55 protein-coding genes and 2 pseudogenes (2 of these 57 cut by a window edge) are annotated in these 57671 nt (G+C 39.6%); 38 read left to right on the plus strand and 19 right to left on the minus strand.

Annotated features, from left to right (window positions below; translation table 11 throughout):
• A protein-coding gene (locus tag E6139_RS01925; RefSeq protein ID WP_316401356.1) for a MurR/RpiR family transcriptional regulator crosses the window boundary here: on the minus strand, nt 1–303 show its 5' end (the start). The gene continues 477 nt to the left of window position 1, outside the view; 303 of the gene's 780 nt are visible here — the first part of the coding sequence; the start codon lies at nt 301–303; its stop codon lies off the left edge, out of view.
• Between the two features lie 87 nt (nt 304–390).
• Here E6139_RS01925 and argF point away from each other — a divergent pair, with 87 nt between their 5' ends.
• From argF to E6139_RS01940, 3 genes are all read left to right on the plus strand, one after another.
• On the plus strand, nt 391–1443 hold the full coding sequence (gene argF / locus E6139_RS01930) for an ornithine carbamoyltransferase (RefSeq protein WP_316401357.1): 1053 nt from the start codon (nt 391–393) through the stop codon (nt 1441–1443).
• A 17-nt stretch (nt 1444–1460) separates the two neighbouring features.
• Nucleotides 1461–2837, plus strand: coding sequence for an APC family permease (locus tag E6139_RS01935; RefSeq protein ID WP_316401358.1), 1377 nt, complete (start codon nt 1461–1463; stop codon nt 2835–2837).
• Between the two features lie 160 nt (nt 2838–2997).
• Nucleotides 2998–3528 carry a 5' nucleotidase, NT5C type gene (locus E6139_RS01940; protein ID WP_316401359.1) on the plus strand — a complete coding sequence of 177 codons (531 nt, stop codon included), beginning with the start codon at nt 2998–3000 and terminating at the stop codon, nt 3526–3528.
• A gap of 50 nt (nt 3529–3578) precedes the next feature.
• On the opposite strand, the gene E6139_RS01945 is transcribed toward E6139_RS01940, so the two are convergent.
• The gene (locus E6139_RS01945; RefSeq protein WP_316401360.1) at nt 3579–4433 is read right to left on the minus strand and encodes a hypothetical protein; all 855 of its coding nucleotides are present in this window, start codon (nt 4431–4433) and stop codon (nt 3579–3581) included.
• A 148-nt stretch (nt 4434–4581) separates the two neighbouring features.
• On the opposite strand from E6139_RS01945, the gene E6139_RS01950 reads away from it, so the two are divergent.
• On the plus strand, nt 4582–4950 hold the full coding sequence (locus E6139_RS01950; protein WP_316401361.1) for a MoaF-related domain-containing protein: 369 nt from the start codon (nt 4582–4584) through the stop codon (nt 4948–4950).
• A gap of 346 nt (nt 4951–5296) precedes the next feature.
• Nucleotides 5297–6049: a DeoR/GlpR family DNA-binding transcription regulator gene (locus tag E6139_RS01955; protein ID WP_316401362.1), complete on the plus strand. Its 753-nt coding sequence runs from the start codon at nt 5297–5299 to the stop codon at nt 6047–6049.
• Between the two features lie 99 nt (nt 6050–6148).
• Here E6139_RS01955 and E6139_RS01960 read toward each other — a convergent pair whose 3' ends face one another.
• The 3 genes from E6139_RS01960 to E6139_RS01970 are packed head-to-tail and all read right to left on the minus strand — an operon-like array spanning nt 6149 to nt 8467.
• Nucleotides 6149–7609, minus strand: a complete 1461-nt coding sequence (locus E6139_RS01960; RefSeq protein ID WP_316401363.1) for a PTS galactitol transporter subunit IIC — start codon at nt 7607–7609, stop codon at nt 6149–6151.
• 21 nt (nt 7610–7630) lie between these two features.
• Nucleotides 7631–7933 (minus strand): PTS fructose transporter subunit IIB, encoded by a 303-nt coding sequence (locus E6139_RS01965; RefSeq protein ID WP_316401364.1) that lies wholly within the window; start codon nt 7931–7933, stop codon nt 7631–7633.
• A 42-nt stretch (nt 7934–7975) separates the two neighbouring features.
• On the minus strand, nt 7976–8467 hold the full coding sequence (locus tag E6139_RS01970) for a PTS sugar transporter subunit IIA (protein WP_316401365.1): 492 nt from the start codon (nt 8465–8467) through the stop codon (nt 7976–7978).
• A 155-nt stretch (nt 8468–8622) separates the two neighbouring features.
• Between E6139_RS01970 and E6139_RS01975 the strand changes: the two genes are divergently transcribed.
• The 6 genes from E6139_RS01975 to E6139_RS02000 all read left to right on the plus strand — a co-directional run bounded on the left by E6139_RS01975 (nt 8623) and on the right by E6139_RS02000 (nt 13560).
• Nucleotides 8623–9399 carry a DeoR/GlpR family DNA-binding transcription regulator gene (locus E6139_RS01975; RefSeq protein ID WP_316401366.1) on the plus strand — a complete coding sequence of 259 codons (777 nt, stop codon included), beginning with the start codon at nt 8623–8625 and terminating at the stop codon, nt 9397–9399.
• A gap of 20 nt (nt 9400–9419) precedes the next feature.
• Nucleotides 9420–9848 (plus strand): galactose-6-phosphate isomerase subunit LacA, encoded by a 429-nt coding sequence (gene lacA, locus E6139_RS01980; RefSeq protein WP_316401367.1) that lies wholly within the window; start codon nt 9420–9422, stop codon nt 9846–9848.
• An 18-nt stretch (nt 9849–9866) separates the two neighbouring features.
• Nucleotides 9867–10382 carry a galactose-6-phosphate isomerase subunit LacB gene (lacB, locus tag E6139_RS01985; protein ID WP_316401368.1) on the plus strand — a complete coding sequence of 172 codons (516 nt, stop codon included), beginning with the start codon at nt 9867–9869 and terminating at the stop codon, nt 10380–10382.
• A gap of 12 nt (nt 10383–10394) precedes the next feature.
• Nucleotides 10395–11324, plus strand: coding sequence for a tagatose-6-phosphate kinase (gene lacC, locus E6139_RS01990; protein ID WP_316401369.1), 930 nt, complete (start codon nt 10395–10397; stop codon nt 11322–11324).
• A 273-nt stretch (nt 11325–11597) separates the two neighbouring features.
• Nucleotides 11598–12584, plus strand: a complete 987-nt coding sequence (gene lacD, locus E6139_RS01995) for a tagatose-bisphosphate aldolase (RefSeq protein WP_316401370.1) — start codon at nt 11598–11600, stop codon at nt 12582–12584.
• 127 nt (nt 12585–12711) lie between these two features.
• Nucleotides 12712–13560 (plus strand): SDR family oxidoreductase, encoded by an 849-nt coding sequence (locus E6139_RS02000; protein ID WP_316401371.1) that lies wholly within the window; start codon nt 12712–12714, stop codon nt 13558–13560.
• Nucleotides 13561–13608: 48 nt separating this feature from the next.
• On the opposite strand, the gene E6139_RS02005 is transcribed toward E6139_RS02000, so the two are convergent.
• The 4 genes from E6139_RS02005 to E6139_RS02020 form a co-directional block, all read right to left on the minus strand.
• The gene (locus tag E6139_RS02005; protein WP_316401372.1) at nt 13609–14142 is read right to left on the minus strand and encodes a hypothetical protein; all 534 of its coding nucleotides are present in this window, start codon (nt 14140–14142) and stop codon (nt 13609–13611) included.
• A 334-nt stretch (nt 14143–14476) separates the two neighbouring features.
• On the minus strand, nt 14477–15025 hold the full coding sequence (locus E6139_RS02010; protein WP_316401373.1) for a hypothetical protein: 549 nt from the start codon (nt 15023–15025) through the stop codon (nt 14477–14479).
• 255 nt (nt 15026–15280) lie between these two features.
• Nucleotides 15281–15826 carry a hypothetical protein gene (locus tag E6139_RS02015; RefSeq protein WP_316401374.1) on the minus strand — a complete coding sequence of 182 codons (546 nt, stop codon included), beginning with the start codon at nt 15824–15826 and terminating at the stop codon, nt 15281–15283.
• A gap of 200 nt (nt 15827–16026) precedes the next feature.
• The gene (locus E6139_RS02020) at nt 16027–16560 is read right to left on the minus strand and encodes a hypothetical protein (RefSeq protein WP_316401375.1); all 534 of its coding nucleotides are present in this window, start codon (nt 16558–16560) and stop codon (nt 16027–16029) included.
• Nucleotides 16561–17095: 535 nt separating this feature from the next.
• On the opposite strand from E6139_RS02020, the gene E6139_RS22875 reads away from it, so the two are divergent.
• Nucleotides 17096–17236: a hypothetical protein gene (locus E6139_RS22875; RefSeq protein WP_410470504.1), complete on the plus strand. Its 141-nt coding sequence runs from the start codon at nt 17096–17098 to the stop codon at nt 17234–17236.
• A 209-nt stretch (nt 17237–17445) separates the two neighbouring features.
• Complete coding sequence (locus E6139_RS02030) at nt 17446–17802, plus strand: hypothetical protein (protein ID WP_316401376.1); 357 nt, start codon at nt 17446–17448, stop codon at nt 17800–17802.
• A gap of 24 nt (nt 17803–17826) precedes the next feature.
• Here E6139_RS02030 and E6139_RS02035 read toward each other — a convergent pair whose 3' ends face one another.
• Complete coding sequence (locus E6139_RS02035) at nt 17827–19239, minus strand: PLP-dependent aminotransferase family protein (RefSeq protein WP_316401377.1); 1413 nt, start codon at nt 19237–19239, stop codon at nt 17827–17829.
• Between the two features lie 118 nt (nt 19240–19357).
• On the opposite strand from E6139_RS02035, the gene E6139_RS02040 reads away from it, so the two are divergent.
• The 6 genes and pseudogenes from E6139_RS02040 to E6139_RS02065 all read left to right on the plus strand — a co-directional run.
• Nucleotides 19358–20263, plus strand: a complete 906-nt coding sequence (locus E6139_RS02040; RefSeq protein ID WP_316401378.1) for a DMT family transporter — start codon at nt 19358–19360, stop codon at nt 20261–20263.
• A gap of 244 nt (nt 20264–20507) precedes the next feature.
• Nucleotides 20508–21371 carry a PRD domain-containing protein gene (locus tag E6139_RS02045; RefSeq protein WP_316401379.1) on the plus strand — a complete coding sequence of 288 codons (864 nt, stop codon included), beginning with the start codon at nt 20508–20510 and terminating at the stop codon, nt 21369–21371.
• A 340-nt stretch (nt 21372–21711) separates the two neighbouring features.
• The gene (locus E6139_RS02050) at nt 21712–23556 is read left to right on the plus strand and encodes a beta-glucoside-specific PTS transporter subunit IIABC (RefSeq protein ID WP_316401380.1); all 1845 of its coding nucleotides are present in this window, start codon (nt 21712–21714) and stop codon (nt 23554–23556) included.
• A gap of 19 nt (nt 23557–23575) precedes the next feature.
• Nucleotides 23576–25009: a family 1 glycosylhydrolase gene (locus E6139_RS02055; protein ID WP_316401560.1), complete on the plus strand. Its 1434-nt coding sequence runs from the start codon at nt 23576–23578 to the stop codon at nt 25007–25009.
• A 2-nt stretch (nt 25010–25011) separates the two neighbouring features.
• Nucleotides 25012–25791 (plus strand): histidine phosphatase family protein, encoded by a 780-nt coding sequence (locus tag E6139_RS02060; RefSeq protein ID WP_316401381.1) that lies wholly within the window; start codon nt 25012–25014, stop codon nt 25789–25791.
• Nucleotides 25792–25820: 29 nt separating this feature from the next.
• Nucleotides 25821–26002 (plus strand): annotated as a pseudogene (locus E6139_RS02065) (IS200/IS605 family transposase); the annotation flags it as partial.
• 238 nt (nt 26003–26240) lie between these two features.
• Here E6139_RS02065 and E6139_RS02070 read toward each other — a convergent pair.
• Complete coding sequence (locus E6139_RS02070) at nt 26241–26858, minus strand: hydrolase (RefSeq protein ID WP_316401382.1); 618 nt, start codon at nt 26856–26858, stop codon at nt 26241–26243.
• Nucleotides 26859–26926: 68 nt separating this feature from the next.
• A complete protein-coding gene (locus tag E6139_RS02075; RefSeq protein ID WP_316401383.1) occupies nt 26927–27796 on the minus strand; it encodes a LysR family transcriptional regulator in 870 nt (289 codons plus the stop codon).
• A gap of 108 nt (nt 27797–27904) precedes the next feature.
• On the opposite strand from E6139_RS02075, the gene E6139_RS02080 reads away from it, so the two are divergent.
• Together E6139_RS02080 and E6139_RS02085 are read left to right on the plus strand one after the other, a co-directional pair.
• Nucleotides 27905–28465, plus strand: coding sequence for a DapH/DapD/GlmU-related protein (locus E6139_RS02080; RefSeq protein WP_316401384.1), 561 nt, complete (start codon nt 27905–27907; stop codon nt 28463–28465).
• A 129-nt stretch (nt 28466–28594) separates the two neighbouring features.
• A complete protein-coding gene (locus E6139_RS02085) occupies nt 28595–29077 on the plus strand; it encodes a cyclophilin-like fold protein (protein ID WP_316401385.1) in 483 nt (160 codons plus the stop codon).
• A gap of 27 nt (nt 29078–29104) precedes the next feature.
• Here E6139_RS02085 and E6139_RS02090 read toward each other — a convergent pair whose 3' ends face one another.
• Complete coding sequence (locus E6139_RS02090) at nt 29105–30016, minus strand: WxL domain-containing protein (RefSeq protein WP_316401386.1); 912 nt, start codon at nt 30014–30016, stop codon at nt 29105–29107.
• Between the two features lie 333 nt (nt 30017–30349).
• Between E6139_RS02090 and E6139_RS02095 the strand changes: the two genes are divergently transcribed.
• Entirely contained in the window at nt 30350–31039 is a 690-nt protein-coding gene (locus E6139_RS02095; RefSeq protein ID WP_316401387.1) for a response regulator transcription factor, read from the plus strand.
• A gap of 3 nt (nt 31040–31042) precedes the next feature.
• A complete protein-coding gene (locus tag E6139_RS02100) occupies nt 31043–32080 on the plus strand; it encodes a HAMP domain-containing sensor histidine kinase (protein ID WP_316401388.1) in 1038 nt (345 codons plus the stop codon).
• 32 nt (nt 32081–32112) lie between these two features.
• On the opposite strand, the gene E6139_RS02105 is transcribed toward E6139_RS02100, so the two are convergent.
• Together E6139_RS02105 and E6139_RS02110 are read right to left on the minus strand one after the other, a co-directional pair.
• Nucleotides 32113–32709: a histidine phosphatase family protein gene (locus tag E6139_RS02105; protein ID WP_316401389.1), complete on the minus strand. Its 597-nt coding sequence runs from the start codon at nt 32707–32709 to the stop codon at nt 32113–32115.
• Between the two features lie 88 nt (nt 32710–32797).
• Complete coding sequence (locus E6139_RS02110) at nt 32798–33496, minus strand: hypothetical protein (RefSeq protein WP_316401390.1); 699 nt, start codon at nt 33494–33496, stop codon at nt 32798–32800.
• A gap of 145 nt (nt 33497–33641) precedes the next feature.
• Between E6139_RS02110 and E6139_RS02115 the strand changes: the two genes are divergently transcribed.
• Nucleotides 33642–34190 (plus strand): TetR/AcrR family transcriptional regulator, encoded by a 549-nt coding sequence (locus E6139_RS02115; protein ID WP_316401392.1) that lies wholly within the window; start codon nt 33642–33644, stop codon nt 34188–34190.
• A gap of 43 nt (nt 34191–34233) precedes the next feature.
• Here the strand turns inward: E6139_RS02115 and E6139_RS02120 are convergent, their stop codons facing one another.
• Entirely contained in the window at nt 34234–34791 is a 558-nt protein-coding gene (locus E6139_RS02120) for a TetR/AcrR family transcriptional regulator (protein WP_316401393.1), read from the minus strand.
• Between the two features lie 108 nt (nt 34792–34899).
• Here E6139_RS02120 and E6139_RS02125 point away from each other — a divergent pair, with 108 nt between their 5' ends.
• Nucleotides 34900–35685 (plus strand): SDR family oxidoreductase, encoded by a 786-nt coding sequence (locus E6139_RS02125; protein WP_316401395.1) that lies wholly within the window; start codon nt 34900–34902, stop codon nt 35683–35685.
• A 33-nt stretch (nt 35686–35718) separates the two neighbouring features.
• Here E6139_RS02125 and E6139_RS02130 read toward each other — a convergent pair whose 3' ends face one another.
• Nucleotides 35719–35901, minus strand: a complete 183-nt coding sequence (locus E6139_RS02130; protein ID WP_316401396.1) for a hypothetical protein — start codon at nt 35899–35901, stop codon at nt 35719–35721.
• A 518-nt stretch (nt 35902–36419) separates the two neighbouring features.
• On the opposite strand from E6139_RS02130, the gene E6139_RS02135 reads away from it, so the two are divergent.
• From E6139_RS02135 to E6139_RS02150, 4 genes are all read left to right on the plus strand, one after another.
• On the plus strand, nt 36420–37070 hold the full coding sequence (locus E6139_RS02135) for a DUF2922 domain-containing protein (RefSeq protein ID WP_316401397.1): 651 nt from the start codon (nt 36420–36422) through the stop codon (nt 37068–37070).
• Nucleotides 37071–37268: 198 nt separating this feature from the next.
• Nucleotides 37269–39239, plus strand: coding sequence for a HelD family protein (locus E6139_RS02140; protein ID WP_316401398.1), 1971 nt, complete (start codon nt 37269–37271; stop codon nt 39237–39239).
• Between the two features lie 11 nt (nt 39240–39250).
• Nucleotides 39251–40003 carry a MerR family transcriptional regulator gene (locus E6139_RS02145; protein ID WP_316401399.1) on the plus strand — a complete coding sequence of 251 codons (753 nt, stop codon included), beginning with the start codon at nt 39251–39253 and terminating at the stop codon, nt 40001–40003.
• 192 nt (nt 40004–40195) lie between these two features.
• Complete coding sequence (locus tag E6139_RS02150) at nt 40196–41620, plus strand: 6-phospho-beta-glucosidase (protein WP_316401400.1); 1425 nt, start codon at nt 40196–40198, stop codon at nt 41618–41620.
• An 89-nt stretch (nt 41621–41709) separates the two neighbouring features.
• Here E6139_RS02150 and E6139_RS02155 read toward each other — a convergent pair whose 3' ends face one another.
• Nucleotides 41710–43746 carry an FAD-dependent oxidoreductase gene (locus E6139_RS02155; RefSeq protein WP_316401401.1) on the minus strand — a complete coding sequence of 679 codons (2037 nt, stop codon included), beginning with the start codon at nt 43744–43746 and terminating at the stop codon, nt 41710–41712.
• A gap of 222 nt (nt 43747–43968) precedes the next feature.
• Here E6139_RS02155 and E6139_RS02160 point away from each other — a divergent pair, with 222 nt between their 5' ends.
• Complete coding sequence (locus E6139_RS02160; protein ID WP_316401402.1) at nt 43969–44943, plus strand: helix-turn-helix transcriptional regulator; 975 nt, start codon at nt 43969–43971, stop codon at nt 44941–44943.
• A 53-nt stretch (nt 44944–44996) separates the two neighbouring features.
• On the opposite strand, the gene E6139_RS02165 is transcribed toward E6139_RS02160, so the two are convergent.
• The gene (locus E6139_RS02165; RefSeq protein ID WP_316401403.1) at nt 44997–45611 is read right to left on the minus strand and encodes a GNAT family N-acetyltransferase; all 615 of its coding nucleotides are present in this window, start codon (nt 45609–45611) and stop codon (nt 44997–44999) included.
• A gap of 106 nt (nt 45612–45717) precedes the next feature.
• Between E6139_RS02165 and E6139_RS02170 the strand changes: the two genes are divergently transcribed.
• The 8 genes and pseudogenes from E6139_RS02170 to kdpA all read left to right on the plus strand — a co-directional run.
• Complete coding sequence (locus E6139_RS02170) at nt 45718–46701, plus strand: helix-turn-helix domain-containing protein (RefSeq protein WP_316401404.1); 984 nt, start codon at nt 45718–45720, stop codon at nt 46699–46701.
• 90 nt (nt 46702–46791) lie between these two features.
• Nucleotides 46792–47193, plus strand: coding sequence for a VOC family protein (locus E6139_RS02175; RefSeq protein ID WP_316401405.1), 402 nt, complete (start codon nt 46792–46794; stop codon nt 47191–47193).
• A gap of 141 nt (nt 47194–47334) precedes the next feature.
• On the plus strand, nt 47335–48348 hold the full coding sequence (locus E6139_RS02180) for a helix-turn-helix domain-containing protein (RefSeq protein ID WP_316401406.1): 1014 nt from the start codon (nt 47335–47337) through the stop codon (nt 48346–48348).
• 173 nt (nt 48349–48521) lie between these two features.
• Nucleotides 48522–48866, plus strand: coding sequence for a hypothetical protein (locus tag E6139_RS02185; RefSeq protein ID WP_316401407.1), 345 nt, complete (start codon nt 48522–48524; stop codon nt 48864–48866).
• Between the two features lie 105 nt (nt 48867–48971).
• Nucleotides 48972–55142, plus strand: a complete 6171-nt coding sequence (locus E6139_RS02190; protein WP_316401408.1) for a SpaA isopeptide-forming pilin-related protein — start codon at nt 48972–48974, stop codon at nt 55140–55142.
• Between the two features lie 116 nt (nt 55143–55258).
• Nucleotides 55259–56026, plus strand: coding sequence for an HAD family hydrolase (locus E6139_RS02195; protein WP_316401409.1), 768 nt, complete (start codon nt 55259–55261; stop codon nt 56024–56026).
• Nucleotides 56027–56280: 254 nt separating this feature from the next.
• Nucleotides 56281–56661 (plus strand): HAD-IIB family hydrolase, encoded by a 381-nt coding sequence (locus tag E6139_RS02200; RefSeq protein WP_316401410.1) that lies wholly within the window; start codon nt 56281–56283, stop codon nt 56659–56661.
• A pseudogene (gene kdpA / locus E6139_RS02205) lies at nt 56604–57671 on the plus strand (potassium-transporting ATPase subunit KdpA); its annotated part runs 186 nt beyond the window's last position; the annotation flags it as partial. The gene E6139_RS02200 and the pseudogene kdpA, both read left to right, overlap by 58 nt.

Genomic DNA, 57671 nt, shown 5'->3' on the forward strand with positions numbered 1-57671 from the left:
GATATTTTTCAAATATTCTTCGCGATAATCTTTCTGCTTCACAGAGTGAGGAATCTCCTGTGGTGCTTCAGTGGTATTTGACAGACTGTCAACGAAATCACTGTAGCCCTCAAAGCCTAACTTTTTAGTGAAACGGAAAATAGTCGCTGAAGATACGAAGCATTTTTTAGCCAGTTGCCGAATACTGTAATGTTTGGCTTCATCAAAATTTTTCAAGACATATTGAAAGATTCGCTTTTCCGATTCGTTGAGGTGCGAGATATTTTGATTGGCCGCGGAGTAAAAATTTTTCGTTTCTGTCAAAAAACCACCTACTTTCTTATTAATTTTATTATAACCTAATTTTCTACAATTAATCGATTCAATTTGACTAACTGGAGGTCTAACATAATGAAATTGTCACATGATAAAAACTACCCAACCAAACATTTTTTGGACAACTACGATCTTTCGAAAGAGGAGATCCAAGATATTTTAAGTACGATCGTGCAATTAAAGGAAGCCGCTTATCAAAATGCGGTTCCGCAATTACTGAAGGGCGCGACCTTAGCGATGATTTTTGAGGAACCTTCGACGCGCACGCGGGTATCCTTCGAAACAGCGATGACCGAATTAGGCGGGCACGCGCTTTATTTGAAGCCTGGGGAGATCCACTTTGGTTCGCATGAGGCCATCAAAGATACGGCTCAGGTGTTATCCAGCATGTGTGATGGCATCATGCTGCGGACAGAAGATCACGAGCTGGTGCTGAATTTGGCGAAGCATGCGACTGTTCCTGTGTTCAACGCCATGACTTATTACATTCATCCGACACAAGGGTTGGCGGATGTGCTGACGATGATGGAGCACTTGCCGCAAGGAAAAACGTTGGATGACATCGAGATCGTCTTTGTCGGTGACTCAGGTGAGAACGGCATCATGTCAATGGAGCATGCTCATCTGGCGGCATCGTTAGGCTTGAAATACACGATCGCCTCACCAAAGAAGTATTCCATCAGCCAAGCGGAAATTGATAAGGTCAATCAGAAAATGGCGCTGACTGGTGGAACGTTGACCGTTACAGAAGACGTGGAAGAGGCTGTGAAAAAAGCGGACTTTATCATTCCAGATGTCTGGTATTATTATGGATATGAGGATGAAAAAGAGGAGCGCACCGAAGCCTTTTATCCCCGCTATCAATTGAACATGGATATGCTGAACATGGCGCCGGAGCACTGCAAAGCGATGCATTGTCTGCCGGCCAACCGTGAGGTGGAAATTACCAGCGAAGTCCTGGATCACCCGACCCGATCACTGGTCTTCCAAGAAGCGGAGAACAGGCTGCACGTTCAAAGAGGATTGTTGGCGTGGTATTTGTATCCACGCTTAAAACGGGCGGACAAGCAAACGAAAATTTACTATGAAGGAAAAATGCGCGCCTTCCTTGATCAAAGATTGAGCTAGAAAGGAGATCGACAGTAATGGAAAATGTAAAAAAGCTTGGCTTTATTGACATTGTTTCACTCTCGTTTGCGGCGGTTTTCTCCCTTGAATTGATCGCTTCGCAAGCGTCGATGGGACCGTCACTGATTTTCTGTTTTATTGTTCTAGGTGTCACTTTCTTCCTTTCCCACGGACTAATCTGTGCTGAACTCGGTTCGACCTATCCCGATCAAGGCGGGATCTATGTCTGGATTAAACGTGCTTATGGCGATCGCTGGGCAGCACGGACGACGTGGTGGTACTGGATCAATGTGGCTGGTTTTATCCCATCAACGTTAGTGGTAATGGGTTCGATTCTGCAAATGCTGTTCTTCCCGAATCTTTCCGTTTGGGGAATGGTCATCTTCTGTATTGTGTGTACCTGGTTTATTGTGGCCTTCAATTGTATTGATCTGCAGGATGCCAAATGGCTGACGATGATCAGTACGATCTGTAAATTGATTGCTTGTTTAGCCTTGATCGTCGGAGCGGTCATGACGTTGACTTCGAAAGGTTCACAGACCGAGTTTTCATTGAAAACGATCATTCCTAGTTTTGATCTAGGGTTCTTTTCACTCGTTCCAGTTTACGTCTATGCCCTGACCGGTTATGACTTAATCAGCTGTTCGGCTGGTGAGATGGAGAATCCGAGTAAAAATGTACCGAAAGCCGTATTTTCGAGTGGGATTTGTACGATCGTCTTGTATATTATTGCTGCTGTATCAATGCTGATTATTTTACCAGTCGATCAAATTGATCCTGATTCTGGCTTGTTCACGGCCTTCGGGAATGTTTTCGGCACCCAAGTAATGGTTGGCGTAGCGATCATTTCCTTTATTGCCTTTCTAGGTTATATTTTCAGCTGGGCTTTAGGTGGAAATAAAGCGGCATTGGAAGCTGGTCTGGAAGGGGAACTGCCGAAGATTTTTGCGAAAACCAATAAGGTCCATGCGCCAATCGGTTCAGCTATTCTTTTAGGATTGTCTTCGACAGCACTGTTAGTCTTTTACGGCTTGATTGCTTCTAGCAATGCAAACTTATTCTGGACACTGCTTTCCTTCACATCGATTATTTTCTTTTTACCATATATCGTACTTTCCTTCGCCTTTGTTACCTTGCGGAAGAAAGACCCGACAATCGAGCGGCCGTTCCGGATCCCGGGCGGCGATGGTGTTGGAAAATTTGTCGCAGGCGTGCAATTTGTCTTCTTTGCCTTTAGTACGATCTTCTTCTTTTTACCACCAGAAGGAGAGAATCCTGTCTCTTATGTGTTGTTTTTAGTTGTCGGAGTAGGGTTGGCCATAGCAGTAGGCGAGTGGCTGATAGATAAGTCGATTAAGGAGCGAACGCTGAGAGAAGCAGAAACAAGTGAATAGAATTCAAAAGAAAACGGGTCGTTTATTGATCGGTTTTCTTTTTTTCGGACAAAGTAGTTTTCGAGAATTACTACAATAAAGAAGGCACAAGAGGAGAACTTTTTAGTATAATGAGCATTAATGGTGAGTGAAGTTTTGAGATTTTTAGGAGGAATAAAATATGGTTCGAATCGCAGTTGACATGGATGAGGTCATTGCAGACTTTACAGCTAAACTGTTGAGTATTTACAACAAAAAATACGGAACAAGCTATACCGAGAAAGACTTGGTGGGCAAAAATTTGCGAGATGTTCATCCTGAACATGCGGAATATATTAGAAAAGTGATTCAACAGAGTGATTACTTTGCTGATCTGCCTCTGATGAAGGGTGCTAGGGAAGCGCTGGAGAAGCTATCAGAGAAGCATGAAATATTTATTACCACGGCAGCGATGGATTTCCCAACATCTTTCAATGCAAAATATGCTTGGTTGAGAGAAAACTTCCCGTTCATTTCCGACAGAAATTATGTTTTTTGCGGGGACAAATCAATCATTTCCGCGGATTACTTGATTGACGACCATTTGCGACATTTGAAAAAATTCAAGGGTCAGGGAATTCTATTTACCGCGTACCATAATATTAATGATTCCTATGAAATGAGAATGGATAGCTGGGAAGAAATCTACAACTATTTTGAAAGTAATTATTAATACAAATAAAGCTTGAGAAACGGATTCGACTTCGCTTCTCAAGCATTTCTTTATATGGAAGAGTAGAGGTAAGTCAGCCATTCAGAGTCCTTGCGACGATTATCAAACGGAAGATAGCCGTTGTATTTATAGATATAATCGATTTTCCAACCGCCAGTTTTCGTTCGTTTATCGTGAAGTAGCTGCAATAACTCAGACGCACGTGGATCATCTCCGCTCTGGCTTTTCTGAATGATATACACCAAATCTGTTAGTGAAAGAACATAGCTTTGAGGAAACATACTCTCGGTAATATGCGGACTGATGGGCTGATCGTTGGATAATCTACGATACATTTTGTGTTGCAGCATGTAGTCAACACCACGACGAATCATTTCATTCACTTTATCATCAGCGGGATCAACTTTATCTTGATAGGTTAATAAAGTCCGAACTGTTTTACCGATGCCGATATAACAAGGAACATTCTTCATACAGCCGCCATATTTACAAATCCCCTTATGAGGCCAAGTTGTTTTTTCTTGGCGATCAAAGACTTGATATTGCTTAATCCAATTCAGCGCGTTTTGTGCTTCTCCTGATTTTCCTAGACCAAGCAGGCAATAGGCTTCCAAGAGCATCGCGTTGTAGCACGGAACGATCTCTTCCATTTTTCCAGTGAAGGAAAAGCCTTCCGATGTAGCTAAGTGTTGATTCACAAAAGCGATCAATTCTTGGGTTAGAGGCAATTGTTCGGCATAAGGGATTTCGGTCGAGCCAACCAAAGCAAAAATCTTTCCTAACGGTTTCAAATCGGTTAGTTCAGAATACCTTTGAACGATTTCTGATTGGTTAAAGTATTCGAAGGGGTCTTCAATCGGTTCCTCTTGCTCAACTTTGATGCGTAATTCTAATGCACGATCCATCGCGTTCCCGCCTTTATTGTCTGTTTACAAGTATTATCTCAAAACTGGGAAGAAAAGGAAGTTATTTTCTTACAAATAGTGCAATTTATTCTTAAAAACTGTATGGTAGAGGGAGTAGAAAATAACCTAGAATTAGGAAGGTGCATTGATGAAAAAACATCCATTAGAAGGCCGAATAGCCAAAATTTTATTTAATTCAGGACTGCAGTTTCGCATTGATTTTTTGCCAGAGAATCAATTGCGCTGGACCTCGATCCGTGAAGAAGATGCAGGCGCAACAGCTGTTGAGACGATTCATATCGAAGAATATCCAGGCGGGATTTTTTCAATTGACTGGGTAGAAGAGGATGGTTTGTGTGTCTCTTATACCGTGGATACTGCCAATAATTACGTGAAAAGCTTTATGACCTTTACGGATAGCGACTATCGTGGTGGCCGCAGACCCTTTGTTCATGAAGGGCCATTTCAGCTTATTTTAGAAAATGGCGAACCTGATTTGGAGCCGCTGCACAACTAGATCTGCACTATCAAATCCGATCATTCATTCAGATGATCGGATTTTCAATTACAGATGATTATTAGTCTAGCATTTATCAAGCGGCTGCCATCTTCTGATTATGAGCCCGTTCAAGCACCTGAGATTTCGTTGACTAATTTCTCTGAAGGGTTAGAAAATTTTATAGTGAGATTTGGCTAGCGGTGAGAGGGAAAGATAGCACAAAATTTTAGTTAGCTTGAACCTAGAACATTACTAATGTTCTTAGGTTCTTTTTGTTTCTATTTGTTTAATGTTAGATAATGCAAACTATCCCTAGTACATTTACTAAAAATTTGATACGCTAGGTAAGAAAAGAGGCGATGAAATGTTAAAAACGGATCGATTTCAAGCAATCATGTCGTTATTGGAAGTAAGTGGAACGGTGCGGGTCAGCGATATTATGGACAAGCTGTCGGTTTCAGATATGACGGTACGGCGTGATTTGGACGAATTAGAAAAACAAGGGTTATTGGAGCGGGTACACGGCGGTGCGAAATTGAAGGATTTCTATCGTCATGTTGAGCTTTCACATACGGAAAAGCAAATTATGCTGCAGGAGGAAAAACAACGCATCGTAGAAAAAGCTAATGAGCTGATCAATGATGGGGATACACTTTTTCTTGGACCAGGGACTACTATCGAGTTGTTGGCACAGATCATCAGAGCGGATTCACTGAGAATCGTGACCAATTGTCTGCCAGTGTTTGAGGAATTGAACAAACATAAGGGGAATCGAAAAATCTATCTTTTGGGTGGAGAGCTCAGGGAAACAACACAATGTTTCGTTGGCGAGATCACCAATAAATCCCTGAAAGATATGAATTTCCATAAAGCCTTTTTCAGCTGCAATGCTTTAAATGAACAAAAAATCATGACTTCGACCTTTGAAGAAGGGCAGACCCAGCAAATTGCGTTAAACAATTCCGTTGAACGCTTCCTACTGATCGATCATTCTAAGATCGGTAAAAGAGACTTCTCGGTTTATTATAACTTGAGTGAGGTGACCGCGGTTATCACGGATAAAGACGAACAGAAGCATTATGAAAAGATTGAAAAAGAAGACAAATACTTAGTTTAATAATCGATCCGGAAATCTCATAATAGTGGTTCCGGATCTTTTTGTATGTTGTAAAAACCGTCCAAATTTTTTACGAATAAATTTGGACGGTTATTTGTCTTATTTGGCTTCTGCAGCGTAAGCGACATGTTTGTTTGTCGCTGCTGGAGTGGATTTTTCTTCTTTTTCAGCTGCGTAAGCGGCATTGCGTTTTTTCATTTGGCGTGCATACCAGATGAAAATCAATAGGTAGGCGCCTAGTGCTAAGGTAGCGTAGATCACGAATTCGATTTGGCCTTGAGAGGCGTTACCAACCAAGTAGCCTAAGAATTTTTCGATCGGGCCTTCCATCGTAGTATGCGAGATCATCGCAGATCCGCTTAAGCCTGCTGGGAAGGCGCCAACTGCTTTGGCTGTTTGAGTAACGAAAGGTGCGATCAAGGTACCTGACCATAAGAACAACGGTAATTCAATCGCACCGATGACGATCATACGGATTAGTTTTCCACGAGTCACAACTAGTAAAGCTGGAGTGACTCCCATTGCGATGATTCCGCCAAGCGGCAGCAATTTGTTTCCTGGTAAAATGATTGCTTCTAATAACATGATAGGTGCCAACACGTTAGCAGCTGCCCAGATTTCTGCGCGACCAGCTAGGAAAGGCCAGTCCAGACCGATATTGATGGTACGACCTTTTAAGCGTTTGTTAGCAAAGTCGGTGATTCCTTGTGATAATGGCTCTACGGCGGCTATGAACCATGCTCCGATCAAAGAGAACAATTCCAAACAGACAGCTGCAGTGAAGGCGAGTGAGAAAATTTGTGTTGGTGTTTGTCCTGCTAGTAATCCAACAAAAATCCCCAAATAGATTCCGATCGCAAATTTTGAACCCCAAAAGCCGATTTTGCTGTTTAACTTCGCAGCGTCGAAATCGTATTTGTCTAACCATGGGAAGACCTTATCAAAAATTTTGTCAAAGCCCATGATGATTGGATTCATCATATAGTTCATATGAGTCGTCGTCATCGGATTGCTGTCAGGCGCGTTTAACAAATCATTGAAGGTAGGTTTCATTAGATCAGAGTTCCAAATTTTCAACACTCCGATGAAAATAACTAATGCAGAAGCAACGAATAAGTTTGCACCACAGAAGATCGCAAATAGACCAACGATGGCTAAGTGCCAAATATCAAAAATATCGACATCTAAGGTGTTGGTTTTCTTCATTGCCAACATGATGATATTGACGATCACCATAATTAATAGGAAATAAAGCGTGTAGGGAGAGCCCCAAGTAATGGTTGCTAAAGGCGCCCAGCCAACATCCGTGATATTCAAAGAAATACCGGTACGTTCAACAAAGGCAGTCATTGCGTCTGAGAACGCTGTGGTTAAAATTCCAATAATAGCTCCGATCCCAGTCAAGGCGATCCCAAGTTTGATCCCACCTTCAAGAGCTCGGGACGGTTTTACTTTAAAGAATAAGGCAATAACAGTTAATACGATAGTCATTAGCGGTGCCGCCCCTAAATCAATTAGGGGGGTAAATACTTTATTGGCGATATCAATAATGGTATTCATATGCTTTTCCTTTCCTGGTGCCTACTTATTGATCGATTGGATAGCGCTTTCCATACTTTGGTAAACAGGTTCTGCCATGGCAGGAATACGATAAAGAATAGCGCCAGCATCTACGACTGGAATGTTCACATTGAAGCCTAAGTCGGTATTGGCGATTTGAGCAAAAATGTCGTAATGAGACAGCATTTCTTCATTGATATCTTTGATCATGACTGCATCACAGGTTACTTGATAGCCACGATTATTTAGTTCTGTTTCCAGTGCGCTTTTGATCTGATGACTTGAATTTACTCCTGCTCCACATGCTGCTAAAATTTTAATCATTGTATTTCTCTCCTTAAATCATTTTATTTTTTTATCCTGCTCTTAGGCAGAAACTTCCATAGTAAAGTGTTCCTCTAAAAACTGATAGATTGCTTCTGTGTCCTCTAGTTTGAAAAAACCACAAAGCTCTTCTTTATCAACAGAGTTAATGAAATCCATGATATCCGCTAACATGCCTGCTTGTGCTTCACCGTTTTCATTTAAGATCATGAATAGGAAACGGACAGATATTTGATCGCTAGGTGAGATCATATTATGGAAAATGATTTCATTTTTCAGTTTGATCGGAATAATCCTTGTCGTTTGTACATATTCGCTTTCTGTATGAGGAATCGCAATATCTGGCAATACCTCAGAGACAGGAGATAGATCTAAACCGGTCGGATAATTACGCTCACGTTCTAAAAGACTCTCCAGAAAATCCTCAGTAACCAATTGTTTGTTCAATAGATCCAAATAAACTTCCTCAAAAACTTCTTCTTGTGTGTCCTTGCCAGAAACATAGGTTGTCTCTTTGAAAAAAAGCTTTTTCAAACAGAACAGCTCCTTTCTAAGTTCGTTTATGTTTGTTTACAAGTTGAGTATAATCGCTTACATTTGTTTTGTCAACATAAAACGAAATTAAATAAACATAAAGTGTTGATATTTGTTCGAATATGTTTTATTATATGAGTGTGGAGGGACAACCTATGCTGAAAACAGAGCGTCAACAATCAATCTTGACCATGTGTGACCGCTATGGGACGATCACCGTTAAATTTATTCAAGAAGTCTTAGATGTTTCTGATATGACCATTCGCCGCGACCTTGAAGAGCTTGCGCAAAAGAAAAAACTTCTGCGAGTTCACGGCGGGGCACAGAAAATGAACAATCAGGATTTATCGAAAACTTCTATGGAAGCAAACGAGCTATCCCATAAAGAAAAAAAGCAGCTGCACACGAAGGAAAAAGAATATATCGCCAAGAATGCGGCAGCTTACATTACAAAAGAAGACGACACGATCTTTCTTGGTTCCGGGACAACGATTGAGCTGATGACGCAATATATCGAGCCTTCTTCACTGAGGATTGTGACGAACAGTCTGCCGGTTTTTAACCTATTAAGTGAAACAAAAAGATTTGAGCTCTATTTGATCGGCGGATTGTACCGGGAAAAGACCGGTGCCTTTGTCGGTTCGATCGCCAATGAAGCGGTTCAAAAAATCGGCATCAAGAAGGCTTTTGTCGGGGTCAACGGGTTAAAGGGCACTGAGGTCTCGAATTTCAGTATAGAAGAAGGGACCTTGCAGAAGATCGTGTTAGACAACGCAGCCGAAAAATGTTTGGTTTCCGATGCCAACAAGTTTGATCGCAGTGATTTTTATACCTTCTATGATCTGCGTAAAATCAATGCATTATTTACGGATTCTACTCTTTCAGCTGAACTGAAGAGTTATTATCAGCAATATACTAAAATTATTCAGTAATTAATTAGGAGGATGCAAAAATGCGTGTAGTAATTGGTTCAGACAGTGATGGCATGAGATTAAAGGAACTGATCAAGGAAGACTTGATCAATAAAGGATTTACAGTCGTCGATAAAAGTGAAACAGCTTCAGAGGATTTTGTGGAATCAACCTTATCGATCGCGAATGATTTGAATGAAAATGAAGGCAGTTTAGGGGTTGCAGTTGATGGCTATGGTGCTGGCAGTTTCATTACGGCAGTTAAGGTCAAAGGGATGGTAGCGGCAGAAGTTTCCGATGAACGCAGTGCCTACATGACGCGAGAACATAACAACTCTCGCATGATTACACTGGGTTCAAAAATTGTGGGTGACGAATTGGCGTTGAATATCGTTCAAGAATTTTTACAAGCGAATTATGACGGCGGCCGTCATCAAATTCGTGTTGATATGTTAAATAAAATGGCTTAATAAGAGAGGTTGATTAAAATGAAAATCGCAATCGGCTGTGACCATATCGTCACAGATACAAAAATGGCAGTATCGGATTTCTTAAAATCAAAAGGACATGAAGTGTTGGATATGGGAACCTATGACTTTACCCGGACTCATTATCCGATTTACGGAAAGAAAGTTGGCGAAGCAGTAACCAGCGGTGAAGCAGATTTAGGTGTTTGTTTATGTGGGACTGGTGTTGGGATTAATAACGCCGTAAATAAAGTTCCTGGTATTCGTAGTGCTTTGGTACGAGATATGACAACAGCAATCTATGCCAAAGAACAATTGAATGCCAATGTGATTGGTTTTGGTGCCCGCATCACAGGCGAATTCTTAATTTGTGATATTTTAGACGCCTTCATCAAGGCCGACTATCAAGAAACAGAGGAAAACAAGAAATTGATTGCAAAAATCGATCATGTTGAAAAAGCCAGTGCAGATCAGTCCGATCCTCATTTCTTTGATGAGTTTATCGAAAAATGGGACCGCGGCGAATACCATGATTGAGAGGGACGACCGATGATTCTTACAATTACCATGAATCCTTCGATCGATATTTCCTATCCATTAGAAGTATTCGAAATGGACACGGTCAATCGAGTGAAAAATGTCCGCAAAACAGCTGGCGGCAAAGGTTTGAATGTCACACGTATTTTAAAACAGCTTGATGCGGAAGTGACCGCCAGTGGCTTGATCGGCGGATTTTTAGGTGAAGAGATCAAAAAGGACTTGGATCAAAATAAGATCCCTCATGATTTTCTACCAATCAGGGGCGAGACCCGCAATTGTATCGCTGTTTTACATGAAGGGCAGCAGACCGAAATTTTGGAAAGTGGACCAGTGATCTCAGAAACAGAAGCGGCGGCTTTTCTAAAGCATTTTGCAAAATTAGCAGCAAAAGCCGATATCATTTCCTTTTCAGGCAGCTTGCCGGAAGGATTGCCCAGTGATTTCTATAGTCAAATGCTGCAAGTATGCCAACCAAAACCAGTCGTTTTAGATTGTTCTGGTGCAGCCTTAGCAGAGGTCCTTAAAGGCAAGGTCAAACCTAAGCTGATTAAACCAAACACGGAAGAGTTAGCCGGATTGTTGGGCCGGACAGTTTCAACAGATGTCGAAGAACTGAAAACCGCGTTATCCGATCCGATGTTTGAAGCGATTGAGTGGATCGTTGTTTCGATGGGCGGCGATGGAGCTTTTGCTAAGCATTTCGATAAGTTTTATCGAGTGAGGATTCTGAAGATCGAGGTAGTTAATCCCGTTGGCTCAGGCGATGCGACGGTGGCAGGACTAACCGCTGCTATCGAAGCTGGATTCTCAGACGAAGCTATTCTAAAACAAGGAAATGTTCTAGGAATGTTAAATGCTCAAGAAGCAACAACAGGGCACGCAAATTTTGCAAATTATCAAACATTATTCGATCAAGTCAAAGTAGAAGAAGTTGGATGACAGTTCCGCTTTTAGCAGTATTTGTAGCAGAAAGAGTACCGAAATAAATTCTTTGCTACAAAGAGGGAATAATCTTAGCGGAATGATTACTTTAATACAAAATAGGATGACAGTTCCGCTTTTAGCAGTGTTTGTAGCAAAAAGAGTATCGGAATAAAATCTTTTCTACAAAGTGGGATTGATCTTAGCGGAATGATATACGTGGTGAGAATAAAACTCATTTTTCGCTTTTTGAAAAATGATTACTTAAATCCGAAATAGGAGGAACTGGAAATGAACGAAGAAAAACGTCAATTTATCAAACAACTATGTAACGAAGACGGAGTGATTGGTGCCTTAGCTATTGATCAACGAGGCGCATTGAAGAAAATGATCACGAAATTCAAAGGTAGCGAAGCTGAAGAATCTGAAATCGTGGCTTTTAAGGAAATCGTTTCTTCTCAATTAACGAAGTACGCCTCGTCAATTTTATTGGATCCAGAATATGGTCTGCCAGCCGCGGATGTTAGAGCTGAAAATGCCGGCTTATTGCTAGCCTATGAAAAAACTGGGTATGATGCTTCAACGCCTGGCCGTTTGCCTGATTTATTATCAATTTGGTCAGTTAAACGTTTGAAGGAAGCCGGCGCCGATGCCTGCAAGTTCCTGCTATATTATGATGTTGATGAAGCAGAAGAAATCAACAATCAAAAACATGCCTTCATTGAACGGATCGGTTCCGAATGTCAGGCAGAAAATCTGCCGTTCTTCTTGGAATTGGTTTCCTATGATGCCAATATTTTCGATGCAACTTCTAAAGAATATGCCAGTGTAAAACCTCATAAAGTCGTCGAAATGATGAAGGAATTTTCTGATCCTCGCTACGGTGTAGATGTGTTGAAGGTTGAAGTACCCGTTAACATGAACTACGTGGAAGAGTATGCAACCGGCGAAGCCGTACACACGAAAGCCGAAGCGGCCAACTTCTTCAAGGAACAAGCAGAGGCGACGAACTTGCCATTCATCTTCTTGAGTGCCGGTGTTAAAGCAGAGCTGTTCCAAGAAACCTTGCGCTTTGCCAAAAATGCTGGCTCAACCTTCAACGGTGTACTTTGCGGTCGGGCAACATGGGCTGACGGAGTGGAAAGCTATATCATGCATGGCGAAGCAGCGGCAATTGAGTGGATGAATACGCAAGGACGTAAAAATATTGAAGAATTAAATGCGGTGTTAAAAGAAACAGCGACACCAGTGGAAATATTTGAAGCATCTCTATCGTAAAAAAGTCTATTTAACGGACTGTGAGCATAAAAAGTTCACAGTCTTTTTTTGATGAAATATGAAAAATAGTGCTACAATTAAATGAAAGGGTATTCAAAATAACAATACTGAAAGAGAGTTGAATAGAATGATATTAGTAACCTCAGCAGCGGGAAATACCGGTCGGATCATGGTCCAAAAATTAGTTGAAGCAGGATTAGATGTTTTAGCGACAGACATTAATCCGAAAGTAAAGGACTTACCCGGAATCAAAAAGGCGGTGGTTGGCGATCTGACAGATTTGTCATTTATTGATGCATTAATGCAAGAAGCATCGAAGGTGGTCTACATTCCGCCTTTGTTTTCAGCGGAAGAAGCCCTGATCGGTCAACGGATGGTCGACAAAGCGATCGAACACAAGATTGAGCACTTTGTCTTTATCTCGGTGATTCATCCGATTTTGACCAGCTTGCTGCAGCACACAGCAAAGCGAGATGTTGAAGAGTATCTGATCGTAAAAGGTATGGAGACGCAATGTTCTTATACGATCTTACAGCCGATGCATTATATGCATAATTTCAATCCGAAAATGGTGGCGGAAACGGGCGCATATCGGATCTTTTATGATGTGGACAGTAAAGTTGGTTATGTGGCGACCGAGGACGTCGGGGAAGTTGCGGTGAAGGTCTTGACTGATCCCGCGAAACACAATAAAGCGACCTACGAGTTAGTTGGAACCGAAGCCTATTCGCCAAATGTTCTGGTGAAAATGTTTAATCGAATAACTGGAAAAAATGCTGTATCAGTATACATCGATGTGGAGGATTTCTTGAATCAAATCCAAGCGAACGATCTGTTCTTTAGAGAGGGGTTTAAGCATTTGGCTCATTCTTATTCAACATGGGGACTTGATGGCAATCCGAATGTGCTAACTTGGCTTTTGGGACATGAGCCTACTAGTTTTGAAGAATATCTAAATAAAAATCTGAATACGTAGAAAAAGAAGGCTAGAACGATTTCTCATTCTAGCCTTTTTACATAAATTTTATTGTAACTTATCGTAGGCATTAAACCCGATGCCTTCATCTTTCCAACCAACTTTGATTAAGTGATCGCGTTCGTATTTGAATAGAGTAAAGTGATGAGCACCAGCTTTGGCATTTGGATTGTATAAACGATAAACAGGTTGACCGAGACTATCAGGCATAATCAGACTGATATTGTCATCATGCCATCCAACATTTACTAAGTGTTGAACCTCACCAAAACTAGCGGTGTAATGATGATCACCCGCATTTGGGTTATAGACACGATAAACATGAGCTACTTTGATGGTTTTCGTGTATCCTTGACCATAAAAGCCAATGCCTTCATCTTTCCAGCCAAAGTTTATTAATGTAGCGCGTTCATAGGTACTTGGTGTGAAAAGATGTTCCCCGGAATTCGGATTATAGAGTCTGTAGATCGCATGTCGCCGCGATTCTTCCGCCGATACCTTCGAGCCAAAACTGAAAGCACCGAATAAGCTTAAACCTGCAAACATTGCCATTAAGATAAGTGAAAATCTTTTTTTTCTCATTCTCAAACCCTCCATTCTTAAGTAAAAACTTCCTTTTACCAACTGCATTTGTTCAAATAACCGTGCTTTACCAAAACGATTGATACTACCTATTTAAAATTATAGCATAGAAGATTTCGCAGAAAATTTGTCTGATTCCCAAAAAAATTATCATTTTGAAAATAATAAATTTTTTGCCCAGAAGGAGACAAAAAGGGTGTTTCATTTTGACTAGAAATTGAATCTATTACGAAAAAAGAGACACAAGACAATTGAATGAGAATGAAGTGATGCAAAAATAGCTAAAAAAACTGCTTGTCGAAAATCGATAAACAGTTCGAAAATAGTGTAAATCTTATTGAAGTTTGTCGTAAGCATTGAATGCGATGCCTTCATCTTTCCAACCAACTTTGATTAAGTGATCGCGTTCGTATTTGAACATGGTAAAGTGGTGAGCGCCAGCTTGGGCATTTGGATTGTATAGGCGGTAGACTGGTTGGCCTTTTTGACGAGGCATGTGGAAGCCGATATTATCATCATGCCAACCAACTTTAATCAAATGATCCTTCTCATCTGGAAAAGCAGTGTAATGATGGTCACCAGCATTTGGATTATAAACGCGATGAACATAATCGGTGGATTCTGTATTCGTATAGCCTTGACCGTAAAAGCCAATACCTTCATCTTTCCAGCCGTAATTGATCAACGTAGCACGTTCAAAACTACTCGGTGTGAAGAGATGCTCACCTGAATTTGGATTATACAGCCGATTGATCGCGATTCTCGGATATTCTACTGCTGGACTTTCAGCTGCAGATGTTTTAGTACCAAAACCTAACACACTCAATAAACAGAGCCCGACGAACATCGTCATCATGATAGTCGATAAAGCCTTTTTCTTCATAACATAACCCCTCCAATGTTTTTCACTTAGCTGAATAATTCTTCTGGATACAAACGCATTTGATCAAAAAGGAACATAGATAGTCATTTCCATTTATATATAAAATTATATCACAAATTTTCGGTCGAAAAATAATGATTATAGTGATGTTTATTCTTTATAAGGGTAGACCTAAGATTAATTTAGAAATTATTGTGCAGAATCATAAATAATCCAACTACCTATCGAAAATCGACAGGTAGTTGGATTATTTAGTTACTTCAATGATGAATAGGCGTTAAATGCGATACCTTCATCTTTCCAACCAACTTTGATTAAATGATCTCGTTCATATTTGAATAGAGTAAAGTGATGAGCGCCAGCTTTTGCGTTTGGATTATACAAACGATAAACAGGCTGTCCGAGATTTTCAGGCGGCATAATAAGACCAATATTATCATCATGCCATCCAACTCTGACCAAATTCTGAACTTCATTAGCATTAGCAGTGTAATGATGGTCGCCCGCATTAGGATTATAGACACGATAAACATGAGTAGCCTTTGCCTGTTTCCAATTGCCTATACCGCCTTGGCCATAAAAACCGATGCCTTCATCTTTCCAGCCAACATTAATTAATAGAGCCCGCTCATGATTACTAGAGGTAAATAAATGCTCACCTGAATTCGGATTGTAGACTCGATAAATCTCGTGCCGGTCCAAATCCGCAGCAGAAGCCTTTGAACCAAAACCCATGACACCTATTAAACATAATCCAATAAACATCACCATCATGATAATCGACTGCTTCTTTTTCTTCATTCCAATCCCCTCCGTTTTTTCGAATAACCTGCTTAACACATGTTTCACTTTCCGAATCGAATTTGATCCAAAACAACAATTTTCCAATAGTTTATCTAATAAAATTATATCATATAAAAAACTACACTAAATTTAAATATCATAAAATATGCAAAAAGCTTCCCATCGAAAATGACAGGAAGCTCTAGATAGCAACATGTTTATTTAAAACTAGAATAAGCGTTAAATCCGATACCTTCGTCTTTCCAACCAACTTTGATTAAGTGATCGCGTTCGTATTTAAACTGTGTAAAGTGATGAGCACCGGCTTTCGCATTTGGATTGTACAAACGGTACACAGGTTCACCAAGACTGTATGGCATAACTAAAGCAATATTGTCATCATGCCAGCCTACCTTAACTAAATGCTGAACTTCATCATAATTAGCGGTGTAATGGTGGTCTCCTGCATTCGGATTATAGACACGATAAACATGTGCTACTTTGATCGTTTTCGTATAGCCTTGACCATAGAAACCGACACCTTCATCTTTCCATCCAAAGTTTACCAATGTAGCTCGTTCATAATTACTGGGCGTAAAAAGGTGTTCTCCAGAATTGGGATTATAAAGACGATAAATCGCGTCTCTTTGTAATTCCTCAGCCGAAGCTTTCGAACCAAAGCCAACAGCACCTAACAAACAGAGTCCAACGAACATTACCATCATAATAAGTGATAATTTCTTTTTCTTCATTCTTATCCCTCCATTTTTTTATTTTAACTAGCTTCCAGACGAATTTGTTCAAACAGTCATCCCTTCATCAATATTATTTCACTTTATTAATAATTATATCATATGAAATTTACAAAATTTATTATTATCTTGAACGGTGGTTTTTCTGTCTTGAAAGTTTTTATTTTTCACCAGATTATGAAGAATCTTGCTATTAACGATCAAATTTCCTACTTCATTTATAAAGACTGTTTGATTTCAGTTTTTTTGTAACAATCTTTAAATCTTCACAAAAAGAAAGTGGACTTTGATGAAGCGGCTGTACTATTTTAAAAAGAACAAGAAGGATGATTATTTCCAAATGAGGAGTGAGAATAGATGTGCGTTTTGGTGGTTGAAGATAATCGTGACCTGGCTTTGTTGATGAAAAAAGGTTTAGATCAGGAAAATATTTCGGTGGATCTAGCCTTCGATGGCGAATAAGGGGAAGAGAAGGCCTTCGTGAATTTGAATGATCTTGCCGGATTTGGAGTTGTCTTAAAAGGATTTGCAAAGCATGCGTGGAGGAGAAGTAGAGAGTCCTGTCATCATTATTACAGCTAGGGATGAGATCGAAGAACGGGCAAAGGGATTGGATTTTGGGGCGGACAATTATTGGGTCAAACCTTTTGAGGGGACAAAAAATATCAATGAATAGGTTTATGGATTTCCTAGTTCTCTATCAATTGTAAAAATTTAGTTTATTTAAATAATTAAAAACCTAAGATATAAACTCATTCAAGATATTATTGAATGAGTTTATTTATGTTAGTTAATAAAATACTATTTGCAATATAACATCAATTATATTAATATTAAAATAGATAAAATATCATTTATGATTATATTGAATTGGAGGCCTTTACAATGGAAGGAACCACAGATGAACAAAATAAGATTCGGCGGGCAACGTTGTTGATCTCGATGCTGCTTTTGTTATGCAGCGTGGGAAGCTATCTGATTTATCAGCATTTTTATCAGCCGGAACTGACCGTGACCTTTGTCAGTAAGAAAATCTTGCCAAATACTGGAACTCCAAAAAAAATATCTCGTGAAGTAAAGACAGTCAAAAGTGATAAAAGTACTCCAGAAAGTAGTGCAGAAGAAGAATTAAACCGTAGTCCCTTGATACAAAGTACTGTCTTAAAGGAAAATCAAGTAAAACAATCAAGTCACGCAGTTTCTGAAGTAAAGATATTTAAATTGAGTGATGAAATAGAATGATTGCCTCACGATTCTTCGATCATTTTAAAGCCATTCATGCCAAGCCTTTTTCAGTCTAGCCACACAGTCTGGAATATCGTCCAAATCAATTTTTCCGAAGCCGAGAAATAGTGTATTGGCGGGACAGTCTGCTTTTTCCTGCCAGAATTGCATAGTGGAATAGACCCGAACACCTTGTTCCAGTGCGCGATCAATCAATTGGGTCTGTTGGACGTCTTGAGCAAACGTCAGTAGAAAGTATTGACCGCTGCCATTACTGGACAGTTTAACTTTATCCTTTACATCTGACAGTTCTGCAGTGAAGCGTTCGAGACGCTTACGAAAGGCGTGGTTTAAGCGGCGAATGTGGCGTTCATAATTTCCCGTTTCAATTAGGCGCGCAATAACATATTGATTCAGTAAGGGCACGCTGCTATTATACAGTTCAAATGTTTTAAGATAACAGTGAAGCAATGCTGGAGGTAAAATCATATACCCCATCCGAATCGATGGAGATAGTGCTTTGGAAAAGGTTCCGAGATAGATTACCCGGTCCTTATCGTCGATTGATTGAAGTGCGGGAATAGGTTTTGAATAGTAACGTAGTTCACTATCAAAATCGTCCTCAATGATAAAGGAGTTGCTTCTTTCAGCCCATTCTAACAATTTATACCTGCGATCAATTGACAGCGTCGCGCCTGTTGGAAATTGGTGAGAAGGAGTTGTATAAACTGCGCGGATAGCTGAATAATTAGGAAGCTTGGAGACTATTAAACCGTCATGATCTACGGGAATGGTCTCTATTTTAACGCCATTTGTCTGAAAAACCGCGGCCGCTTTGTCGAAACCCGGATCTTCCATTAACAGAGAATGCTGATCAAATGAAATAAGCTTACAAAGATAATCAAGCGACTGCTGCAATCCACAGGTAAGAACTATCTGCTCCTCATTACATTGAACACCGCGAATTTTTCTCAAGTAGGAAAGCAAATTCTTTCTCAAGTATCGTTCTCCCTGCTTATCTTGGTAGGAGGAAAGTTTGGCTTCATTAGACAAAATATCCATGCATTCAATGGTATATTTCCTCCAAAGCTTTTTGGGAAAAAGACTGCTAGTTTGACTGCTATTTGTCAGATCATATACGATATCAAAGGACGACTCAGGTTCATCAGGAATCTCTTTTAGCTTTTGCTTGATCGTTTTTTTATGAATCTTCAGTTCAGGAACCTTCTTGACTCGCAAACCTATCCGTTTGGCTGAACTGACATATCCCTCAGCAATTAGCTGGCTATACGCGGTATTCACGGTATTTCGACTCACACCTAATATCTCCAAAAGGGCTCTACTGCTTACCAGAACATCATCTTCTTTCAACCTGCCGCTTAATATCTCAGTCTTCATCTGGTTATAAATTTGTTCATATAAAGGCTCATTACTTTCTCGATTTAGATAAATCACGGCACAAACTCCCTTCTTCTGGTACTATATTTTTTTCGTTTTCTGGTTCTTTTGGTAGTTCCAGAATTAGTATACCATAGTTATCAAAGTCGCTTAGAGGATGATGGAGGTCTAGAAAATGAACAAATCAAATCAACGGACTAATGATACAAAAGACGTTTTAATCGAATTAGTAGCAATTGCTTTCTTAGCAACTGGAGGGATTTTTGTAAAGTTTAGCAGCTTACCACCAATCAATACTGGCTTTTATCGTGTTCTACTTGCTTTTCCATTTTTGTTTCCTTTGGCCTATAAATACCTATACCAACTGACAAAAAAAGATATAACGATTCTTTGTTTGGCCGGTATTTTTCTGGCAGGTGACATCGCGCTCTGGAATCTTTCATTTAGTTATACTAGCGTTGCTAATGCGAATCTGCTGACCAACTTAACACCTTTTACCGTCATTCCTATCTCTTACTTTCTATTTAAGGAAAAGATTTCGCCGTCCTTTTTAGTTGGAGCAGGGATAACTGTGATTGGAGTATTTATCCTTTTAGGAGGCAAGAATAACCCTAGTCCAAGTAATTATTTTGGCGATTTATTGGCCTTTTGCGCCTCAATCTTTTATGCTGGCTTTTTGCTGATTACTTATCGTTTGCGTGATCGTTATCAAAGCAGTGTGATCATGTTTGTTAGCGGATTCGGTAGTTTGTTGGCTCTGGGAGCAACTGCTGCCGTGATTGAAGGTCTTCAAGCACCTAAAGAATGGATGGATTTATTCCCTTTATTAGGGTTAGCCATTTGTTTACAGGTGATCGGCCACAATTTGTTGGCTCATTGTCAAGGAAAGATAAATGTCAATTTGTCGACGATCGTGTGCCTTTGCCAACCAGTTATTGCCTCTATATATGCTTTTCTGATCTTTTCTGAAAATCTGTCTTTAAAGGAGATCGCTGGAATAATTATTGTCATGATGGGTGTCTATTCGGTCAAGTCGCAATACCAAAAGAAAACTAAGAAGTTAGCAAAAGAACCATCATGAGCAGTTCATTTACAAAGTGAATTGGGTATCCAGCTTTTTTTGTATGAAAAGAACAACGAAAGAAAGCGTTGACATTGGAAATATCCTCCTTTACAATAATACATGAGAAAACTTAAATCAAAGCAACGGTGGTAGTTGCTGCTTTGAGTATGTTACTGATTATGCAGGCAGAACTCAAATTACCTTGGGATAAATTCGCTATCCCCAGGTAGTTTGAGTTTTTTTGTTTGAAAGGAGGGAAAGCATGATAATCAGTCAAATTTTGAACAACAACGTAGCCATTGTAAAAAAGGGGAGCAATAACCAAGCTCGCGGGAACGAAATTATTGTTTACTCCAAGGGGGTCGCTTTTAAGCGCAAGGTCGGCGACACGATTGAGGAAAAAGATATCCAAAAGACCTATGTACTGGATTCACATGATAAATTGGAGCATTTCAGCTATTTACTTTCGAACACCAAGGACGAATACCTTCAGATCGTGACCAAGACGATTGAATACGGTGAAGAAATCATCCAGAGAAATGTTTCCGATTATCTTTACCTCGCTTTATTAGACCATATCGATTTTGCGATCAAGCGTTTAAAAAGAGAGCAAATCATCAAGAGTCCACTGGATTGGGAAGTTCGCAAATTCTACCCTGATCACTATAAGATCGGACTTTACGCGGTCGGATTGATTGAAAAGGCAACAGGTTTGCCTTGTCCGAATGAGGAAGCTGTTTCCATCGCCCTGCATTTCATCAATTTGCGGACCAAAGGTAGCGAAGACGACAACATGATGCGGATGATGGAAGCTGTTCGCGATATTTTATCCGTTATCAAATACCATTTCAAATTGGATTTTCAAGAGGAAAGCATCAATTATATTCGCTTAGTCACTCACTTGCAGTATTTTATCGTTCGAATGTTTAAGAATGAGGCTTTTACGTCAAATGAGACTGAGCTCAATCGACAAATTCGCAAGCTTTATCCAGAAGCCTACAGTTGTGTCAATAAGATACGCATCTACGTTAGAGACACCTTTGAAAAGGAACTTTCAGATGATGAAGAAGCCTATTTGATGCTACACATTCAGCGAGTCACTAAACGAGAAGAGGATGGCAGCTGATCCGCTGTTCAGCGAAAAAAATTAGGATGTCAGTTCAACTTTTAGCAGAATAATTAAGAAGCGAAGTAATGCTCAAGGTTGATTAAAACATAGTTGAGGACGCTTTAGTTGAATGATATACGGCATTCGAATCGAACTAATTTTTCTGTGAAAAATTAATCCATTAAATCGAATAAGGATGTCAGTTCAACTTTTAGCAGAATAATTAAGAAGCGAAGTAATGCTCAAGATTGATTAAAACATCGTTGACGATACTTTAGTTGAATGATATACGGCATTCGAATCGAACTAATTTTTCCGAGAAAAATTAATCCATTAAATCGAATAAGGAGAATAAAAAATGAAATATGAGGAATTTTGCATACAGCTGATTGAATTAGTCGGCGGTAAAGAAAATATTCAAAGCGTCACAAATTGCATGACGCGTCTGCGTTTTAAATTAAAAGATCGCAATGTTCCAAAAACAGAAGAAATCAAAGAATTGTCTGATGTAATCGATGTTGTATCCAATGATGTGGCATATCAAGTCATTATCGGAACGCAGGTACAGGATATTCGCCCAGAGATGAATCAGATTTTAGGGTTAAGCGGCGAAGGTAATAATTCCGCACCTGCTGAAAAAGAAAAATTCGTCACGATGGCGTTACGTGTCTTATCGGAAGCGATGGGTCCGATCTTAATTCCAATCATGGCAGCTGGGTTGTTAGCTGGGATTTTATCCTTGCTGTCATTGACCGGGTTGGTATCAGCAGAAAGCTCGACTTACATGATCTTAGATGCCATTCGTCAGTCGGTTTTCTTCTTCCTGCCCGTCTTGATCGCGATCTCCTTTGGTCGTCAGTTAGGTGTGAATGAATATTTGGCTGTTACGATCGCGTTGACGATGATGTCGGATACAATCAATGGCGCGAAAGGATTAGATTTTCTAGGTTTGAAATTACCGGAAACAACCTATTCGAATTCCTTTTTCCCAATTATTTTGAGTATCATCTTTATGAAATATGTTGGAAAAGCCTTAGAAAAAATTGTTCCAAAAGCATTGCAATACTTCTTTAATCCAGTGCTGACTTTGATTATTACCTTACCTATAACTTTGATTTTATTTGGACCTTTGGGAATGTATATTGGTGATGGCTTAAACTTTGTCTTTGACTTCATCGGAAGCACCTTTGGTAATTGGATGGTGGTTATGTTGTATGCGGCGCTGCAGCCTTTCTTGATTACAATCGGCGCCGGGAACTTTATTATTCCGATCTTCATGAATTCTTATGCGACGTTAGGGTACGATCCAGTCTTTACCGCAGCTTGGGTCATCTCAGATATCGCTGTATGTGGTGCCGTAATGGGTTACTTCTTACGTTCAAAAGACAAAAAACAAAAACAATTATTCGGAACGACTGCCTTCAGTGCCTTTATGGGCGTCACTGAACCGGCGGTATACGGGGTATTCGTAAAATATCGTCGTCCATATATAGCGGTAATGATTGGTGGTGGACTAGGCGGATTGTTCGCTGGTTTAATGAAAGTTGTTGGCTATGCACCAGTCGGATTATTCGGGATCGCGTCATTTATTGGTGAAAGCAACTACCGGAACTTCTATATGATGGTGATTGCGGTTGTCATAGGGTTTGTCGGTTCAGTAATCGCAGCCTACATTTTAGGGATTCCAGATGATGAAAAAATTAAAGCAAAACAAGCGGATGCAGTCGAAACAGATGTAGAAGCCGTAACAAAGCTATTGATCAAAGCTCCCGTGAAAGGCAAAAATGTCGCTTTAAGCAATGTGAATGACAAAGCGTTCTCGTCTTCAGCATTAGGTAAAGGATTAGGGATCGATCCAGAAGAAGATACGATCCATGCGCCAGTTAATGGCGAAGTAGTTAGTTTATTCCCAACCAATCACGCGATTGGTATCAAGACCGAGTATGGCGTTGAGATCTTGATCCATATTGGGATCAACACCGTTGAACTAGATGGTAAGCATTTTAAATCATTTGTAAAACAAGGCGATAAGGTTTCAGTCGGCGATGCAATTTTAAAAGCTGACATGTCAGGGATTCGAAGTGAAGGATATGATCCGGTCGTGATCACGGTTATTACAAACACAGCAGACTACTTAGATGTGCTGCCGTCAAATGATCCAAGCTTGAATAGTAAAGAAGACTGCTTGACAGTCGTGGTCTAAAACGGAGGGATAAATGGAAATGACAAAATTATCAGAAGACTTTTTATGGGGCGGAAGTATCGCAGCCCATCAGCTAGAAGGTGCCTGGCAAGAAGGCGGCAAAGGTCCGGCGATTATGGATTTTGCGACATCAGGTTCAGCCACGACACCTCGGAAATATACGAAAACGATTGAAGCAGGCAAACATTATCCTTCTCATGAAGGAATTGATTTTTATCATCGCTACAAAGAAGATATCAAATTGTTTGGAGAAATGGGATTTAAAAGCCTACGCATCTCTATTGATTGGTCACGCATCTATCCAAATGGAGATGATGCAGAGCCAAATCAAGACGGAATAGAATTTTACCAAAATGTTGTTGATGAACTATTGAAATACAACATCGAGCCGATCATTACTTTGTATCATTTTGAATTGCCGATGAACTTGGTAACGAATTATGATTCTTGGAAGAACCGCAAAGTCATTGACTTCCATCTGAAGTTTGTCGAAACGATGGTCAATGCATTGAAGGGTAAAGTCAAATATTGGGTGACCTTCAACGAAATGAACCATATTGATCCACAAACTGAGGCTTCAGATATGTTCACTTATATTTTGGCCGGACTAAAATATAGCGAGCTTGAAGGAAATAAAAAGGAAGTTCTAGCAGTAGTGGGCTATAACATGACCATAGCAGGAGTCAAAGCGACAAGATTGATCCATCAGCTTGATCCAGAGAGTAAAGTTGGTTGTGTGTTTGGAATCACACCAACCTATCCGGTGAATTGTGATCCAGCCAATGTGCTAAATGCCTTTAAAGAAATGGATCGTGACTTTTACCAGATCGATGCGATGTGTAATGGTGAGTTTCCAAAGTATAAATTAAGAGAATACGAGGATATGGGTATCGAAATTGGTTTGACCGATGAAGATAAAGTAGCTTTCGCGGATGGTAAACTTGATTTTATCGGAATGAATTATTATATGACCGATGTTGCCCGTTATAAAGGCGGCGAAGAGGATGAAGAATCCTTGTTCGGCGGTGTACAGAATCCTTTCCTAGAAAAAAGCAAATGGGGCTGGGGCGTTGATCCGATTGGGCTAAGATATTTGTTGAACTACACTTATCGCAGATACGGTTTACCGATCATTATTTGTGAAAATGGTCTTGGAGCAGTTGATGAAGTAGGGGCAGACGGTGTGGTGCATGATGATTATCGTATCGATTTCCTGCAAAAGCATTTGAGTGAATTGAAGAAAGCAGTGGAAGAAGACAAAGTCGATTGCTTTGGTTACTTGATGTGGGGACCGATCGATCTAGTCAGTGCTACAACTGGTGAAATGAAAAAACGCTACGGCTTTATTTATGTCGATAAGCACGATGATGGCACAGGTGATCTAAGCAGAACACCGAAGGATTCATTCTATTGGTATAAAAATTTGATCGAAACTAATGGGGAGGAACTGTAAAAATGAAAAGGGTATTTGGGGCATTACTGACCTGTTTGTTAGGATTAACGTTGATTAGCGGTTTTACTAAACGTGAAGAAGCAGAAGCCGCTAAGAAAACTGATGAAGTTACGATCTATTTGATCCGTCACGGCAAGACCTTCTTCAATACGACCGGACAAGTGCAAGGGTTTGCAGATTCACCGCTGACTGAAAAAGGTATTAGCCAAGCAAAAAAACTTGGAACTGGCTTGAAAGATATCAAGTTTGATCTCGCGTATTCCAGTGATCTAGGACGCCAGCGCAATACTGCTAAGCTGATTCTTTCAAAAAATGACAATAAAAAACCAAAATTGATCGAACACGACGGCTTCAAGGAATGGAACTACGGCGGGTATGAAGGCAAGACCGATAAAGAGATGTGGACACCGATCTTTGAGGCGAATGGTTTTAAGCTTGATGATGACTGGTCAGATTATGACAAATTGGTGGAGAAAATCGGTGATGAAGGCATCGCTAATGCAATCGCTGAGAATGATCCATTAAAGGCAGCAGAAAATTATGACGAGATCACCAATCGCGGCCAAGCAGCGATGGACAAGGTGATCAAGGACTCAAAGAAAAAGAACGCAAAAAATGTGATGATTGTATCCTCTGGCGGTATGATTCCAACGTTGCTGGAAATGCTGGTACCAGATGCTTATAATGGTGAGATGATGGACAATTGCAGCGTGACGACCCTTAAGTATAAAGACGGTAAGTATACCTTAGATAAGATTAGCGACACACAATATATTGAATAGCAGAGATCCTCTCACTGAATGTTGAGGAAAATTTAGTGTATAAGTATGGGAATAAGTTTTTTGGTCACAAGGCTATTACGTAAGTACAGTTGGATTGAATCAGAAAACAATTGCAAAATATTTAAGAGAACAAGAAGCAGAGGATCGAATTAGAGATAGCATAAGTAAAAGAGAATACGTCGATTCATTCAAAATGAAGAAAAATAAATAAAGTAGCGAGTGATGAGCGCTTGGAGGCTTTAAAAAAGCTCCATTTATGGAGTACGCGAATAGTGATCTCTTCCATAAGTGTAAAAAACCACTCGTTTCCACGGTTAGTAGGGTTATTCTTCCTTCTAGCGATCGTGATTTATCTAAGACAGCGAATAAAATCCGAAGCTCATGTATAGAATCTTCAAAAAAGCAGCAGTGCCAAAAATGATGACACTGCTGCTTTTTTGCATTGAAATCTATCTTAAGTTTGAAAAGGCACCGAATTTAGTCATTAATTCATCAAATCCTGGAACGGTTTCCTCTCGGTTCCAATCCCGTTGCAGTTCGCAAGCGAGTTGGGCAATTGAAGTTAATTGCGCTCCGGCTTGTTCTACACGGCGCAAGGCAGTTTCGTGAGCAATCGTTGAAGTTCCGCCAACAGCATCCACGATAGGGTAAACTTCATAGCCTTCTTTTAATGCATCTAGTGTTGGGAACGTCAAACAAGCTTCTGTCCATAAAGCCAAAATCAAGATTTTTTTACGACCGGTCGCTTTGATTGCTTCATTGTATTCTTTATCTTCCCACGCATTGATAGAACTGCGGTCATAAGAGGGTGCGTCTTCGCCAACCGCTTTTTTCAAAACAGGGATCGTGTCAGTATTCCAACCTTTTTCAACGTTAACAGTTGAAAGGACAATCGGTATATTATAAAGTTTCGCCAGTTCAATAACGATCTCCGTATTTCGGATCAATTCTGACCGATTCATTGAATTGATCGAGTTGATCTGAGTCGGTTGATAATCGATCACGGTCAACACAGTATTTTCAGGTGAAAGCAATTCATCTTCGGTTCTTTTAGCATAGCTAGTCATTTTATCCACTCCCTATTTTTGATACTGTTATTGTAACTCGGACTGGAAAAAATCACTAAGATTTCGTTTTATGTGGCTTCTGTCAGCTCCTTTAAGAAGAGCTTTCCGGCATTGGAAAAAACCTGCTTCTTTTTCCAAATGATGCTGATGGTTGACGTGAGGGCTGGCTTCAATGGAATAAAAGCTAAACCGCTATCCTTGGTATTAATGATGCCCTCGATACAAAAAGCCACGGTTGAACCTTCCTTGACTAATAATGAGGCATTGTAAAGCAGATTGTAGCTGCCAGCAATCTTGAAATTGTTCAAATTACCGCCCAGCCATTCAGATATCTGATTATTGACTAACGTTTGGCTCGAAATCAATAAAGGATAGGCGGCCAAATCACTAGCAATGACCAATTTATTTTTTGCTAGTTCATGTTTTTCATTAACCAAAATCCCCCAACGATCTGAGACTGGTAGGGGAAGATATTCATATTTTTGCTTTTCAACAGGATCAATCACCAAGCCAAAATCCAGCAATCCTTTATCAATTTTTGTCTTTACATCATCGGCATTTCCGCTATACATGTGGACGTTGATATCAGGATGTTTGCTCATCAAATCGTTCAGGATCGTTGATAAAAATTGAAAGGCTTGGGTTTCGCCGCTACCAATCATGATATCTCCGCCAATGACTTCATTTTTTTGCAGATTAGAGGTCGTGGTGTCCACTAATGATAAAATTTCTTTGCCGCGATTTTGCAGGTAAACGCCATCTTCAGTCAGCGAAATTTCGCGATTTCCACGGATAAACAGCTGTACACCTAATTCATCTTCCAGATCTTTTAATTGCTTTGACAAGGTTGGTTGAGAAAGATGCAGAACTTCAGCGGCTTTACTGATGGTCTTTTCTCTAGCAACAGTCAAAAAGTAGTTCAACACTCGTAATTCCATCCTTCTCCTCCTATAACTGAAAACGATAGTTGTCTATTCAATATAAGTATTATTCATTGCTAGTATAGCGAAGTATACTATAGTCAGCAACCAAAGGAGGTAGACAGGATGATCAAACATGAACTTCTAAAGAAAATTCAAGGGATCGAGATTTTACCTAATTCTTACATTTATGATGAGATCCATGAATTGAAAGCAAATAATGAACAACTGACTATGGAAATGAATGCAAGTTATCATACCGCTGAAGAAATGCGAACCTACTTAGAAAAAATCACTGGTAGAAGTATTGATCCATCGGTAACAGTTTCTCAACCATTTTATACTGATTTTGGCAAACATATCTCGTTTGGCAAAGATATTTTTATCAATCAAAATGTCACGTTTGTTGATTTGGGCGGAATCATGATTGAGGATCATGTCCTGATTGGTCCGATGTGTCGGATCATTTCTGTGAATCATTTAGTCAATCCGGAAAAACGTCGCGGTTTATCTGTCGCTTCGGTCAAAATTGAGGAAAATTCATGGTTAGGGGCGAATGTCACGATTCTTCCTGGTGTTACAGTCGGAAAGAATTCTATCGTTGCGGCCGACTCCACAGTCACTAAGGACGTACCCCAAAATGTGATCGTTGCCGGATCTCCTGCTAGGATCATAAAAGAAATTTAGGAGGAATCAAGATAACAGATGTATCAGAAAAAGAAGTAGTAATCATGTAACACTTCAATGAAGTACTGCTTCGACCAGTAAAGCAACCTATTTAATAGTAGGTTTTTGATTAATATGGAGTTGGTATGGATGAAAAAAATGAGAAGCTTTCTATTGGCAGTGCTATTTATTCTCTTACTGACAGCCTGCTCTCAAGAACGGTCTCCAGCGACAGCCTCAAGCCCAACAACTATCCTAAATGAAGAGGAGACCAGGAAAATGCTTCGTATTGAAATAAATGGGACTGTTTTCCAGCTTGAGTTAGCAGAGAATCCAACTGCAAAAAAATTACGGGAAATTTTACCAAACACATTCTCAATGGAAGATCTGAATCAAAACGAAAAATTCTTTGACCTTCCCGAACATTTGCCAAAGAATGAACGAGCGGTTGGAGAAATCGAAGCAGGAGATGTCATGCTGTACGGGGATAGCACGTTAGTTCTTTTTTATCGTTCATTTGAAACATCTTATTCCTATACGCGGATCGGAAAAATGTTGGAGGCTGAGAAATTTGCTAAGGTAGCAGGGAATAGGTCGATTGATGTTAAAATACAAAAAGAGGACTTACCGTAAAGCGGCAGGTCCTCTTTTTCACTGTAATTATTGATTATTGATAGCGCCGCGATTTGCATTAGCGTTTGCCATACTTGCTTGCGCATTGGCATCATTGGCTAATGTCCAAACAACGTTGGCTTGGTAAACACCGGCTTGGATATTATCATTTTTATTGATTGTCAAAGTCGTTCCTTTTTGATCGACCATAGCTTTCGTTGTATCCATGCCCATACCTTTTTTAGCGGTAAGGACAGGTTTGGCTTCGCCATTCATACTGCTTAGGCTAGTTGAAGTGCCTTCAACACCATTGTCGCTCATCAATTTAAGATTCAAAGTTGCATCTAATGTATCCCCATCTTTGTCAGTTAGCGGAGTGATGGCTGCAAAAAGTGACCAGCCCATGCTTTTATCACTCATGCTTTTGTCATTGATTTCGATCAACCCGTCTTTATTGCCGTCGAAGGCCATTTTTTCAGCACTGGTTCCTTTTTCAACTTTGAAGCTGTCAGACATCAAAGTCACATCGCCTTTTTTGATGTCCTCTCTTTTCGTATCGCTGAAGGCGATGTTTGGAACTCCATCTAACCGTAGTGTTGCTTCATCTGGTTGCTTGCCAGCTTTGGCAGGTTCTAATTCAAAGGTTGTACCTTTTGACGTTTTTGATACTTTCACCTGAATAGTTGAAGTTGCACCAGCGGCACTGGTTCCGACACGAGGACCAATGAAGGTAGAACCACCTGAGAAGTAGCCTTTGCCAGCTTCTGGCATTGAGATGTTGTATTTTTTAGCCATCGTACTACCAAAAGCAGGTCCCATTGGGTTTCGTGTAGTTTTTGCTCCTTCAGTAAAGTTGGCTGCAGCGTGTACAGTCGTTGAATCTGTTTTAATTAATCCTCCTAGAGCGATACTGCTTAGGATAGTGACTGCTGCCACTGTTCCAAATTTTCTTGCGATCATAATAAAGACTCCTTTTTTTGTTTTCTCTTAACGTGTACAACTTTACGTCTAAGAAAATAAAAAAACAAAGAAGCTGTTCCTTAAGCAAATCATAAATCAGAGCTGTAAAAGGTTTTCCATCACTATTAATAGTTATTTTTGATCATAAATCAAGAAAAAGTCTCACACTTATTGGACAAAAACAACGCTGTTTTTTTGTTGAAATGGATTTGCGTTTAAGTATTTCGAATGATTCAGTTAAGAAAGACTTAAGACTTAATTTACGCCGTTTTATGAGTTAAATGAGTGCTTTTTTTATGCGTCTGGTTTACTATAAGCCGTGAGGTGGATGTTATGCAAAAAATACTAGTAGTAGATGATGAAAAAGCGATTTTAGATATCGTCTCACGTTATTTAGTTAGAGAAGGATACAAAGTTTTTGCGGCCAGCAACGGAAAAGAGGCCTTGGCTTTCTTTCAAAAGGAATCATTAGATCTGATCATTACAGATATTATGATGCCAGAAATGGATGGCTATGATTTTATCGAAAAGGTTCTGGAGAAAGGGGATGAAACACCCTTTATCTTTGTTAGTGCCAAAGATCAGGAGAAAGATAAGATTTTTTCTTTAACTTTGGGCGCCGATGATTTTATCACGAAGCCTTTTAGTCCGCGGGAATTAACCTTGCGAGTGAAAAATATATTGCGGCGGGTTGGAAGTAAAGAAAATCAAGGTGAAAGTGCGATCGAAACAGGTCCTTTTAAGATCAATGAAGAAAAATTTCAAGCGTCCTTGTATGATCATCCTTTAGAGCTGTCGATTAAGGAATTCCAGTTGCTTCTACTATTCTTACAAAATCTTGGTAAGGTTTTCCCAAAATCAGAGTTGTATGAAAAAATTTGGCAGATGGAGTATTTTGACGATGCCAACACATTGAATGTTCACATCCACAGTTTACGAGAAAAACTGGAGACAGCAGCCGATAGTTTGCCTTATCCGCACATTCAGACTGTTTGGGGCTTAGGCTATAAAATGGAGGGATAGAAGATGAAACTGCGAAATATGCTGATTTTGTCCTTTTTGTCCTCCAGTATTGTCGTGATTTTAATCGTTTGGTTCAGTATCAGTAAGATGTATTTAACGGATTATGACGGCTATTTGATCATTGGGATCACGATTTTGGCTAACTTTTTAGGAGCGGCATTAGGATTATTATTACTGCGAAATACGTTTCATTCTTTAAATATGTTGAGTAAGCAAACGAAGGTCATTAAAGAAAATCAATTCACAGAAATTCAGCTGCATCACGCACCAAAAGAGCTGCAAACACTTGCGGATGATTTTAATGAAATGGTAAAAGCTTTAGGAGATAGCTTCACTGCATTGGAAAAAAGTGAACAGGATAAAAGTAACCTCGTAGCGCAGTTAGGACATGATATAAAAACACCAATCACCGCGGTCAAAAACCAGATCGAAGCAATACAGGATGGCATCATTTCAAGAGATGAAATTGACCAAACGCTGGATCAGATGGCTTTTCAAATTGATCGACTCAGCTCTTTGACCAAACAATTGATGGAAGTCGCTGTTATGGAAAAAGCAACAGCTCAAAGCGCAGTCAATCAAGAGCAAAAAATCTGGTTAGATCAATTTTTACTGACACTATTATCTAGTTTTGATTATATTCTCAGAAAGAAGCAGCAAAAAATAAAACTTGAGGTTGATCCAGAAATAAAGACTCTAACAACAGATGAAGGCAAACTAAATCGAATTTTGACCAATTTGATCGAGAATGCTAGCAAGTATTCGCCTGAAAAAACTACGATTTATTTGAAGATTGAAAATCGTGAGGAGACAATCATTTTTTCAATTAAAGATGAAGGTTTCGGAATCCGGTGGGAGGAGCAGCAGAAAATTTTTGAACGGCTCTATCGTGTTGAGAAATCGCGTAATCCTGAGACTGGTGGTTCAGGATTAGGCCTTTATATTAGTAAGAGTCTTGCTGAGCAATTAGGTGGTACGCTAAAAGTAACTAGCGAGTACGAAAGAGGCAGTATTTTTTATTTAAGCTTGCCGGAAGTTTAAAAAGCAACGATCTTTTCCAGATCGTTGCTTTTTTAGCATAAAATGCTTTTTTTAGTAGCTGGGTCAACAATGTCTTCCAGTTGAAACTTCTCATTTTCATAGTTTAAGATAAAGATCGCACAGTTAGGATACGCACGAATCAAGTCATCCTTGTTTTCTTGTTGAAGCGATTGCAGAAAGCTGATACAGGCGCCATTGTGAGAGACAGCTAGGACCTGCTGATGATCCTCCTCTGACATGATTTGGTGCAGGGCAGATACAACCCGCTCTTGTACAGCTGATAAGGATTCACCGCCGAATTGTTGATAGAACGTTTCAAAATATTCAGGCCCCTGCGGCTGTAGAAATTGCGGTTCTCCTTCATATACGCCATGATGCATTTCTTTTAGCTCCTTAAGGCGTTTATAATCGCTTCTTTCTGTTATGATCTCTAACGTATCACAGGCGCGTTCCTGCGTAGAAGAGTAGAGATGGTCAAACTCAATCTTGTTTTCTTGAAAATAGCTTCGAGCCTGTTGCGCCTGCTGGATGCCTTTCTCAGTCAATGGCGAGTCACAAGCGCCTTGGACCTTATTCAATTGATTGAACAGAGTTTGTCCGTGACGCATCAAGTATAATTTCTTTTTCATATTGATCCTCCGATTAGTATACTTATTAAAGTTTACCAAATCAGTCGAAAAAAAACCTGTAAATTTCGTTTTAAAATGAAAGTTGTTGTCAGAACCGACTATAGGAAGAGTAGCCTTGCGCCTTAATTTCTTTATACAGAATTATGCAATACCACATATCAAAGATCAAACTCGTAGCGATCATTACTCCCATAAAATACCAAGCTCCTGGATGAGTCACAATATAGTAAATACCAACAGTAAAAGAAGTGCCGATCATTTTTGCGATTGCTGCATAAATCGATTGGCCTTCAATTGAGGAACCCATTTTCTTCCTCGAATAAAAGAAGGCAACGAATAGAACACTCATAATGGCATTTTGCATTAAAGCGATAAATTGTGCGCCCTCAAAAATATCACTCTTGAAGTACTGCGCGAAGCTGCCGAAGAATTGTCCGCCTGTCAACATCATCAAAAAGGCGAGAACGAAAGCCAACACACTACCAACATAGAAAATGTTTTTGCTGATGCCATATTGCTTCTTAAAATATTTGAAACCATATAAGAAATAAGTCACAACGATTCCAATATCACAGATCATCCAAATCGTGTTGATGATCGTAAGTGCAAAGCCGCCGTCAGCAGGTGGATAGATCACCGAGAAAGTCGTCTCCCAAGCAAAGTTCAATGCTAATGCGGCAATTGGCATTCCATAGGATTTATCTTTGAAGCCTCGATAAACAAGCGCAAAATAAGTGACCGTCCAACAAATACCACTGGCGATCGGTGCAAAGTCTAAAATTTCCATATAATCCAATCCTTTCTGTCCAACAAATGCACACTTGTGTATTTGTATGTTGGAAATTATAATTAGGTTATCTACAAAGGTCAATCAATAACTAATGATATTGGAAAAGATGCTCAAAACAGAAAATGTGTGAAGGAATGATAATATGAAGGCTGAAAAAAGAGGATTCAAAAATCTTTCTCAAGAATATATCGTCTATGCTCTATTGGAGTTGATGGAGGAAAAAGCGTACAGCGATATCACGATAACAGAAATCACTCAGCGAGCAAAGATTGCTAGACGGACTTTCTATTTGAATTTCGCATCAAAGCAGGATGTCTTGAATACGTATTTTAATAGTTTATTTTTGGATTTTATGGATGCCTTGAGGGATTATTCTTATAGTGATCTCCGTGAAAAAGCGCGTGCCTATTTTAAGTTTTGGGAAGAGAAGCTATCTCTTGTCCTCCTGCTTGAAAAAAATCATCTGTTTGAACTGCTAATCAAGAAATATTCAGAAAAACTATCAGACCAAGACTTTTTCAATTCAAGCCGTGATCTGGGCAAAACATTCTCAGAAAGAGAGTTAAAGATTGTAATTCTATTCAACGCTGCAGGACTTTGGAAAATGCTTGAATATTGGGCGCTGACTGGTCAACGAGAATCAGCGGAGGAAATGGCGACGATATTTTACAAAATCGTACGGAATGAGTAGCAAAAAAGATGTTCAAGGGAGGAGTCCTTTGAACATCTTTTCGTTATTTTTCTAGCTTTTCTGTGATTCCAGGGACTAGAAGATTCCAAACATTTTCAAATCGATCCTGTAGATGAGAATCCCAGCTATGGGCAAATGAAGGGGCAGAGAAGACAGCAAAAGCTTCTAATATCGCATTAATATCGGTTCTTTCAGGATGTTGCAAGAGCTCCGAGATTTTCTCTGTCAATTCATGAAGATGCTCAGCTAAAACTATTGGATTGTCATCAATATAGGTAGTATATAGCTTAAACATTTTCTGATTGGCATCATATGCGTTCTTTTTACTTGATGTCAATGTCCACAGCCAGTCATGTAATAGTTTCACTTTTGAATCATAAGGCTGCGGATCAAATTGAAAAACAGCTTCGAGTTCTTTGTTCAGCCAACCAAATGCCAATGAAGTCCACAGTTCCTCCTTATCTGCGAAATATTTATATAGCGCGGCATGACTGACACCAAGTTCCTTCGCTACTTGCGAGAGAGAGGTCTTCCTCATTCCCTGTTGTTCGATTAAACGTTCGGCGGTTTCCAGTATGAGTGTTCGATTAATTGTCTTCATAAGGAGAGTATAACATATAAGTTACAATATTTGACTTATGTAACTAGAAACTTTAAGATTACCTTGTTACAAAAAAAGAAAAATGTAACTCGAAGGAGCAAATCAAATATGAAACTGACAAATAATGAGGTATTAATCACAGGCGGAACATCTGGTATTGGCTTAGCGTTGGCTATAGAATTATCTAAAAGAGGAAATAAAGTTGTTGTAATAGGTCGTAATAACGATCGTCTAGCTGCTGTTCAGGCAGAACACCCAGAGATTTTGACCTTCCAAGGAGACGTAGCCGATCGCCAATCATTGGTCGTATTACAGGAATGGCTGCCAAACAATTTGCCTAACTTGAATATCATAATCAATTCAGCAGGTATTATGAAACCCCATAACCTGTTGGATCCAGATCTGGATTTAGATGAGTTACTGTCAGATATCCATATCAATCTAGTGGGAACGATCACGGTAGATAAACTTTTTCTACCGCAGCTGATACGTCAGAAAGAAGCGATGATTGTAAATATTTCATCAGGCCTAGCCTATCTCAGCTCAGCACCACATCCGACCTATTCAGCATCAAAAGCAGGGGTTCAAATGTTTACCTCCGCCTTGCGTGATCAGCTAGCCTACGCTCATAAGGACAACGTTCACGTCATGGAACTAGTACCACCTCTAGTCGCTGAAACCAACTTGGAGAATGTCACTGCATCGAACTCTTTCAGTAATATGGATCTTAATGACTTGATCAACGTTGCGATCAAAGGAATGGAACAGAACAAGCATCGAGTGAATGCTGGAGCCGCAAAGATGCTGCGGAAAATGAGAAATACTGCGGCAGATCGTACAGAAGCAATGATGGCTAAAGAATCATTGAAGCTGTACTTCCCAGAAGGATTATAAAGACAATAAGCCAAGCTAAAAATTCAGCTTGGCTTATTCTGTAAGGTAATCCGAAAACAACTGCTTTTTCTGCCAACCAGCGATGGCAAGAATTACTGAGACCAAACGAACATAGATGAATCCGGTGTCTGGGATCATCTTGACGGTTGGAAATACGCCGGCAAGTGTCGCGTAATTAAGATAGGTTTCTGGGCTTGGACCATTTCTACTTTCCATTGTTTTAACCTCCTGTATTTATGAATGAGTTTATCTGGTTCAATAACTGTACGTATTTTCATCTATTTATAGCCATTCTATCGAGGAAATCCCAAGTAGACAAATTCTTTAAACGTTAAAATGGATCACAATTTTACATGATAATGACAAATAGGAACAAATGAAAGGAGACTTGATACCTAAATGAACTTTCTCAAAGTGGATAACGCAATTTTAATTAAATGATTTTCTTATTTTCTCAATTCCGGAAGGTGAAAAAAATATTTGATTTCGTGTTTCGATTTTGATGTTAATCAACTCAAGATTGTTCATTTGTGAATCAGGCTTTTTAGTGAACATAATAAAATTACAGTGTTGACAACGTTTTCACGGATGTATTAAAGTTTAGTTGTAAATTAAGAGGGATTTAGCTCGACAGCCATATCCTAAAAATGTGATAAGTTTTGACCAGTTAATCTTAGAAGATTCATTACATTTAAAACTAAAACGAAGATACGGATTGATAAGGAGGATTAATAATGCAAAAGTTAGTGGCAGTTTTCGAAAATAGCAAAGGAAAAAATCATCGCTGGACCTTTAAGGATCCAGATCCAAATAAATCAGCAGAAGAAATCAGAACGGCGTTAGAAAAACTAACTGCTTTGAATTTATTCGAAAAGGATGGCGTTCGTCTATACCAAAAAGTCGTCAGCGCGAAAATTATAGAAACAACAGAAAAAACACTTTTTGATATTAATGAAGAGAAAACAGCAGTCGTGGAGGAATCTGTCCAAAATCACAAGTCCAATCTGCAAACAGCTGAAGAAAATGGTTTTACAATCCAAATTGCTGAAGAACCCGAAGACGGAATCAAGCAAATGGAAGTCGTTCTGCCGAAAGGACGAGATATAAGTTCTGTATCTGATGAAGAGTTGAAGGAAATGGTTGTCGAAGTATTACCAGATGATGCTATTTTAGAAGATTTGTACTACGAAGAGGTGTCAGATTCATCCGAAATTCAGCAGCTCGAAGAATCGGTCGCTGATTCAAAGAGATCATCACCAGAAAAATCAGAGAATATACCGAAGGATGCGTCTCAACAAAAGGAAACAAAGACGACACAAAAGAAAAAAATCAACAAGACCAAACGAAAACTCTTAGAACGTTTTAAGCAACACAAAAAGCATTAACAGGCGTTCGATTATTGGTAAATTCAACATTGGTATTCGATCAAGCAAAAATATCATTATACTATGAATAGCAAATAAACGAGTCGGAATCAATGCTTCTCGTTTATTTGTGCTTTTTTTATACTTTTAAACCCTCCACTATAACACCAACCCTGTGTACTTTTGCTAAGATAAAGGCTGACGAAAGGGGAGGATTTCATGAATTCAATGACTGAAGAGATTTATTTAGCAGATGTGACTAGTAAGCTGACTAGAAAAATTGCTGAAGTTGAGGACATCTTAACCACCAATGAAGAAAATTACAAGGAGCTTAAACACTATACGATTGATTACAAAAATGAATTGGACAAATATGAAGTGTACAATCATCAGCAAAACTTGAAATTTATTGACAGCCGTAGTGTACTGGAGGCGAATACGCTAAAAAAATTGAACTATCAAAAGAATACACCGTACTTTAGCAAAATCGTTTTTCAATTTTCTGAAGAAGACGAACCAGAAAACTTTTACATTGGCCGATACGGTTTCGCAGACCATTTCGGAGAGCAATTAATCTATGACTGGCGAGCTCCGATATCATCGCTTTATTATGATTTTTCTCTTGGTGATGCTTTTTATGAATCACATAATCGACAATTTCACGGTAAACTACAATTGAAAAGGCAATTTGAAATCGAGAATGGAATAATCAACTTCGTGGTGGATACAAATGACGCAATCAATGATGATCTACTGGCGCGAGAGTTAGGCAAAAGTACTTCTAACGAAATGAAGACGATTATCCACACGATTCAAAAGGAGCAGAATGCAGCGATTAGAGATACAAAAACCAAAAATCTAGTGATTCAAGGGATTGCTGGCTCGGGGAAAACCTCGATAGCACTGCATCGCATGGCATATTTGTTATACCAGAAAAAGGAGGAGCTATCTGCTTCTGATATTTTGATTATCTCACCGAACCAGGTCTTCGCTGATTATATCTCAACGGTTTTACCAGAATTAGGAGAAGATGAGCTGCCACAAGTAGATATCGTGAAGCTGGGTTCGCTGTTTATTGAGGAAAAATATCAGGTGACTGATCGTCACGGCGATTTGACTGAGGCGTTAGAAAATCCAGCATCTAAACAAGCCGAAACCTTCAATTACAAACAGTCAAAAGAATTTTTCGATTTGCTTAAAAGACATTTTGAGCAATTGAAGGCCAAATTATCCTCAACAGAAATGTTGGTCGATGATCAGCTGATCACGTCAGCTGAAATTAAGCGCTTGGTTGACCAACAGCCAGATAAAAGTTTATTTGAAATCATTCAAGCTGTCTCCAACCTGCTAAGTAAACGAGTAATTGATGTTCGGCGTGAAAAATTCTCAAAACAACTAAAGCAGCGATTTAAGAAAATAGTCAACATAACAGGCAGTTTAGCGGATTACTATTGCTTTCTTGCTGAAAATAAAATAGAGTATACGAATATTCGAAACACCATTAATTATTCCGATCTATTCCCCTATCTATTTTTCAAATCAATGATCGAAGGAATCAAGCCCAATAAAAAAATCCAGCATTTAGTGATTGATGAGATGCAGGACTATTCGCTGCTGCAGCTTTCGGTGATCGAGCGGTTGTTTCCTTGTCAAAAAACAATTTGCGGGGATATTCATCAATCGTTGCTTTCGGTGGATTCGAATTTTCTGACGGAAATTCTGACTGAACTGCCAAATTCGCGGTTACTTAAATTTCACACCAGCTATCGCTCAAGTTTTGAAATTATGGACTTTGCGAAACGTTTCATCAATGCAGAGGAAATTCAACCGGTAGAGCGTCATGGCAAAGAAGTTGAAATTCGAAAATACAGTAAAGAGCAGCTTGAGCAAAAATTGACAGATTTTAAAGAAAGTGAACATAAATCCTGTGGTATAATTTGTCAGAATTGGCAAGAGGCGGCGAAGATCACAGCGGATTTTCCTGATGAGAAAATGATTCGTTTTGGAAAAGACACAAAAAAGATTGCGGAAGGTGTTATTCTGACAACTACGCAGTTTGCCAAAGGATTGGAGTTTGATCAGGTAATCTTACCTGATATCCGATCTAGCCAGCTGACTCAAAAGAGCACACTGATCTACACCAGTTGTTCCAGAGCATTGCATGAGCTGACACTCTTAATTCGTGATTGAAAGGAAAATTGATGAAAACATACAGTACCTCCGAAGTCGCAAAAGTTGTCGGGCTGCATCCCAATACGATTCGTCGTTATGAGGAATGGGAGTTGATCCCCATTCCTCCTCGAGCGGAAAATGGGTACCGTGTCTTTACTGACTATCATATCGAGACAATCAAAATTGCGCAGATCGCTTTTCAGATCGAAGTCTTGCAATCAGGTTTGCGCATCACCATGGTAGATATGGTGAAAGCTGTGGCACGCTATGATTTTACTGAAGCTCAGGCACTCCTTGACCATTATCTCAACCTAGTGGATCAGGAAATTTCTGATGCCAATGATGTGATTCATGTGGTTGAAGAGATTCTAGATGGGAAAACGGAAGAAGAAGGTACTTGCTTAACACGAAGTGAGGCGGCAGAAAGCTTAAGTGTGACTTCTGAAGCTCTTAGAAATTGGGAGCGAAATGGTTTGCTAACGATTAAAAGAAGTAAAAATAACTATCGTGTCTATGATGGAGAAGATATCAAGCGGCTGAAAATTATTCGTACATTAAGATCGGCAAAATATTCTTTGGCGGCAATTTTACGAATGTTGAACGCAATTGATCAGGAAAAGCAGGATATCAAGCCATTATTGAATCCAACTGATCCAGATGACAGCATTCTCACCGCCTGTGACAATCTAATTGTTTCCCTGGAAAAAGCCAAGAACAATGCTTCTGAACTAAAACAAAAAGTCAATACAATGCAGAGCCGTTTTTTTAATAACAAAAAGTAAAAAAGCGTTTGCATTTTTTGATTCCATAGTGCTATACTTTTCTTTAGAAATAGAATCAAATGGATAGTGATTGCAACTAGCAAGCTAAACCTGTTGATAAATCGAGCGTGAGGAACGCTTTATTTGTTGACAGGTTTTTGATGTTTTTGGGCTGTAATCACGCCAAAAAAATATTGAAAAGAGGATTTACAAATGACATTTCCAAAAGATTTTTTATGGGGCGGAGCGACCGCTGCTAATCAATGTGAAGGAGCTTGGGACGTAGGAGGAAAAGGTGAAAGCCTCCCCGATCATATGCGGGCAGGAGGATTACACAAGCCGCGGGTGATGACGCCAACGATTGAACCAGACGGCTACTATCCAAATCATGATGGCATCGATTTTTATCATCGTTATAAAGAAGACATTGCGTTGTTTGCGGAGATGGGCTTCAAAGTTTTTCGCCTAAGTATTGCTTGGTCACGAATTTTTCCAAAAGGCGACGAGACAGAACCAAATGAAGAAGGCTTAGCGTTTTATGACAAGGTTTTTGATGAATGTAAAAAGTATGGCATCGAACCGTTAGTTACTATCAGCCATTTTGAATTGCCTTATGCACTCGCAGAAAATTACGGCGGCTTCGCCAATCGTAAAACGATCGATTTCTTCGTCAATTATGCGACGACCCTATTTGAACGCTACAAAAACAAAGTCAAATACTGGTTGACCTTCAATGAGATTAACTTTGGTACCTTACCATTAGGTGGTAGAAATTTACTTGGAATCTTAGATGCAGAAGACAATGAAGAACGCCGTTTTCAAGCACTGCATCATATGTTTGTGGCTAGTGCGAAAGCAGTGAAAATCGGTCATGAGATCAATCCCGATTTCCAGATTGGTTGTATGCTGGCATATATGACGATGTATCCGCTGACCTGTAAACCGGAAGATGCGTTGGCGAGTCAAGAGCTAGTAAAAAAATTGAACTGGTTCTGTGGGGATGTTCAGGTTAAAGGAAAATATCCATACTATATGAAGAGGTACTTCGAGAAGCACGACATCGATGTGAAGTTTGAAACAGGTGACGAAGAAATCCTGAAAGAAGGAACGGTTGACTACTATACCTTCTCTTATTATATGACTAGTTGCGTGACTGCGAATATCGAAGAAAGCGATGACCGTGTTGGTGGAAACCTCTTTGGCGGTGTGAAAAATAATTATCTAGAAACTAGCGAATGGGGTTGGCAGATTGATCCAGTCGGTCTGCGCTTCACCTTAAACGAACTGTATGATCGCTATGAGATTCCTTTGATGATTGTAGAAAATGGATTAGGTGCGGTCGATAAAGTCGAAGCAGATGGTTCGATTCATGATGAATACCGCATTGATTATGTCCGTCGCCACATTGAAGAAATGGGCAAAGCGGTTGATGATGGTGTCGACTTGATTGGTTATACACCGTGGGGCTGTATTGATCTGGTTTCTGGTGGAACAGGTGAAATGTCGAAACGATATGGTTTTATTTATGTTGACAAAGACGATGAAGGTAATGGAACGTTTGATCGCAGCCGTAAAGACAGCTTCTATTGGTACAAAAAAGTTATCGCGAGCAATGGGGAAAATTTAGCATCTAAATAATCCATGCAAGTCAAACGAGCCTTTCACTATCTAAACTGATAGCAAAAGGCTCGTTTACTTTGCTTTCGTTAAGTATTTTCCGAAAAACTTTACACATTCATTGCCGCTTCATAGGCTTCCCAAATGGCATCCATCACATTCGTCGGTTTCTTGGCATCTCCAATCAAATGAACATTGTCAGCTTGGATAGCTTGATATAGATCGTCGTCAGGGGTATAGCCGACAGAAACGATAATATCATCGGCTGGAATTTCATGCGCTTTTGGCATTCCTTGTACACCGAGAGCGAACATATGCTGTGCACGGTTTGCGACATTCGGATAATTCTTGATGGTTTCCGTGATATAAGCAGTTCCATCGGAAAATTTATCAACGACAGAGTTTTTCAGAACCGTCACTTGATAGTAATCCAACAATTCCATCATCATGTTGTAATTGGCAGCCGAAAGTCCAAAGGCATTCAAGATTGTTTCGCTGGCTTCAACGATCGTGACCTTTTTGCCTTTTTTCGCCAAATCATAAGCAATTTCACAGCCAGTCAATCCACCACCGACTATCACCACATTTTCACCAACAATTTCTTTATGACGCAGAGCATCAATAGCATAAGTCACATGCTCACTGTCAAAGCCCGGTGTATCCAAGCGCCGTTCAATGGCACCGGTAGCAACGAATATTTCATCATAATCCTTGGTTTGATTAGCAGTGATTTCCGTATTGAGTTGAACACCCACCATCAAGTCATCCATTTGTTTCTTATACCAATCCAACAAGTGGCGATCGTCCTCTTTGAAATCAGCGGTTGCCGCCGCAACAAAAACACCGCCCAATTGATCCGTTTTCTCATATAGGTCAACTGCATGTCCACGAATCGCCGCCACTCGAGCTGCTTCCATTCCGCCGATTCCGCCGCCAACGACTAAGACTCTTTTCTTCGTTTCCGCAGGAGTCAAGGCGTAACTCTTCTCGCGACCACAGGCTGGATTGACTGCGCAGGAAATGTCTTTGAATTGGAAAATCCGACCTAAACAGCCTTGGTGACAGTAAATACATGGTCGTACGTCATCCAAACGGCCTTCAGAAAATTTCTTTGGCGCTTCCGGATCAGCCAATAGGGGGCGCCCCATTCCCATGACATCCAGTTTTCCTTCAGCGATCACTTGATCCGCTAATGCCGGATCGTCAAATCGGCCGGCACAAGCAACAGGGATCGAAACGACCTCTTTAACCTTCATGACATCTTCCAAGTTGCAAGCTTTCGGCATATACATTGGAGGATGCGCCCAGAACCAAGAGTCATAGCTTCCATTGTCGCAGTTCAACATGTCGTAGCCGAACTCTTCTAATTTTTTCGCCACAATAAAGGACTCTTCATAGTCACGACCCTTTTCTTCAAAGGCTTCACCTGGAATTGCACCGCGGTTAAAGTCCTTCACATAGCTTTTCACACTGTAACGCATCGATACTGGGAAATCTTGCCCGCAGGCTTCCTTAATCGCTTCGACGATTTCTTTAATAATTCGCAGGCGATTTTCTAGTGACCCGCCATATTCGTCGGTCCGGCGATTAAAGAAGGAGATAGCAAATTGATCTAGTAAATAACCTTCATGGACCGCATGAATTTCAACACCATCACCACCAGCATCTTGGACTAACTTCGCACCTTTGGCAAAATTTTCAATGTAGGTTTTTATCTCTTCTTTTGACATACCACGATCGGTTTTGGTCGGGTCCCAAACATTTTGGATTGGTGCAGGTGCAGGGCAGATGCCGACTAATCCGTGATTCGCACGTCCAGTCAAAGCAGTCAATTGTACAAATACTTTTCCGCCAGCTTCATGAACGCCGTCCGTCAAATACTTCATATCTTTGACATAGCCTTCGGGATTACTCAAAATACAAAAGCCCATATTGTCCACCACCGGCATCAAGCCAGTAATGATCAACCCAGTGCCGCCTTTGGCTCTTTCGATGTAGTAATCCGCACCTTCTTTGGTATAAGCGATCGTTTCCATACTCAGTAAGCGTGGGGAGAAGACACCCATCGGCATCATAGCGATCCGATTGGGGATTTCAACCGAACCAATCTGTAAAGGGGAGAACAAACTTTCAAATTTTGACGTCATACAACAATTCCTCCTTTTCTTTTTTGTAGCTATATTTTTAAGCCGCAAACCATTCACGACTTGCATTCTGATACGAATAAAGAATATAGGGAGACTTCATTTAATTTGAGTTGTGAAAAAGTATTCAAATAGTATAATTTAAGTATAGAATATCTGATGAAGATCACTATGATTTTAGCGCCCGAGGAATATAACGATTACGCGAGGGGAGCGGAAAAGTCGATGACACAAAGAGGTATCCATTGTTCTCAATTTTCCAAATCGCAGGATTATTCGAAAGGTTTGTCTCAGCTAAACTTTCAATACACGATCAACAGTCCCAAAGAAACCCTGTCCGTCTCCAGAATCTATCAATTGGATCATCTTGTATTGACCCACAGTATCGTTGATCGGTCACAGGGAATTTTTACTCGTTGTTGTGAGGATCATGAAGGGTATTTAGGATTGCGTTTTATTAAAAATGGTTTTGAACGACATACGGATGGTAAAGAAACCAGTATTTTGAAGGATTATACTATAGGAATCTTTGATTTGCGGGCTACGAGTCACTATCAACGAGAAAGAATAACAGAAGGAATTAACTTGTTTCTTCAGCAGGATTTTCAGACCGAAAAACTGCTTGCCTCCTCGAAGACTAGCCGAGTTCTTGCGGTTGAAAATGGAATGGGGCGGGTTTTGCTGGAGATGATTTTTCAGATAGCCGAACAATTTCCGTTATGTTCAGAAGAAGAAAATCGTGGATTACTGAAGTATTTTATGAAGCTTTTTTGTGATTGGTTAACAGAAACTGAACCTTTTTTAGACAGCAAAAACTATAACGAGCTCCTGGTGATTGCGACCGATTTTATGCGTAAAAACCTGCGGGATTCTAATCTGACGATCAAACAAACCGCCGCTCATTGCCAAACATCGATTCGAACGCTGCAAAAAGTCTTTCAAGTAGCCGATTTATCCTTTAGTCATTATTTAAATGATCTGCGTTTGACGTCTGCCGCAATCTGTTTGTATCAGACGAAAAGCCCGATTACTGCTATCGCTTTTCAGTGCGGCTTCAATAATTCTGCATATTTTGCGAAACGATTTAAGGAAAAATATCACGTATCTCCAATGAAGTATCGAAAAAAAGTCCAGACGATGCTGAAGGCTGGCGAAGAAGTAGGAATTAACTGTCCATTACTGGCTAAATATTTGAATTAAGTGAAAAGGAGTATCGCACATGATAATCATGGTGCAATACTCCTTTTTATAATTCATTCCGCTCGTTTGATGAAGCAATATTCACTGTAAGGGACATTTTGGCTTTGGTGAACTTCAGCCAATTCAAAACCGAAATGTTCGTAGATTGGAATATTCGCTTCAGTCATTGTCTCCAATACAACATCCATCTTCTTCTTCTGACAATCTGCCAAGATTGGAGCAATCAATTTACGCATGACACCCGTTCCTTTTGCTTCTTTAGCCACAGCAATTTGAGCAATATAATAGCTGTTTTTTGAGTACTTTTTATGCCAGGGAATTGAATGATGGATCTCTGCTACCTGTTTGTTTTTCTCTAGTAACCGTTTGCGATCGTCTTTCGGTAGTGCCTTCAATATTTTTCTAGATGGAAAAGAAGAGATTAATTGGCGGAATAAGGTGAATTCTTTTGATGGAATGCTGCTGACGATTCCGGTGATTGGCTCGCCATATAATTGAACCTCTCCATATTTTAAAAATAGTGCGATTTCAAACTCAATAAACTTTTTCAGGAGATCTTCGGCATCACTCATGTGGTCGGTCAAAAAATTAAAATGCTCCAGACCTGAAAATCGTTCATATATAATGTCTACAATCTTAGGTAAATCTTCAATCGTTGCGCTTCTCATAAAAAATCCTCCTTTAACTAGTCCTTGTTCATTTAGTATAGATAACTTACACTGGAGTTAATGGATAATTCTACTATAGTGGAACTTGACAAGGAGTGAATAAGTGATGGATGGAGAAACATTTCGACAATTGCGTAAGGATCGTGGGTTGAGTTTGCATGCTGTCGCGGACGAGATCAATAGTCTGTCCTTTATCAGCAAGTTTGAAAAAGGCGATTCGAATATTAGTTTCTATCGCTTGGAGCATCTGCTTGAGCGGATCAATGTTTCAATGGAAGAATTTCTTTATGTGCGTGTTCAGAACCCAGGAGCTAATCTTTATTACTATCTTTCCGATCGACCATTTTTTATGACCGGAAAATTTACCTTCTATTTAAATCAGATTTTTAAATGCAATGATGAAGTGAATGAATCGCGTAATTTTCAAGATGCAATCAAGCAGATGGTTGAGTTGAGTGAAGAAATCAAAGGAGAAACACGGAGTGCGAAATATCTAAGATTATTATGTCAATTATTGAGTATGAGCTATCAACTTAATGATGACCGCGATCAAGGAAAGCAAATAAGTATTGATCATTTTTTTGCTGACCTTCAGCGGAGGTCTGAGCCTGTTGTAAAATATCTCTATAATGTTGAAAATTGGGGCGTTTTTGAAGTCCTGCTCTTTCGCTTTTTCCAGTTCAGTTTTCCAGTTGAGACTGTGCATCAGCTTTTAGGTACAGCGGTTTCGCGAACAGAAAAAGAAGCGGGTGTTCAGTTGATGCAGCGAATGAAATTTGAACTGCTGTTTGGCACCTGTGCGACTTTTATCAATTTTAGAAAACTGATTTGGGCGAAAGAAGTATTGGAAGAAACGGAGAAGTTGCTTCATGATCAAGGGGATTTATTAAATAGTACGAAATTGCTGTTTTATCAAGGCTGGCTAAAAATCAGCTCAGGTTCAATAGTAGCAGGAAAACAAAACTGTGAGCAGTCGATCTCGATCTTCCGCATTTTGAAACAGCCATCCATGCAGCGAATGTACGAAGAAATGCTTCAAGGAATTATGGTCAATCAAGAGAATCATGATGATTCTTTTATTTTTTCATAAAATTCCTTCGTTACATTATTTACAAGCGCTTTCTTTGCTTTCGCTCCGATATTCTTGCATAATAAACGAAAATTTAAAGGAGTGGACAAGATGGTGGCAATGGTGTTTACAAATTACCCAGTGAAAGATGTGCAGGCTTCGACCGAATTTTATGAAAAGCTAGGATTTAAGAAGAACGAAGAATTTTCTAACGAGCAGACAAGCTCGATGGTGTGGGACGATACATTTTGGATTATGCTGCTAGAATATGATTTTTATAATCTGTTCTTGAAAAATAAAAAAATTGCAGATACTCAAAGAGAAAGCGGTACGTTAACAGCTTTTTCTGTTGAAAGCCCCGATGTGGTAAAGAAAATCGCGGAAGCAGCGAAAGCCAATGGTGGAGATTATTTCTCAGTTGATATGAATGTTCCAGAAGATCAAATGTTCAGCCTAGAAGTAACCGATATAGATGGAAATCAATTTGAGCCGGTATGGATGAACATGCCTTAAACGGAAAAATCACGGTTAGTGCCGTGATTTTTTTTGCAGATAATGAGCGTCTTGATACCTTTTTTCTCATTTCTTTACTATTCTAGAAGAGATGAATGAAATGATAGTACAATGAATGATTCTTTAAAAGAGGTAGAAATGATGACAACTACACAAAAAGATTTCTTTGAAGAGCTCTTTGATCGAGAAACCTTTCACCAACGACGAATGGTCTTACTGCTAAATAAAAAGAATGGGTACTGGGTAACACGGGAATGGTTAAGTGAGAAGTTAGACTTAAGTAAGCGCACCACCTTAAGTGTGATAAATAGTTTATCCGAAAAGGTTCATAAACTCCACTCCGAAAAATTTACTCTTGAAGTGTCAAAGGGCAAAGGTGTACGTCTGATGATTGATTTAGATGCGGATGTATATCATTTGGTGACAGAAATTGTCCGCGATTGCTCAACTGTTGTTCTCCTAAAAACACTGTTTCTAGACGAGTTTAAAAGTGTTCGTCACTACGCACAGACTCATTATAAAAGCGAATCAACGGTTCGAAGGGATTTGACAAAGGTCCGTCGACTATTGTCTCGTTATAAGATTGAAATTGGTCGCGACAATTTTCGTTTAATAGGAGAAGAGTATCAAATACGGATGGTCATGGTTATTTTTTTCTGGAGTATTTACCGAGGCAGCAGTTGGCCGTTTGATCATGTAGATGAGCAGCTAATTGATCGTTATGTCGAAGATATGCTAGATAGTGCGTTTACAGTTTATCCCAACATCCCATATGCCTATAAAAAGCAGTTAGCGTACATTTTCGCAGAGGCTATTATTCGTACAAGAAAAGGCAACATTCTTCAAATGCCTGAAACATTAGAAAATCAAATCACCGCAAATAACTTATATCCTACATTTGAAGAGATCCTCTGTAAGTCTCAAGGAACAATTAATACACGTCAAGCCGAGATTCCTTTCTTTTTCTTGGTTTGGATTTCCATGTCGAAAACCATTGATGTCTTTAAAGAATCATTGATTGATGCATTGTATCAGCAACAGGAACAGCGTCATACACAAATTTTTTCTGCGACAGATTTAATGGTTCGACGTTTTGAAGACGAGTTCTTTCCTATTAAAAGGACGAGTTCTGGCGTTTTCGCAACTACATCTTGAGCGGTCATTTTTTTGCTCAATATTTTAAAGGCTTTAATACAGATATGACAGGAAATACGTATAAATCTATTTTTATTGAGCGTTATCCCAAACTAGTAGAAAAAATGCGTGCATTTATTAGAGCGCTGTATCAGGAATCGAAGAATCCAATTTATCTAGAAGAGGATTTCTTAATGATTCCTTATCTAAAAAATGTGTTGTATCTTGAAGAACCATGTAAATATGAAGTTCCCATTACCGTTTTAGTTGAAAGTGATATGCCTAGCTTAATGACGAAAAACTTTATCAGGCAGCTTCATGGTTATTTCAGCTTTTTATATAATGTATCGTTTACAGATATCTTTACTGCTGAAAATACGAAAGTTGATATTTTATTAACGACAGGAGCTTTCAAGGATATGAATCAAGCGTATCCTGAAGCACAAGTGGTAGTTATCGGTAGAACTTTAACATTGAATGATTTGAATCGATTGAATCAAACCTTGGAGCAAATCTCAAAAGATAAACAGAAATTCTAGGCTTTCAAAAAGTGTTCTATGAAGGCTCCTTTTTTGAAAATTTCCAGAAAAAGAATCTGTTATAAATAAAATGACAGCTTGAAAATGGAAGGAAGAGGAGCATAAATGAAACAAAAGAAAATAATTGACCAGTTGGTATATGGGTTTATGACGTTAGTGGTTTTAATCAATTCTTTGACCCCGCTAACTGTATTTGCTGAAGGTCAAGAATCGCCGATAGTCAAACTTGAGTCCATCTCAAAGGGGCAGGGCGATGATCAGTTAGACATTCAAATTACGACAGCAGAAAGCCAAGAGGAACAGAGTATTCAATTCTCTCAGCCTGTGGTTCAGCAAGCTAGTCTAGAACAGGATGGAAAATCAACGCCATTAAATGTAGAAAATAGTCAGGTGCTTCGTATTCCTAGTACTAATACAGGATCAGGAACGATTCATCTAACATTGCAGGACACGAAGGAGCTTTCTACATTGGAGATCAGTTATGAACAACAGAAACTGACTTATACATTTGAAAAGCCAGCAAGCTCTGATACTTCGGAGTCAACAGAAACTTCGAATGATGTAGAAAGTGACAGTAAAACAGAGATCACAGAAACTAGCTCTTCGAAAGAAAACCAACAAACCACGGATTCTACAACTGAAGCCAAACTAGAAACCTCAGTTGAAGAGAACGACCTGCGTGCAGACGGTCCGACAGATATCAGAGACTATTTTCCGAATGGTGAAGGAACGATTTTAACAAGTTCTAATTTAGTTTATTTAGATGAAGAAGGTAATGTTGTTACACCACCCATTACAGTGGATATGACGGTGCGTGCATTTTATACTTGGAGTATTCCTGAGGACGTGCGCAAGCAGATTGAGCCGGGCGATTACTTTGATTTTAAATTGCCAGATGAGCTTAAGCCAAAGCAGGCACAAACCGGTGAATTGAAAAATGAAGCTGGAGAGGTCTATGCAAAATATACTATCGATGAAAATGGAAACATTCGATTTGAATTTACGGAAGAAGTAAAAAATCAAAGTGATATTACTGGTAGTTTTTTCTTTGACACAGTATTCAAAAAAGAACATATAGATGGTCCTGGTGATATCACCATTCATTATCCTGTAGAGGATGATCTGCCCCCCGTCAATATTGAGATCCGACCAAATACAGATCAATCAATCGATAAGCAAGGACACTTTGACCGGACGCCCAATCCCAGCAGTGTGGAATGGACAATAGATTTTAATCAATCCATGAATCATCTCGAGGATCCAACTATTACAGAAACTTGGCCTCAAGGAATTGATTTTAAATCCGTTAAGGTAATGGAATTGGAAATGAATCTCGATGGAACAATAAAAGAAGTTAGTCGTGAACTTAATCCAAATGAATATACTGTAGATCAAAATGGAAATGTCACGATATTAGGTGAAACCAATAAAGCGTATCGCTTAGTTTATCAAACAAGCATTAATGACTCAGTAAAGCCAGAAGATGGCGGCAAAGTCAGCTTTACGAACGTGGCTAAGTTGACGGATAAAAATGATGATGATGGAATCGATGCAAAAGCGACAGTGACGAACTCTTATGGAAAGCCTGTCGAGAAAAACATGGTAAATTACGATCCCAACAAACAAGAATTTGATTGGGCAATTAAATATAACTACAATGAAAAGAAAATTTCCAAAGACCATGCAGTTATTACTGATACTATTAGTAAAAATATGGATCTTGTGGAGGATTCAGTAAAGCTTTATCCCATTACTTTTGATAGTAAGGGAAAAGAGATTAAGGGTGAAGCGTTGGTGGAAGGGAAGGATTATGTATTAGAACCTAACCCTGATGGCGAGGGCTTTGTCATTAAATTTTTAAATGACGTAGACGGGGCCATTCGCGTTGAGTATAAAACTAAGGTCAATGGTATCGTCACTGATCCAACGCAAGTAGACAACAGTGTGACAACAGGGACCGGACAAACAGCCGGCGACAAAGGAACCGCTCAACAGCAAAACGTGATCAAAAATATCGCGGATGTCGATTATACAAATAAAAAGGTCGGCTGGAAAATAAATGTCAATAAAAATCATTACCATATGGAAAACCTCGTATTAACGGATACCTATTCGCCCATTCCAGGATTAATGATGGCGATCAAGGACGACTTGAAGCCAGATTTTGAGATTCGTGATGTGACGAAGAATCAGGTACTGACTCCTGGTGAGGATTATGATCTTGAATTGATCAACGATAGTACGGGAAAAAATGAAATTGGGTTCAAAGTGGTGTTTAAAGGCGATTACAATCCGACAGATTCGGAATTAGAGATCAATTATCACACCTATTTTGATGTGTCATTATTGGATCCAAACAATCCTGATCTAGACCACTTTAAAAATACGATGCAGGCAGATTGGGAAGACGAACATGGTGATAAACAAACATCAAGCGATGATAAAAATTTTAAACCCCATGACCCATTCCAATTAAATGCCCAGAAAAGTGGCGTTTATAATGCTCAAACCAAACGGATCACTTGGACCATCGCAGTAAACCTTAGTCGTAATATTCTAGTTCATGCCCAATTAGAGGATAAAATAAAAGAAAACCAAGACTATGTTGCTGATTCACTGAAGATTTATAAAGCAGAAGTAAAAAAAGATGGAACTGTCACAAAGAAGCAACCTGAAACAGTAGTAAACAACGAAATGAAAAATATTGTTGAACCTAGTGATTCCAATGCTCAATTACTGCAAATTGATTTTCCTGAAGGATCAGATGAAACTTATTTAATAGAATTTGAAACGTCAGTAGACGGGAAAATTATCGAAGGGTCAAACCAATATACAAATGTTGCTCATTATGAAAATAATGATGATGATCGGGATGTTATTGGCGAAGTAGATGTGAAGAATGGCGGAAAGTATGTACAAAAAACTGGAGAGCAGGATAGTGAAGATCCCGATTATGTTAATTGGCACGCAGTTATTAATCCCTCTCAATCAACCCTGGAGCATGTTGTCATCAAAGATGAACCTTCTGAAAATCAGGTAATTGATCAGGATTCGATCCATTTATACGAAACAACTGTTGCTGAAGACGGAACAATTACACCGAATTATGATAAACCGTTGAAGTTAAACAAGGATTACACCGTTGAAACACAAACGGACAATGTGACTGGAAAGCAAATCATGTTGATTAAACTGAACAAAAAGATCGACAAACCTTATCAATTGGAATATCGAAGCTATATCACCTCATCCTCTAGTGGCAGTAAAGATACCGTATCAAATAAAATCACGGTAACAGGGGACAATGAGCAGACCATTTCTGGTGGCGATGGTGAAGACGTTACTGTCGAGTTGAATCATAGCGGTGGTTCGGCAACTGGGAAAAAAGGCAAGCTTGTCATTCAAAAAACAGAGGCTGATGGAAAAACACCATTAGTCGGAGCAAAATTTGAACTGTGGAACACTTCAAAAACCCAGCTATTGCGTGAAGCTGAAAGTGATGAAAATGGACAAATTATTTTTGGAAATCTGCCTTATGGCGAGTATTTACTGATTGAGACGAAAGCTCCGAAAGGTTTCACTATTGCGGATGATTTGACCGATGGACGACGGATTACGATCGATGATCGCACTTCAACTGAAAATGCGGCACCCATGGTCATTGAAAATGAGCGAAATAAAGTCATTTTGCAAAAAACGGATGAAGAGGGAAACCCGATCAAATTTGGCGGTGATGTAAAAGAAGGAGCACGTTTTAAGCTAGAGCATTTCAGTAATTTGATGCCTAATCATTCATTATGGGAACCTGTAGAATTAAAACCGGATCGCCTAAACAGCGAAGGAATTTTAGAAATTAACAGTTTACCTTTAGGTTTATATCGGATTACTGAAATTGAGGCACCGACTGGGTACATCTTGAATAATGATCCAGTTACGTTTGTTGTTTATCGAAACAGTCATCATCAAATACCGACAATCAATTTGAATTACAAGAACTATCAAGATTCTGCGGAGTTAATCAAAAAAGACAGCGAAGGCAATCCTTTAGCGGGTGCAAAATTTGATGTTATAGATAAAAATGGCAAGAAAGTAAACGAGCAGCCGTTAGTATCACAGGCTGACGGTAAAGTTACAGTGACTGGATTGGCACCTGGTGATTACAAATTTGTTGAAACAAAAGCACCGGACGATTTCATCATCAATAGTAAGGAGATTCCATTTACGATTGATGAAACATCTCATGACAAACCTGAAACCGTGACGACTCAGCCAGACGGTTCACCACTTGAATTAGCAAATTATCAAGGCTCGGCCGAATTTGTAAAGAAGGATAAGTCAGGAGAATCCTTAGCAGGAGCGGAATTTGATCTTTATAAGGATAATAAAAAGGTAAACGACACGCCGATCACCTCTGATAAAGATGGAAAAGTTCGAATTGATCATTTAGCACCTGGAAAATATACATTAAAAGAAACAAAGGCTCCTGATGGTTTTCTGATTAATACGAAGGAAATTACCTTTACAGTGGATGTCTCGCACAATGGAAAACTACCTGTCATTAAATTATCTGATTTCATCAATTACAAAGGTGCATTCCAAATTATTAAACGTAATACCGATGGTGAAGGCTTAGAAGGTGCAGAATTTACACTTTATAAAGAAGATAAAAAAGAGGTCGTTCAAAAAGTAGAGAGTGGAAAAGATGGAAAAGTTATTTTCAAAGACTTAAAACCGGGAACCTACTATTATAAAGAAACCAAAGCACCGACGGTAAATGAAGGGCCTGATTACGTTATTAATCCAGCATTGATCAAAGTAGAGATTCCAGATAGAGCAGATGGTGATCCCGGAATTCAAGAACTCGGAGATTTCCAAAACTTCCGCGGTAAAGCTCAAATAACGAAAGTCGGCGATGGCGGCTCGATTGCTGGAGCGACATTTGAACTGTATCATATCGTCAATGGTGAACAGAATCCAATTAGAACTATTGTAGCTCCTGAAGATGGTATATTAGATATTTCTGGTTTAGGAGCAGGCAGCTATAAATTAGTGGAAACCAAAGCGGCACCAGGTTACATTATCAATGACCAGCCGATCTATTTCGTTGTTCAAGAAAACGATGAGCAAAATCCAACTATTGATAATTTAGATTTTGATAATTATCAAGTCGAGGTCATCGGTCATAAGCTTGCTAAAGACAAAACACCATTGGCAGGTGCAGAATATCAAGTTTTCGAAGCAGATGACACTAATCGGCCAACAGGTAATCCAGTGAATGTCATTGATCGTGATGGGAATTCAACAGACACGATCATAACTGACAAAGATGGTGAAATCTACTTCAAGGGTATTGATCTAAAGGACGCAGAACACAAAAAATTTGTTTTGATCGAAACAAAAGCTCCAGATGGCTATATTCGCGATACCACACCGCATCCATTTGAGATTACGAAACAAACAGGGAAACCTAAACCAATCGAATTAGGAAACTTTATTAACTATCAAGGCTCTATTTCGTTGCTGAAGAAAAACGACAAAGGCAAAGCACTGAAAGGTGCGGAATTTGAAATTCATGATAAAGAGGGTAAGGTGCAAACGGTTCTTGATGCCGATGGAAAAGAAACGAAGACACTAACCTCTAACAAAGAGGGAAAACTATTCGCGACTGGTTTAGTACCAGGGGATTACAAGTTAATTGAAACGAAAGCACCAGAAGGGTACTTATTAAATAAATCTGAAGTCCCATTCAAAGTTGCGGATGAAGCAGCCGGCAAGCCAGAAACGATGTCTCTATCCGACTTTATCAACTATCAAGGTTCTGTTCAGCTGAAAAAGTTCTCCGAACAAGGCAAAACCTTATCAGGTGCAATCTTTGAATTGTATCACGCCAACGGCAAGCAAGTTGGTGAATATACTTCTGATAGAGAAGGACATGTTTCAGTGAATAATCTATCTCCCGGCGAGTATTACTTTATGGAAATAGAAGCTCCGACTGGCTACTCAATCAGCAAAGAGAAACGAACTTTCACGATTAGTTCAGCTAAAGAAAATAAACCAGCAACGGTTGATGCCGGAGAATTTGTGAATAAGGAAAGCTCAAAGACACCAAATTCTTCAGAGTCACCAGATAAACCAAGCGGCTCAAATCGTATTTCGGGAACAACAACAGGAAGTTATCCGAAAACAAATGATACCCGCCACTCATGGTTATTGATAGCTGGTGGAGTGATTATTATCATCGTTGGAACGATCTATTTCAGAAGAAGAAAAGGATAATCTTAAAGACTTAAACAGTAGATCATCTGCTGTTTAAGTCTTTTTTTTCGTTGCTTCTCGAATGAAAGCGCTGTATGCTGAGGGCAGAGTACAGAACGGACTGAAAGGATGAGTTGATGAAAAAGATGGCCTTTTTTGATTTGGATGGGACATTGTGTCAAGGCAACAGTTTGATATTGGGTGAGGGGTTAGTCGAGGCTTTTGATCAGTTGCGGAAAAATGATGTTCATCCAGTGATAGCGTCAGGACGAAGTTTATATGAAGTGAAAGAGCTGTTTCATCAATTAAAGATCGAAACGTTTATTTTGGCAGGCGGCTGCTATGCCCATTTTGCTGGAGAAACCATCTTAAATGAAACATTTTCAAATAGCGAGATCGAGTCAATTTTAAGACTCGCAGATCGCCATGAGTTACCCGCAGGCTACTTTAATCAGCAAGGATACGCGGTGACAAAGCTTTCCGAGATTGTTAAAGAACATGTTGGACACATGGCGATCACAGGAGTAACTGTTGCGCCTGATTTTTATCATACGAGACCAGTCAATTATATGAATTTATATATGGATGAAAAAGTCGAAGCAAAAATCGATCGCAACCTTGAACAGTTGGTTGACCGAATGCGTTTTTCTCCTTTAGCCCTGACGATCTCGCCTAAAAATATTTCTAAAGGAAATGCGATTCAAAAAGTAATGGATCGATTTGCCGAATCAGAAGTCGAGACCTATGCGTTTGGTGACAATAACAATGATGTATCAATGTTCAAAGTAGTTAATCATGGAATCGCCATGTGCGATGCGACAGAACAGCTGAAGTATCAAGCGGACTATGTAGCAAAAACAGAACATGGCGTGCTGGAAGGATTGAAACACTTTGAATTGATTTGATAAATCCTATTGCGTCATACTTTCAAGACATGGTATGATTTACCGTGAACTGGAAAACTGGAGCTAGGGTTCCGCTCAAGTGAGGACTGTGACCGAGGGCTTCATCTTTTACTAGATGTAAAAGGCACCTATTGATATAAAAGATCCGAGGGGAAAGGTTCAGTGTATTTGTGATGCACTGACTTTTCTCTCGGCTTTTTTGTGTCCGATAGATCAACGGTGTATCAAAAATAAATCAATTCATTTTAGAGAGGATGTCAATTGTGGAAAAGCTAGCTTTTTTTGATTTAGACGGAACATTGTGTGCTGGTGGCAGTTTGCAGGTAGAGCAAGAAACGATCCAAGCGTTTGATGAGCTAAGAAAGCAAGATGTATTGCCGATTATTGCAACCGGTCGAAGCTTTTATGAGGTGAAGGATTTACTAAAACAATTGCAGGTAGAGCATTTTATTTTATCAAACGGCTGCTATGTCCGTTTTGCTGGAAAGACGATTCAAGATGCCAGATTTACTCACTCAGAAATTGAGAAAATTCTTACAATTGCAGATAAGCATCAAGTATCTGCCGGCTATTTTAATCAGCAGGAGTTGGGCTTTCAGTCTTGGTTGCCTTGCTTCGCGGACTTTCGCAAGTGAAAAAGAAAACCCTAGGAAATTTCTGGCAGGATTTAACCCGCAGTCTGGTTTATATTCTTTTACCGTTATCTATCATTTTCGCTGTTTTATTAATCTCACAGGGTACAGTGCAATCCTTTAAATCAGGCATTACCTACGAAGGATTGGAAGGGAAAAGCTTGTGGCTTTATTTAGGACCGGTTGCCAGTCAAGTGGCGATTAAACAACTTGGAACCAATGGCGGCGGCTTCTTCGGGGCGAACTCAGCCCATCCATTTGAGAATCCGACAATTTTTTCGAACTTTTTAGAAAATATCGCGATTTTGTTGATTCCAGTCGCTTTGATCTTTGCTTTTGGATTTTGGATCAAAGATTTAAAGCAAGGACGAACAATCATGATTGTTTCACTTTTCTTTTTGTTTTTAGCGTTTATCGGTGTTGCTTTCAGTGAATATTACGGCCCTGAATTTGCTCGCGTTATTGGTTCAAGCAACATGGAAGGAAAAGAAGTTCGTTTCGGTGTTGGCTGGTCTAGTTTATGGTCAGTTGGAACGACAGCTGCGTCTAATGGATCAGTAAATGCGATGCTGGATAGCTTTACACCACTAGGCGGTGCGATCCCAATGTTTCTGATGCAGTTAGGGGAAATCATCTTTGGAGGTGTCGGTAGCGGACTGTACGGCATGTTAGCCTTTCTTTTGTTGGCAGTTTTCATCGCCGGACTTTTAGTAGGACGAACCCCAGAGTATCTAGGAAAAAAAATAGAAGCTTTCGATATCAAAATGGCAAGTCTAGTTATATTAACACCATTAATGCTGACGTTGTTTGGAGCGATGGCATTGGTTTTGCACCCAGAGATAATGACTTGGTTGGCGAATCGCGGTCCTCATGCATTCAGTGAGCTGCTTTATGGTGCGACGTCGTTAGCGAATAATAACGGGAGTGCCTTTGGCGGACTTTTAGCAGATACGACTTTCTTGAATATTTTAGGTAGTCTGTTAATGATCATTTCCAGATATCTGCCGATCATT

This window comes from Enterococcus sp. (genome assembly GCF_032555305.1).
Lineage (GTDB): Bacteria > Bacillota > Bacilli > Lactobacillales > Enterococcaceae > Enterococcus_A.

Bases quoted from the DNA above. Each gene is read 5' to 3' on its own strand.
- argF (WP_316401357.1), top strand. From the start codon at position 391: ATGAAATTGTCACATGATAAAAACTACCCAACCAAACATTTTTTGGAC.
- E6139_RS01935 (WP_316401358.1), top strand. From the start codon at position 1,461: ATGGAAAATGTAAAAAAGCTTGGCTTTATTGACATTGTTTCACTCTCG.
- E6139_RS01940 (WP_316401359.1), top strand. From the start codon at position 2,998: ATGGTTCGAATCGCAGTTGACATGGATGAGGTCATTGCAGACTTTACA.
- E6139_RS01945 (WP_316401360.1), bottom strand. From the start codon at position 4,433: ATGGATCGTGCATTAGAATTACGCATCAAAGTTGAGCAAGAGGAACCG.
- E6139_RS01950 (WP_316401361.1), top strand. From the start codon at position 4,582: ATGAAAAAACATCCATTAGAAGGCCGAATAGCCAAAATTTTATTTAAT.
- E6139_RS01955 (WP_316401362.1), top strand. From the start codon at position 5,297: ATGTTAAAAACGGATCGATTTCAAGCAATCATGTCGTTATTGGAAGTA.
- E6139_RS01960 (WP_316401363.1), bottom strand. From the start codon at position 7,609: ATGAATACCATTATTGATATCGCCAATAAAGTATTTACCCCCCTAATT.
- E6139_RS01965 (WP_316401364.1), bottom strand. From the start codon at position 7,933: ATGATTAAAATTTTAGCAGCATGTGGAGCAGGAGTAAATTCAAGTCAT.
- E6139_RS01975 (WP_316401366.1), top strand. From the start codon at position 8,623: ATGCTGAAAACAGAGCGTCAACAATCAATCTTGACCATGTGTGACCGC.
- lacA (WP_316401367.1), top strand. From the start codon at position 9,420: ATGCGTGTAGTAATTGGTTCAGACAGTGATGGCATGAGATTAAAGGAA.
- lacB (WP_316401368.1), top strand. From the start codon at position 9,867: ATGAAAATCGCAATCGGCTGTGACCATATCGTCACAGATACAAAAATG.
- lacC (WP_316401369.1), top strand. From the start codon at position 10,395: ATGATTCTTACAATTACCATGAATCCTTCGATCGATATTTCCTATCCA.
- lacD (WP_316401370.1), top strand. From the start codon at position 11,598: ATGAACGAAGAAAAACGTCAATTTATCAAACAACTATGTAACGAAGAC.
- E6139_RS02000 (WP_316401371.1), top strand. From the start codon at position 12,712: ATGATATTAGTAACCTCAGCAGCGGGAAATACCGGTCGGATCATGGTC.
- E6139_RS02005 (WP_316401372.1), bottom strand. From the start codon at position 14,142: ATGAGAAAAAAAAGATTTTCACTTATCTTAATGGCAATGTTTGCAGGT.
- E6139_RS02010 (WP_316401373.1), bottom strand. From the start codon at position 15,025: ATGAAGAAAAAGGCTTTATCGACTATCATGATGACGATGTTCGTCGGG.
- E6139_RS02015 (WP_316401374.1), bottom strand. From the start codon at position 15,826: ATGAAGAAAAAGAAGCAGTCGATTATCATGATGGTGATGTTTATTGGA.
- E6139_RS02020 (WP_316401375.1), bottom strand. From the start codon at position 16,560: ATGAAGAAAAAGAAATTATCACTTATTATGATGGTAATGTTCGTTGGA.
- E6139_RS22875 (WP_410470504.1), top strand. From the start codon at position 17,096: ATGCGTGGAGGAGAAGTAGAGAGTCCTGTCATCATTATTACAGCTAGG.
- E6139_RS02030 (WP_316401376.1), top strand. From the start codon at position 17,446: ATGGAAGGAACCACAGATGAACAAAATAAGATTCGGCGGGCAACGTTG.
- E6139_RS02040 (WP_316401378.1), top strand. From the start codon at position 19,358: ATGAACAAATCAAATCAACGGACTAATGATACAAAAGACGTTTTAATC.
- E6139_RS02045 (WP_316401379.1), top strand. From the start codon at position 20,508: ATGATAATCAGTCAAATTTTGAACAACAACGTAGCCATTGTAAAAAAG.
- E6139_RS02050 (WP_316401380.1), top strand. From the start codon at position 21,712: ATGAAATATGAGGAATTTTGCATACAGCTGATTGAATTAGTCGGCGGT.
- E6139_RS02055 (WP_316401560.1), top strand. From the start codon at position 23,576: ATGACAAAATTATCAGAAGACTTTTTATGGGGCGGAAGTATCGCAGCC.
- E6139_RS02060 (WP_316401381.1), top strand. From the start codon at position 25,012: ATGAAAAGGGTATTTGGGGCATTACTGACCTGTTTGTTAGGATTAACG.
- E6139_RS02070 (WP_316401382.1), bottom strand. From the start codon at position 26,858: ATGACTAGCTATGCTAAAAGAACCGAAGATGAATTGCTTTCACCTGAA.
- E6139_RS02075 (WP_316401383.1), bottom strand. From the start codon at position 27,796: ATGGAATTACGAGTGTTGAACTACTTTTTGACTGTTGCTAGAGAAAAG.
- E6139_RS02080 (WP_316401384.1), top strand. From the start codon at position 27,905: ATGATCAAACATGAACTTCTAAAGAAAATTCAAGGGATCGAGATTTTA.
- E6139_RS02085 (WP_316401385.1), top strand. From the start codon at position 28,595: ATGAAAAAAATGAGAAGCTTTCTATTGGCAGTGCTATTTATTCTCTTA.
- E6139_RS02090 (WP_316401386.1), bottom strand. From the start codon at position 30,016: ATGATCGCAAGAAAATTTGGAACAGTGGCAGCAGTCACTATCCTAAGC.
- E6139_RS02095 (WP_316401387.1), top strand. From the start codon at position 30,350: ATGCAAAAAATACTAGTAGTAGATGATGAAAAAGCGATTTTAGATATC.
- E6139_RS02100 (WP_316401388.1), top strand. From the start codon at position 31,043: ATGAAACTGCGAAATATGCTGATTTTGTCCTTTTTGTCCTCCAGTATT.
- E6139_RS02105 (WP_316401389.1), bottom strand. From the start codon at position 32,709: ATGAAAAAGAAATTATACTTGATGCGTCACGGACAAACTCTGTTCAAT.
- E6139_RS02110 (WP_316401390.1), bottom strand. From the start codon at position 33,496: ATGGAAATTTTAGACTTTGCACCGATCGCCAGTGGTATTTGTTGGACG.
- E6139_RS02115 (WP_316401392.1), top strand. From the start codon at position 33,642: ATGAAGGCTGAAAAAAGAGGATTCAAAAATCTTTCTCAAGAATATATC.
- E6139_RS02120 (WP_316401393.1), bottom strand. From the start codon at position 34,791: ATGAAGACAATTAATCGAACACTCATACTGGAAACCGCCGAACGTTTA.
- E6139_RS02125 (WP_316401395.1), top strand. From the start codon at position 34,900: ATGAAACTGACAAATAATGAGGTATTAATCACAGGCGGAACATCTGGT.
- E6139_RS02130 (WP_316401396.1), bottom strand. From the start codon at position 35,901: ATGGAAAGTAGAAATGGTCCAAGCCCAGAAACCTATCTTAATTACGCG.
- E6139_RS02135 (WP_316401397.1), top strand. From the start codon at position 36,420: ATGCAAAAGTTAGTGGCAGTTTTCGAAAATAGCAAAGGAAAAAATCAT.
- E6139_RS02140 (WP_316401398.1), top strand. From the start codon at position 37,269: ATGAATTCAATGACTGAAGAGATTTATTTAGCAGATGTGACTAGTAAG.
- E6139_RS02145 (WP_316401399.1), top strand. From the start codon at position 39,251: ATGAAAACATACAGTACCTCCGAAGTCGCAAAAGTTGTCGGGCTGCAT.
- E6139_RS02150 (WP_316401400.1), top strand. From the start codon at position 40,196: ATGACATTTCCAAAAGATTTTTTATGGGGCGGAGCGACCGCTGCTAAT.
- E6139_RS02155 (WP_316401401.1), bottom strand. From the start codon at position 43,746: ATGACGTCAAAATTTGAAAGTTTGTTCTCCCCTTTACAGATTGGTTCG.
- E6139_RS02160 (WP_316401402.1), top strand. From the start codon at position 43,969: ATGACACAAAGAGGTATCCATTGTTCTCAATTTTCCAAATCGCAGGAT.
- E6139_RS02165 (WP_316401403.1), bottom strand. From the start codon at position 45,611: ATGAGAAGCGCAACGATTGAAGATTTACCTAAGATTGTAGACATTATA.
- E6139_RS02170 (WP_316401404.1), top strand. From the start codon at position 45,718: ATGGATGGAGAAACATTTCGACAATTGCGTAAGGATCGTGGGTTGAGT.
- E6139_RS02175 (WP_316401405.1), top strand. From the start codon at position 46,792: ATGGTGGCAATGGTGTTTACAAATTACCCAGTGAAAGATGTGCAGGCT.
- E6139_RS02180 (WP_316401406.1), top strand. From the start codon at position 47,335: ATGACAACTACACAAAAAGATTTCTTTGAAGAGCTCTTTGATCGAGAA.
- E6139_RS02185 (WP_316401407.1), top strand. From the start codon at position 48,522: ATGATTCCTTATCTAAAAAATGTGTTGTATCTTGAAGAACCATGTAAA.
- E6139_RS02190 (WP_316401408.1), top strand. From the start codon at position 48,972: ATGAAACAAAAGAAAATAATTGACCAGTTGGTATATGGGTTTATGACG.
- E6139_RS02195 (WP_316401409.1), top strand. From the start codon at position 55,259: ATGAAAAAGATGGCCTTTTTTGATTTGGATGGGACATTGTGTCAAGGC.
- E6139_RS02200 (WP_316401410.1), top strand. From the start codon at position 56,281: ATGTCAATTGTGGAAAAGCTAGCTTTTTTTGATTTAGACGGAACATTG.